Below are 55386 nucleotides of genomic sequence, written 5' to 3'. Positions count from 1 at the left end.
TTGCCTGTCAACGCGCCTGCGTGGAAAAGCGCGCGCACTATGCGCAAAGGCCACCGTCCCTCCGTCGCCCATTCGGGCCGCACCCGCCTGTGGGGCCGCCATGCGGTCACCGCTGCCCTCGCCAACCCCGAACGCACCATCCGCAAGCTGTGGGGAAGCCACGAGGCTATCGCCGCGCTCGGGCTGCCACAGACCAGCTTCGCGGTTCAATATGCCGAAGTCGCGGATCTCGGTCGCATGGTGCCGCCCGACGCGCCGCACCAGGGGCTGGTGCTGGAATGCGACCCGCTGCCCGACAAATGGCTCGACGAGCTGTTCGAGATGGCGGTGGACCCGCAGGACCGGCGCCCGATCGTGGTGCTCGATCAGGTGACCGATCCGCACAATGTCGGGGCGGTGCTGCGCTCGGCGGTGGCGTTCGATGCGCTCGGCATCGTCACGCAGGATCGCCACGCGCCGCCCGAATCGGGCGCGCTGGCCCGCGCCGCCTCCGGCGCGCTGGAGGTGATGCCGTGGATTCGCGTGGTGAACCTTTCCCGCGCGCTCGACGAGATGGCGGAGGCCGGCTACTGGCGCGTCGGCCTCACCGGCCACACCAAGGTGCTGCTGGGCGAGGCACTGGTGCCGGGCAAGCTGGCGCTGGTGCTGGGCGCCGAAGGCGAAGGCATGCGCCAGAATACCGAGGCGCATTGCGACGTGCTGGCCAAGCTGCCGATCAGCCCGAGGATCGAGAGTCTCAACATTTCGAACGCCGCCGCGATCGCGCTCTACGCGGCCGCGACGCGGGCGTAACGCTCCCCTCCCTGGGAGGGCCGGAGTGGTGTTGGGCCGCGATACGGAAGGTTCGGGACGCGCGACTCTAGGCACATGCGCCAAGACCAACCCAAATCCCTCCCTGAAAGGGAGGGATTTAATGCTTCAATCCTCCGCCGCGATCGTCACCTTCAGGCCGTCCAGCGCATCGCTGAACGGGATCTGGCAGGAGAGGCGCGAGTTGGCGTCGCGATGATCCGAGCTGTCGAGCAGGTCGTTCTCGTCGTCGCTCATCGGCGGCAGCTTGTCGGCGAAGGCGGGATCGACATGGATGTGACAGGTCGCGCAGGAGCAGCAACCGCCGCACAGCGCCAGCAGCTCGTCGAAGCCGGCATCGCGGATGACCTCCATCACGCTGAGGCCGGCATCGCCCTCGACGGTGGATTCCTGGCCCTCACGGGTGACGACGATCAGCTTCGGCATTGATTCCCCTCCGGATGACGCGGGCGCTTGGCGCGGCTATGGGCAATGACGGACGACAAGACAAGAGGATAGGCCTTGGGCATACCGATAGAAGAGCTTCGCGCTTCGATGGCTGCGCTGGCCGGGATCGAGCCCGCCTTCGCGCGCGGGATCGAGCGGGTCGGCCTGCCCGACGCCCGCATTTCGGAACGCGGCTATGCGACCCTGCTGCGCACCATCGTCGGCCAGCAGGTGAGCGTGCATGCCGCGCGCGCCGTGTGGGCCCGGCTCGAGGCGGCGCTGAGCGACATGAACGATCCGGCGCAGATCCTCACCGCGACCGACGAGGAATTACGCGCCTGCGGGCTCTCGCGCCAGAAGGCAGGCTATGCGCGCAGCCTTGCCGGGCTGGTGGACTCGGGCGAGCTCGATCTCGCCAACCTCGACGCCGACGACGAGCAGGCGATCGCCGACCTCGTCCGCATCAAGGGGATCGGCCGCTGGTCGGCGGAAATCTATCTGTTGTTCGCGGAAGGGCGGCCGGACATCTGGCCTGCGGGCGATCTTGCCGTGCAGGTGGAGATCGGGCGCCTGCTGGGGCTGGAGGAGCGCCCGAGCGAAAAGCTCACCCGCGACCTTGCTGAAGCCTGGCGCCCGCACCGCGGCGCGGCGGCGATCTTCGCCTGGCACCACTATGGCGTGAACGGGAAATCGGCCGCGCCGGTGTGAACGGCGCTAGCCGCCCTCGCCCCACCGCCACCGCCAGCCGCCCTCGGTCTTGAAGGCGCAGAGGACGGCAAAGACCAGCACCGCCACGATCGGCACGACGAAGCGCGCTGGCCCGGTGAACCCCGCCGACGCTACCACCACCAAGAGGATTAACGTCGCCATCGCCACCCAGCCCTGCCATGCTATCGGCAGGGACGAGCCGTAGCCGTAGCGCTTCGCGGCGAACCAGGGTTTGGACGGAGAGCCAGCCATGATCGTGATCCTCGCTGATTGCGAGCGAATATAGCCTTTCGCTGTCGGGCGGGCAATCGAGACAGGGAGGTGACGCGGGCGGCCGCTTCGCGCTAGAGGCGGCGCAACAATGGCCGCGCTCGACACCCATCTCGCCACCGCGCTGGAGCGGATCGACGCGCGCCACGAGCGGCGGGGGCTGAAGCCGGCGGCGCTGGCGGCCGACGGCCGGTTGGAGCGGGACGGCGCGACGCTCGTCGATTTCTCCAGCAACGACTATCTCGGCCTCGCCCGGCACCCGCTGCTCATCGAGCGCGCGGCGGAATGGGCGGCACGGTACGGCGCGGGCGCCGGCGCCTCGCGGCTGGTCACCGGCACGCACGAGGCGCATCTTGCGGTCGAGGCCAGGATCGCCGCCTTCAAGGGCGCGGAGGCCGCCCTGCTCTTCCCTTCGGGCTGGCATTGCAACGCGGCGGTGCTGGCCGCCCTGCTCAAGGCTGCGCCCGGCACCTTGCTGTTCACCGACCGCCTGATCCATGCCAGCCTCCACGCCGGCGCGGCGGGGCACCGGCAGATCCGCTTCCGCCACAACGATCTCGATCATCTGGAGGAATTGCTGGCGGCGAATGACGGCGGCCCGAAGCTGATCGTCACCGAGAGCGTGTTCAGCATGGACGGCGATCGCGCCGACATCGCCCGGCTGGTAGAGATCGCCCGCGCCCACGATGCCTTCCTCTATATCGACGAGGCGCATGCGACGGGCGTCCTGGGGCCGCAGGGGCGCGGGCTTTCCGCCGAGCATCCGGGCGCCGATCTCGTCATGGGCACGTTCAGCAAGGCGATGGGCTGTTTCGGCGCCTATGTCGCGGGTTCGCGCCTGCTGATCGATTATCTGGTCAACGCCTGCGGGGGCTTCATCTTCTCGACCGCCCCGCCGCCCGCCATGCTCGGCGCGATCGACGCGGCGCTGGAACTGGTGCCCGGCATGGAGGCCGAGCGCGCGCGTCTCGCACAGCACGGCGAGCACCTGCGCGCGCGGCTGAACGCGGCCGGCATCGGCACGGCGGAGAGCTCCACGCAGATCGTCCCCGCCATCGTCGGCGAGGCGGAGGCCGCGCTGGCGCTCGCCGCCGCGCTGCAGGGGGACGGCCTGCTCGCCGCCGCGATCCGCCCGCCGACCGTGCCGCCCGGCACCAGCCGCCTGCGCCTCGCGCTGCGCGCCACCCATGCCGCGAGCGACATCGACGCTCTGGCCGACGCGATCGTCGCAAGGATGGTGTGATGAAGCTGCTCTTCCTCCACGGCTGGGGCCTCGACGCGAGCTTGTGGGACGGCGTACGCGCCGCGCTGCCGGAGTTCGAGACAGTCGTTTGGGATCGCGGCTATTTCGCCCACCCCATCGCCGATCCGGTCGAAGGACCGGTGCTGGCGATCGGCCATTCGCTCGGCGCGATGCTGCTGGCGGGCCGGTTCGACCGGCTCGTCGCGGTCAACGGTTTCGATCGCTTTGCCGGCAACGATGCGGTGCCGCCCCGCGTCGTGGAGCGGATGCGCACGCGTTTCGCCGAGAATCCCGTTGCGGTGCTGGCCGATTTCCGCGCGCGGATCGGTGCGCCACCGGCGGCGAACGATCTCGAACCGGAGGCCTTGGCCGCCGACCTCGCAATTCTTGCCGAGGGGTATGCACGCGACGCACGACCACCCCACACGCTCGTCCTGCATGGCGGCGCGGACCCCCTCCTCCCCGCCTCGATGCGCGAAATCGTCTTCGCCGGCGCGCCGCGCGAGACATTGGCGGAGGGCGGGCACCTCCTCCCCCTCACCCGCCCGGATTGGGTGGCCGATCATATCCGGGCGTTCGCGGCATGAGCGTCGCGGACGCCTTCGGCCGTGCCGCGCATTATGATGCGCATGCCGCCGTGCAGCGCATCGTCGCCGAGAAGCTGGCCGATCGCATCCTCGCCCTCCCGCTGCCGCCGGACCCCCGCGTGCTGGAAATCGGCTGCGGCACCGGCTTCCTCGGCCTCGAGCTGGTGGACAATCTGGAGCCCTCGCACTGGCGGATGACCGACATCGCGCCCGCCATGGTGGATCGCGCGCGGCAGCGCCTGGATGACCGCGCGAACGTCTCCTTCGCGGTGATGGACGGCGAGCACCCCGATGTCGCCGGGCGCTTCGACCTGATCTGCTCCAGCCTGACCTTCCAGTGGTTCGGCGATCTGCCCGCCGCCGTCGCACGGCTCAGGCGGCGGCTGTCGCCGCGCGGCAGTCTAGTCTTCACGACGCTGGCGGAGGGCAGCTTCTTCGAATGGCGCCGCGCGCATGGCGACCTCGCCCCCGGCACGCGCGATTATCCCTCGACAGAGGCGCTGGCGGCGATGGGGCTGGAAGTAGAGATCGAGACGATCCCGATGGCGCACAAGAGCGCGCGGGAGTTCCTGCGATCGGTGAAGGGCATCGGCGCCGGCACGCCGCGCGACGGGCACCGGCCGCTCACCCCGTCCGAACTGCGCGGCGTGATGGGCCGCTTCGAGGCCAAGGGCTGCGTCGCCAGCTACGTGGTCGCGACCTGCGTCGCGGGGCCGCTATGAGAGTCGTCGTCACCGGCACCGATACCGGCATCGGCAAGACGGTGTTCGCCGCCGCATTGGCCCGAGCGATGGGCGCGAGCTACTGGAAGCCGATCCAGTCCGGCCTGCTCGACGGCGCCGACGGCGAGACGGTCGCGACGCTCGGCGTCGAGCGGGTGCTGCCCGAGGCCTATCGGCTGACCGAGCCGCTTTCCCCCCACCGCGCCGCCGAGCTGGACGATGTCGTGATCGATCCGGCGAAGCTCGTGCCGCCCGCCGATGATCCGCTCGTCATCGAGGGCGCGGGCGGCGTGCTGGTACCGGTGACGCGCGACCTGCTCTACGCCGACGTCTTCGCGCGTTGGGGCCTGCCGGTGGTGCTGGTGGCGCGGACCGGGCTCGGCACGATCAACCATTCGCTGCTCTCGGTGGAGGCGCTGCGGGCGCGCGCGGTGACGATCCACGGCATCGCCCTCGTCGGCGACGCCAACGAGGACAATGAGGCGACGATCTGCGCGATGGCGCAAGTGAAGCGGCTGGGGCGGCTGCCGAAGCTCGATCCGCTGGATGCGGAGAGCCTTGCCGCGGCGTTCACCGAGCATTTCGATCTCAGGGACTTTCAATGACCCCAAAACCCGTTCGGGCTGAGCCTGTCGAAGCCCTGCCCTTCTTCTTCATCCACGCAAAAGAAAAGGACAACCCTTCGACAAGCTCAGGGCGAGCGGGGGTTTGCGGGATATGACCTCTCCCGTCTGGCATCCCTTCACCCAGCACGGCCTCGCCGAACCCATTCCGCTGGTCGAGCGCTCCGAGGGCGCGGCGCTCTATACCGCCGACGAGCGGCGCATCGTAGATGCCATCTCCTCCTGGTGGGTGACGACGCACGGCCACCGCTACCCGCCGATCGTCGAGGCGATCCGCGCGCAAGCCGGAAAGCTCGACCAGATCATCTTCGCGGGCTGGACCCACGAGCCCGCCGAGGCGCTGGCGCGGGGCCTGACGGAGATCATGCCGCCCGCGCTGAAGCACGTCTTCTATTCGGATTCCGGCTCCACCTCAGTGGAGGTCGCGCTCAAGATGGCGCTGGGCTACTGGCTCAACCGTGGCGAGCCGCGCCACCGCATCCTGACGCTGGAGCATGGCTATCACGGCGACACGATCGGCGGCATGTCGGTCGGCGCGCGCGGCATCTACAACCAGGCCTACACACCCCTGCTGTTCGATGTCGGCACCCTGCCTTTTCCGGCGGGCGACGGGCGGAACACGCTCGATGCGCTGGAGGCGGCCTGCCGGGAGAAGCCCGCCGCGCTGATCGTCGAGCCGCTGGTGCTGGGCGCGGGCGGGATGCTCCTTTACGAGGCCTCGGTGCTGGCTGAGATGCGGGCTATGTGCGCGGCGCATGATGTCCTGTTCATCGCCGACGAGGTGATGAGCGGCTGGGGTCGCACCGGCACGCTGCTGGCCTGCGAGCAGGCGGGCGTGGTGCCGGATATTCTCTGCCTCTCCAAGGGGCTGACTGGCGGGGTCATCCCGCTCGCGGTGACGATGGCGACGGCGCCGATATTCGAGGCGCACCTTTCCGACGACAAGGGCCGGATGTTCTTCCATTCGTCCAGCTACACCGCGAATCCGATCGCCTGCGCCGCCGCGCTCGCCAATCTGGGCGTATGGCGAGAGGAGCCGGTGCGCGAGCGCATCGCCACCCTCGCCGTGCGGCAGGCAGAGCGCATCTTCGCGTTGGAGGACGTCCGCAATGCGCGGGCGCTCGGCACCATCGCGGCCTGCGAGATCGGTGGCGGAGAGGGCTATCTGGCCGAAATCGGCCCGGCGCTCGCCGCGCATTTCCGGGATCGCGACCTGCTCGTCCGGCCGATGGGCAACACGGTCTATGTGATGCCGCCCTATTGCATCGGCGAGGACGATCTCGATCGCATCTACGCCGCGATCCAGGAGGCGGCGCACCTCTTCGCCTGAGAAAGCGCGAAAGAGCGCTTTCTCAGTGCGGCTCCAGCCCGCTCCCCCGCCCAACCTCCCGATCCAGTGTGATGCTGTCGGGAGGTTGGGCGGGGGAGCGGGCTGGAACGGCTTTCGCAAACAAAACTGAAGCTCGGCACCGGCCCGCCCCTGGGGAGGGGATGGGGCAGGCCGGTGCCGCATCCGTCAGCGCGCGAGGGGGATGCGCGCCCGGATGATTGCGTGTCAGTCGGCGGCGACGACGTGTTCGCTCGGCGCGGGCTTGCGGCACAGCCAGATCGCCGGGATCATCACCACGCACAGCCAGCCCGAGATCCAGAACAGCTCGAGCGAGGACAGCAGATAGGCCTGGTTGATGATCTGCCGATAGATCGATCCCGCCGCCTGCAACTGGTCCATGCCAAGATGCTGCAGCTGATCGACCGCCTGCCGGTAGATCGGCGAGAACAGGGTGCCGCCCTCGGTCAGCCGCGTCTGGTGCAGCGCCTCGCGGCGATCCCAGTAGGTGGTGATGATAGACGCGGCGAAGCTGCCGCCGGTGATCCGCGCGAAGTTCGATATGCCGCTCGCCGACGGCACCTCGGCCGGCGACAGCCCGTCGAAGCTGATCGTGATCAGCTGGACGAAGAACATGCTCATCGCGAAGCCCTGCAGGAACAGGGGCGCGGACAGCACCCAGAAGCTGGCGTCGGGCGTATAGTGCGATCGCATGAAGAAGGAGCAGGCGAACGCGACGAAAGCGATCGAGGCGAGGATGCGCGGATCGATCTTCAGCCGGCTGACGAACGGCGTCGCCATCACCGCCACCGCCCCGCTGGGTGCGGCGACGATGCCGGCCCAGGTGGCGTTGTAGCCCATATATTGCTGAAGCCAGAGCGGCAGCAGCAGGTTGTTGGCGAAGAACACCGCATAGCCCAGGCACAGGGCCAGCACGCCAAAACCGAAGTTACGACGACGGAACAGCGTGAGATCGACGGCCGGCGTGCGATCGGTGAGCTCCCAGATCATCCACGCGATGAAGCCGATGACCGCGCAGATCGCCAGCACCACAATCAGCGGGTTGTGGAACCAGTCGCGATCCTTGCCGAGATCGAGCATCGTCTGCAGGCTGAACACCCAGAAGGCGAGCAGGAACAGCCCCACCGTGTCGATCGGCAGCTTGCGCGTCGGCGTCTCGCGGCTGGCGAGGCTACGCCAGGTGACGAGGCCGGCGATGATGCCGACGGGGACGTTGATCAGGAAGATCCAGCCCCAATGGTAATTGTCCGAGATATAGCCGCCCATCACCGGCCCCAGCACCGGCGCGACCAGCGTGGTCATCGACCACATGGCGAGCGCGGTGGAGCGCTTGTCGTGCGGGAAGATCGCGATCAGCAATGCCTGGCTGCCCGGGATCATCGGCCCCGAGACGGCGCCCTGCAGGATACGGAAGGCGATCAGCGACGGCAGGCTCCAGGCGATACCACACAGGAGGGAGGCGACGGTGAACGCCAGCACCGAGACGGTGAAGGTGCGTACCACACCGAGGCGGCCCATCAGCCAGCCGGTCAGCGGGACCGTCACGCCGTTGGCGCAGGCGAAACTGGTGATGACCCAGGTGCCGCTGTCGGTCGACACGCCGAGATTGCCCGAGATGGTGGGCAGCGCGACGTTGGCGATGGTGCCGTCCAGCACCTGCATGAAGGTGCCGAGCGCCAGCGCCGTCGCCGTGATCCAGAGCCCAGCCCCGGTCAGCGGCGGCGGCGCTGCCGGCGCGGCGGCAGCGCCGCTCACCGGGCCTTCCCGATATTCTCGGCGATGATCCGGCGGATCGTCTGATCGACCTGCGGGCCGCCGGTCAGGCTCTCCTGCGTGCCGCCGGCCGGAGGCGTCGCCCCTGCCACGAACGGGCCGGAGCGCACCGACGTGTCCACCGTCACGTCGACCGAAAGGCCGACGCGCAGCGGGTTCTTCTCCAGCTCCCTGGGATCGAGCGCGACGCGCACCGGCACGCGCTGGACGATCTTGATCCAGTTGCCCGAGGCGTTCTGCGGCGGCAGCAGCGAGAAGGCGTTGCCCGATCCCGCACCGAGGCCCAGCACCTTGCCGTGGAAGACGATCTTGCCGCCGTAGACGTCGGCCTTGATCGTCGCCGGCTGGCCCACGCGCAGGTTCTGCAGCTGGGTCTCACGGAAATTGGCGTCGATCCACAGGCTGTCGAGCGGCACGACGGCCATCAGCGGCGTGCCCGGCGCGACCTTCTGGCCGAGCTGGACTGTGCGCTGCGCGACGACGCCCGTCACCGGCGCGACGATGCGCATGTGGCTGGAGTTGATCGCCGCCTGGCGCACGTCGGCGATCGCGGCGAGCACCTGCGGGTTGTTGTAGACGTCGGTGCCGGCGACGGCGCTGGCCGCCTGCGCCTCCTGCGCATGGGCGAGCTGCAGCGCGGCGCGCGCGGTGGTCACCGCATCCTGGGCATGACTGACCTCCTCGCCCGAAACCGCGCCGTCCTTCGCCGCGGCCTTGCGGCGCGTATAATCGTTGGTGGCGCGCGAAAGATCGGCTTCGGCCTGCGCGATCTGCGCACGCGCCTGGATGACCTGCGCATCGCTCGAGCGGATCGAGCGGACCGCGCGGCCCAGCGCCGCCTCCGCGGCGGAAAGCTGGACGTCGGTGGTCGCCGGATCGAGATCGATCAGCGGCTGGCCGCGCGTCACCCGCTGGGTGTTGTCGGCATGAAGCGCCAGCACCGTGCCGCCGTCACGCGCGGTCACCGAGACGATGTTGCCGCCGACATAGGCATCGTCGGTATTCTCGCTCGGCGGCGCCAGCAGCTTCATGACGATATAGCCGATCAGCGCCACGACGACGACGATGCCGAGGATCAGGAAGCCGCGCCGGCGCGTCCTGCTCTTGCCGGGCTGCGGAGGAGGCGGCGCGTCGGGACGGGCCAGCGCATCGGTCTGAGCCGCGGCCGGAGGGGTGGGATCGTCTGCGGCCATGCTGTCCTCCCTGTCGAGGGGCGTGCTGTTGTCGGTCATGAATGGGGTTCCGAAGCGGACGCCGCAGCCAGCGGCCTGGAAGGATCGAAGCCGCCGCCGAGCGCGGCGACGAGCTGGACGCGGCGGGTCAGCGCATCCGCCTGCATGTCGACGAGCTGCTGTTCGGCCTGGAGCAGGCGGAAGCCGCTGTCGATCGCATCGAGCTGCGAGCCCAGGCCGGTGCGCACGCGCACCTCGTCCAGCCGCACGGTGTCGCGTAGGCCCTGGACGACACGCAGCTGCTCGGCGAGGTCCTGATCGGACGAGCGGACGTTGGTGATCGCATCCGAGGCTTCGCGCACTGCGCCGACGACGGCGTTGTCATAGTCGGCTACCGCGCCGTCGAGATCGGCGGTCGCGCCCTTATATTGCGCGCGCAGCTTGCCGCCCTGGAAGATCGGCACGCTGACCGCCGGGCCGACGGTGTAGCTGAAGGCGCCGCCGGTGAAGAAATTGCCGAGCCCCACCGCGGTCAGCCCGGCGAGCGCCGAGATGCTGAGATCGGGCAGGAAGGCATCCTTGGCCACCTGACGGCCCTGCACCGCCGCCTCGATCCGCGCCTGGCCCGCCAGCAGGTCTGGCCTGCGACCGAGCAGGTCGGCGGGCAGCATGTCGGGCACGGCCGGCGCCTGATCGAGGCGGAGCGTCGGCGCGATGATCTGCGGGTAGAAATCCGCGCCCCGCCCGACCAGCGCTGCGAGCGCATGCACCAGCACGTCGCGCTGCTGCTCGGCCTGGGTGCGGGCCTGCTCGGCCTGTGCAAGCAAGGTCTCGGCCTGCTTGGTGTCGAACTGGCTGCCGAGCTGGTTCTTCACCCGGGACTGCGCGAAGCCGAGCGCCTTCTGGCGTGTCTGGACGAAGCCGTCCGCCACGCGGATCAGCTGATCGGCCTGGGCGAGGCCGATATAGGTCTGGGTGATCGAAACGGAGAGGGTCAGCCGCGCCGCCGCGGCATCCAGCGCCGCCGCCCGGGCGGCGGCCTGCGCCTGCCGCACCATCGCATGCTGGCGACCGAAGATGTCGAGATCCCAGCTGAGGCTGCCGCCAGCGATGCCGATGTTCGCATCGCTGCCGCCGACCGGGGGCGGGAACAGCTTGTCGCCGATCCGCGCGCGGTCGAGCTGGCCGGAGGCGCTGATGTGCGGCAGCAGCCCGGCATGCTCGGTCTCGATCTGCGCCTGCGCCAGCCGAACCCGGGCGAGTGCGCCGGCCAGCGAGGGATTGCCCGCAAGCCCCGTCTCGATCAGCCGGTCGAGCTGGGGATCGTCATACGCGCTCCACCAGGCCGCATCGATCGCCGGGGTCTCGCTGCCGAGGCCGAGCGACTGTTCTTGCACCTGCGCGACCTGCGGCTGAACCTTGGGCACCGAGGCGCATCCGGCGAGCAGCATCGCCGCGATCGCCGGGAATGCGATGGCACGCTTCATTCCGCAATCTCCCTGATAGCGGCGGCGCCGACCACGCGCTCGGCCGCCTCGAGGAGGCGCACCAGGTGTTCCACGGTGCTGTCCACCTCGTCCTGATCGAATTCGGCGAGAACCTCGTTCCATGCTTCAATGACATGCTGCTGGAGGGTGAAAACCTCCTCGATTCCTTTGGCCGTGATCGCGAGGTGCACCACGCGCCGGTCCGCCTTGCCGCGATCGCGCTCGACGAGGCCGCGCGTCTCCAGCACGTCAATCAGGCGCGTGGTGGCGCCCGTGGTGATCGAAAGCTCGCGCGCCAGTTCGCCCGCCGTGGTGGCGACACCGTCGCGGATCACCTTGAGCGCGATCCACTGCATGAAACTGATATCGAGCGACTCGAAACGTGATTCGACGAACGCCGCCATCAGCCGGTCGATGCGGCGGAGCAGTCGCCCCGGTGCCCTGTTGGTCGCGCAATCCTCGATCTTGAGAACGGCCATCAGCTTCCTTCAAAAGTATCTGCACGTGCAGATAGTTTCATGGCAGATGCAGTCAAGTTGTTTTTCGCAACGCAATATCGGCGAGCGGGATGTGACAGGCCCGTTCCGATCGACTATACATCCGGGCACCCGGAAAGCGCCATCTGCGCAACGCGATCGGGGTCGATCGCGCCGGATCAGGGGGAAGCCGTCATGCTCTACCTTCTCGCTTTCGTGATCGGGATCGTCGCCGGCCTGCGCGCCATGCTGGCACCCGCCGCCATCGCCTGGGCCGCAAGACTCGGCGGGTTGCATCTGGAAGGAAGCTGGCTCGCCTTCATGGGCTATCGCTGGACGGCGCCGATCTGGAGCCTCGTCGCGCTCGGCGAGATCGTTAACGACAAGCTGCCCACCACGCCGAGCCGCACCGTACCGCCGCAATTCGGCGCGCGTGTCGCGATGGGCGCGCTCAGCGGCGCGGCGATCGGGATCAGCGCGGGCTTGTGGTGGCTGGGGTTGCTGCTCGGCGCGACAGGCGCGGTAGCCGGAACGCTCGGCGGCGCGGCGGCGCGCGGCGCGCTCGCCCGCGCCTTCGGACGGGATCTGCCGGCGGCTCTGACCGAGGACGCCATCGCGATCGTCATCGCCGCTTTGGTGGTGCACTGCCTGTGAGCGCCCGCCGTTTCGATGCGATCGTCGTCGGCGCGGGACAGGCCGGCCCCTCGCTCGCCGGGCGGCTCCACGATGCCGGCATGTCGGTCGCGATCGTCGAGCGGCATCTCGTCGGCGGCACCTGCGTCAACACCGGCTGCAAACCGACCAAGACCCTGGTCGCCTCCGCCTACGCCGCCCACCTCGCCCGCCGCGCCGCCGACTACGGCGTGACCATTGGGGGCACCATCGGCATCGACATGCCCGCCGTCACGCGGCGCGTGCAGAAGGTCGCGATCGACAGCCGCCAGGGCAACGAGAAATGGCTGGCGGACATGAAGAACGTCTCGCTGATCCGCGAGCATGCCCGCTTCGTGAGCCCCGGCACGCTCAGCGTGGGCGACGAGGAGATTACCGCGCCGCGTATCTTCCTCAACGTCGGCGGCCGGGCGAGCATTCCCGATTTCCCGGGCGTCGACCAGATCGACTACCTGACCAACAGCTCGATCCTCCATTTGCAGGAGGTGCCCGAGCATCTGGTTGTGATCGGCGGCTCCTATATCGGGCTCGAGTTCGCGCAATGCTACGTGCGGCTCGGCGCAAAGGTGACGGTGATCGAGAAGGGCCCGCGCATCGTCGCGCGCGAAGACGAGGACGTCTCGGCCGCCATCCTCGATATCCTGAGCAGGGAAGGGATCGACTTCCGCCTCAACGCCGAATGCATCCGCTTCGCGAAGCATCCGGACGGCATCGCGGCGGGAGTGAATTGCGCGAACGGCGATCCGGAAGTGATCGGCAGCCATGTGCTGATCGCGGTCGGCCGCCGCCCCAATACCGACGATCTCGGCCTCGACGTCGCCGGCATCGACACCGACGAGCGCGGCTATATCCGGGTCGACGACACACTCGCCACCAACGTCCCCGGCATCTGGGCGATGGGCGACTGCAACGGGCGCGGCGCCTTCACCCACACCGCCTACAACGATTTCGAGATCGTCGCCGAGAACCTGCTCGACGGCGCCGACCGCAAGGCGACCGATCGCGTGCCCTGCTACGGCCTGTTCGTCGATCCCCCGCTCGGCCGCTGCGGGATGGGAGAGGCGGAGGCGAGGGCGAAGGGCCACCGCATCAAGATCGGCAAGCGCGCCATGACCCGCGTCGGCCGCGCGGTGGAGAAAGGCGAGGCGCTGGGCTTCATGAAGATCGTCGTCGATGCCGACACCGACAGGATCCTGGGCGGCGCGATCCTCGGGCCGGGCGGCGACGAGGCGATCCACTCGATCCTCGACATGATGGCGCTCGGCCAGACGGCGGATGCCTTGCGCCGCACGGTGCATATCCACCCGACGGTGGCGGAGCTGATCCCCACGATCGCGGGGGAGTTGAGGGAGCGTACCTGACGCTCATACTCCGTTCGCTCAGTGCGAACGGGTCCTTATACGAGACGGAACACCCCCGCCCCTCGCGCGCTTCCTCCACCATTCCCTACCCCGAGAGGTTCTCCCATGTCCGACGACGCCCCCGTCTGGTTCATTTCCGGCTGCTCGACGGGCTTCGGCCGCGAGCTCGCCCGCCTAGTGCTCGAACAGGGCGGCCGCGCCGTCGTCACCGCGCGAGGCCGAGACCGTGTGGCGGACCTCGCCGCCATCGCGCCCGACCGCGCGCTGGCGCTCGATCTCGACGTGACCGACCAGAGCCAGATCAATGCCGCCGTCGAGGCCGCCAAGACCCATTTCGGCCGCATCGACGTGCTGGTGAACAATGCCGGCTACGGCTACCAGACCAGCATCGAGGAAGGCGAGGAGCCGCACATCCGCGCCCAGTTCGACGCCAACGTCTTCGGGCTGTTTGCGCTGACCCGCGCGGTGCTGCCGATCCTGCGCGAGCAAGGCAGCGGCCACATCATCAACCTCACCTCGGTCGCCGGGCTGATCGGCTTCCCGGCGTCGGGCTATTATTCCGCCACCAAGCACGCGATCGAGGGTTGGTCAGACTCACTCAAGGCCGAAGTCAATCCGCTCGGCATCCAGGTCACGTGCGTCGAGCCGGGTCCGTTCCGCACCGACTGGGCGGGCCGCTCGCTCGAACAGACCCAGAGCCATATCGAGGCCTATGCCGATACCGCCGCAAAGCGCATGGCCGACACCAGCGGCTATAGCGGCACGCAGGCGGGCGATCCGGTCCGCGCCGGGCAAATCATGATCGACATCGCGCTCAAGCCCGATGCGCCGCGCCATCTCGTCCTCGGAAAGTTCGGCCATGACACGGTGACGGCGAAGATGAAGGAACGCCTCGCCGAGATCGAAAGCCTGCGCGACATCGCACTGGCGGCGGACTTTCCGGACGAGTGAAGCCCTCGTGCTCCGGCGCAGGCCGGAGCGTTGCGGGGCGGGCGCCACGCTGCCTTCCCAGCGCTTCGGCCTGTGCCGGAGTGCATATGCTTGATTAGACCTTTCGTGACTCCCGCGCGCGCAGCCGATTCAACTCGGCGCACATGGTAAACGCTTCGTCGCCGGCAATGGTTAACGCCATTTCATCCACAGATTCGTGAGAGTCCGATATCCGCCATTTTTAGGGCTGCGACTCTGCGTCAAGGGGCTTGAGTCGCGTTTCCACCAAATTTCGACTCTTGCGGCCTGAGTCCCGGTTCGGCACTATCCCTAGTGTTGAGGCCAGGGGGCCGACACAAGATCGAGACAACTCACCGGGTTCAAGACCTTGAATCCCGGAGCGGACGGCCCATTTCCACGATGGGACGAACGGGGAACAGACTCGTCTTTACGCCCCCGCCTGCTAGGCTTGGAGCTTCGGCTCCGAGTCGAACGGAATGAGAACGGGGACGGACGAGCAATGGACCTTTCGGGTAGCGAGACGAGCATGACCGACGCCACCATCCTGGACGCCCCCGCCACCGAGGCGACGGCCGAGACCGGCACGCAGGGCGCGCAGCGCAAGCCCTATCCGCTCGAGGTCGATCACAGCCGCGACGCGCTCCTCACCGATTTCGGCAAGGACACGCTGAACGACCGCTATCTGCTGCCCGGCGAATCGTATCAGGATCTGTTCGTGCGCGTCGCGTCCGCTTATGCCGACGATGCCGAGCATGCCCAGCGGCTCTACGATTACATCTCCAAGCTGTGGTTCATGCCGGCGACCCCGGTGCTGTCCAACGGCGGCACCGGGCGCGGCCTGCCGATCTCCTGCTTCCTCAATTCGGTGCCGGACAGCCTGGAGGGCATCGTCGACACCTGGAACGAGAATGTCTGGCTCGCCTCGCGCGGCGGCGGCATCGGCACCTATTGGGGCAATGTCCGCGGCATCGGCGAGCCGGTCGGCCTCAACGGCAAGACCAGCGGCATCATTCCCTTCGTGCGCGTGATGGATTCGCTGACGCTCGCGATCTCGCAAGGCTCGCTGCGCCGTGGTTCGGCCGCCTGCTATCTCGACATCTCGCACCCCGAGATCGAGGAGTTCCTCGAGATCCGCAAGACGAGCGGAGACTTCAACCGCAAGGCGCTCAACCTCCACCACGGCGTGCTGATCACCGACGAATTCATGGAGGCTGTGCGCGACGGCCGCGAGTTCGAGCTGAAGTCGCCCAAGGACGGTTCCAAGCGCGGCGAGGTCAACGCCCGCGCGCTGTTCCAGAAGCTGGTCGAGGTGCGCCTCGCCACCGGCGAGCCCTACATCGTGTTCGCCGACACGGTGAACCGCACCATGCCCAAGTTCCAGCGCGACGTGGGCCTCAAGGTGTCGACCTCCAACCTCTGCTCGGAAATCACGCTGCCGACCGGCAAGGATCAGTTTGGCGAGTTCCGCACGGCGGTCTGCTGCCTGTCCTCGCTCAATCTCGAGACGTGGGACGAGTGGAACGGCGACGCGCGCTTCATCGAGGACGTGATGCGCTTCCTCGACAACGTGCTGCAGGATTTCATCGACCGCGCCGAGCCGAGCATGGCGCGCGCCGTCTACAGCGCCAGCCGCGAGCGCTCCGTCGGCCTCGGCGTGATGGGCTATCACAGCTTCCTGCAGGCGCGCGGCCTCGGCTTCGAGAGCGCGATGGCGAAGAGCTGGAACATGAAGATGTTCCGCCACATCCGCGCCAAGGCGGACGAGGCCTCGATGCTGCTCGCCCACGAGCGCGGGCCGTGCCCCGATGCCGCCGATCAGGGCGTGATGGAGCGGTTCAGCTGCAAGATGGCGATCGCGCCGACCGCGTCGATCAGCATCATCTGTGGCGGCACCTCGGCCTGCATCGAGCCGATCCCGGCCAACATCTACACGCACAAGACGCTGTCCGGCAGCTTCTCGATCAAGAACCCCTATCTGCAGAAGCTGCTCCAGGCGAAGAGCAAGGACAGCGACGCGATCTGGAACACGATCCTCGAGAAGGGCGGATCGGTCCAGCATCTCGATTTCCTGACGCAGGACGAGAAGGATGCCTACAAGACCAGCTTCGAGATCGACCAGCGCTGGCTGATCGAGCTTGCCGCCGATCGCGCGCCCTATATCGATCAGGCGCAGTCGCTGAACCTGTTCATCCCCGCCGATGTCGAGAAGTGGGATCTGCTGATGCTCCACTTCCGCGCGTGGGAGATGGGCATCAAGTCGCTCTATTATCTCCGCTCCAAGTCGGTGCAGCGCGCCGGCTTCGCGGGCGGCGTCGAGGCCGACAACACGATCGACTTGAAGCAGGTCGATGCGTCGGAAACCGATTACGACGAATGCCTCGCCTGCCAGTGAGGTGGTGAGCGACTCCACATCCCGTTCGCCCTGAGGAAGGACTGAGCTTGGCGATGGCCCGTCTCGAAGGGCGATGCGCGGTGCATGTGCTTCGAGACGCCGCTTCGACTTCGCTCAGCGGCTCCTCAGCACGAACGGGATGGTGGGGCTGGTTTTGCGTTGTGGCAGGGCCGCCGGGGGACGGCCGGGTAAGGGAGTGAACAGGGGCGTGACCGTTTTCACCAAGCTTCTCGCCGGCGCGGCCCTCGCCTCGCTGGCGTTCGGCCAGACGATGGCCGCGACGCTCGACGCCCACGCCGCCGAAGCGAAGCTCGATGCCTCGGTGTCGAGCGCGGACCAGCTCGCCTGGCTCAAGGATTTCTCCTCCGCACCCAACCATGTCGGCTCACCCCACGACAAGCAGAATGCCGAGACCACGCTGGCGCTGTTCAAGAGCTGGGGCTGGGACGCGCATATCGAGACCTTCCAGGTCCTCTACCCGACGCCGATCTCCACCACGCTGGAGCTGATCACGCCCGAGAAGGTGACGCTCGGCGGGCAGGAGCCGCCCGTCGCCGGCGATCCCACCTCCTCCAACACGGCGGGCGCGCTGCCCCCCTATGTCGCCTATCAGGGCGATGGCGACGTCACCGCACCCGTCGTCTACGTCAATTACGGCATGCCCGACGATTACGAGGCGCTGGCGCGGCGCGGCATCGACGTGAAGGGCAAGATCGTGCTGGCCCGCTACGGCGCGGGCTGGCGCGGCCTCAAGCCCAAGCTCGCGCAGGAGCATGGCGCGGTCGGCTGCCTGATCTACTCCGATCCGGCGAACGACGGCTACGCGCATTGGGACAGCTATCCGGCGGGCGGCGGGCGGCCCGATCACGCTGTCCAGCGTGGCTCCGTGCAGGACATGACGATGTATCCGGGCGATCCGCTGACGCCCGGCATCGGAGCGACGGCGGACGCCAAGCGCCTCACCCGCGAGACCGCGCCGACCATCCTCAAGATCCCGGCGCTGCCGATCTCCTGGGCGGATGCCTCGAAGATCCTCGCCGGGCTGCAGGGGCCGGTCGTCACGGACAAGGATCGCGGCGCGCTGGGCATGGCCTATCATTGGGGCGGCACCGATGCGGTGCAGGTCCACCTCGCGGTCAAGTCAGACTGGTCGCTCAAGACGCTCTACGACGTCATCGCGACGATGAAGGGCGCCAAGCGGCCCGACGAATGGGTGATCCGCGCCAACCATCGCGACGGCTGGGTGTTCGGCGCCTCCGATCCGCTGACCGGCCACGGCGCAATGCTGTCCGAGGCGAAGGCGCTCGGCCAGCTCGCCAAGGCCGGCTGGCGGCCCGATCGCACCATCGTCTACGCCAGCTGGGACGGCGAGGAGCCGGGTCTGCTCGGCTCGACCGAATGGGCCGAGACCCATGCCGACGAGCTGCAGAAGAAGGCGGTGATCTACATCAACACCGACAACAGCGTGCGCGGCGTGCTGGAGGCGGAGGCGAGCCACGACCTCCAGCATTTCGTCAACAGCGCCGCGCGCGACGTGACCGATCCGGAGACCCACGCCTCGGTGCTGGAGCGCGAGCGCGCCGATATCCTCGCCTCGGCCTATGACGGCTCGGCGGACGACGCGGCGGCGGTAAAGGCGGCAAAGGGCGGCGGCGATCTGCTGGTCGGCGCGCTGGGATCGGGTTCGGATTACTCCGCCTTCCTCCAGCATCTCGGCATTCCGGCGATCAATCTCGGCTTCTTCGGCGAAGATGCGTCGTCGGGCTCCTATCATTCGGTCTATGACAGCTTCACCCATGTGACCAAGTTCGACGATCCGGGCCTCGTCTATGGCGCGGCGCTGTCCAAGCTGGTCGGCCGGCTGGTGCTGCGCGCGGCGGACGCGGATGTCGGCCGGGCGCGCTATTCCGATCTGGCGACCACGGTGGCGCGCTATGTCGGCGAGGTGAAGAAGCTCGCCGACGACCAGCGCGAGAAGGACAAGACGCGAGAGGAATTGACGGCGGAGGGGGACTTCAAGCTGGGTTCCAACGTGCTCGATCCTACGCTAGCCCCGACCGCGAAGCCGGCCACCCCGCTGATCGACTTCGCCGCGCTGGACAAGGCGTCGGACCGCCTCGCCCGCTCGGCCGGCGCCGCCGATGGCGTGCTGGCGAAGGCCGACACGCTGCCGCCGGCGGTGCGCGCGAAGCTGGATGCCGATCTGCGCGGGATCGACCAGGCGATGCTGTCTCCGGACGGGCTTCCCGGCCGCCCGTGGTACCGCAACCTGATCTACGCACCGGGCACGCTCACCGGCTACGGCGCCAAGACGCTGCCCGGCGTGCGCGAGGCGATCGAGCAGCGGCGGTTCGCCGACGCGGTGGCCTATGTCGCCAAGACGGCGGCGGCGCTGAACGCCTATTCCGACCGCCTCGACGCGGCCGTGCGGGACGCGAAGCCGTGATGGTCTCGGCTGCCTCCCAAAAGGACGCGAAAGCGCCTATATATGCCAGGATGGCGGCCACCCGTTGCCCCCCTCAAACGGTTTCGCAATGCGCTCAGCATTGGGGGGTGGAGGCATGACGAACACGTCCGATCATGCCCCGTTATTCGTATCGCTTTATGATCACGGCGATCGGCGCGGTCGTGCTGCTGACCGCCCGCCCGATCTGGACACTCCAGATGCGTACTTTGGAACGTCAGCTCGATTGGTATCGCCGTCACCCGACGCTCGGCGTCAATTTCTTCCGTTTCTTCGGTGGGATGTTTCTTCTCATCGGCATCGCCACCTTCTTCAAGCATTAAGCACCGGAGCCTGCCATGCCTCTCCTCCAAGCCTCCCGCCAGTACAAGCCCTTCGAATATCCCTGGGCCTACGACTTCTGGAAGCGTCAGCAGCAGCTCCACTGGCTGCCCGAAGAGGTGCCGCTGGGCGAGGATTGCCGGGACTGGGCGCAGAAGCTCTCCGATCACGAGCGCAACCTGCTCACCCAGATCTTCCGCTTCTTCACGCAGGCGGACGTCGAGGTGCAGGATTGCTACCACGAGAAATACGGGCGCGTGTTCAAGCCCACCGAGATCAAGATGATGCTCACCGCCTTCTCCAACATGGAGACGGTGCACATCGCCGCCTACTCGCACCTGCTCGACACGATCGGCATGCCGGAAAGCGAATATTCGGCCTTCCTCCAGTATAAGGAGATGAAGGACAAGCACGACTATCTCGGCCAGTTCGGCGTCGACAACGATCAGGACATCGCGCGCACCCTCGCCATGTTCGGCGGCTTCACCGAGGGGCTGCAGCTGTTCGCCAGCTTCGCGATGCTGATGAACTTCCCGCGCTTCAACAAGATGAAGGGCATGGGCCAGATCGTCACCTGGTCGGTGCGCGACGAGAGCCTGCATTGCGAGGGCATCATCAAGCTGTTCCACGCCTTCGTGAAGGAGCGGGACTGCATGACCCCCGCCGTGCGCGACGACATCATGGACATGTGCCAGAAGACCGTCCGCATGGAGGACGCCTTCATCGATCTGGTGTTCGAGATGGGCCCGGTGAACGGCATGACGCCCAAGGACATCAAGAAGTATATCCGCTTCGTCGCCGACTGGCGGCTGGGCCAGCTCGGCCTGAAGCCGATCTACATGATCGACGAGCACCCGCTGCCGTGGCTGGCGCCGCTGCTCAACGGCGTGGAGCACGCCAACTTCTTCGAGACCCGCGCGACCGAATATTCGAAGGCGGCGACGCGCGGCAACTGGAACGAGGTGTGGGACAGCTTCGACCGCCGCAAGGCCGCCAAGATCGCCCCGGTGGCGAACGAGGATGCGGGGGAAGAGGGGGATATGTTCTCGCGCGCCGGGGTGGCGGCGGAGTAAGCCCGGGCGTCATCTTCTGGTGGTAGGCGCAGATCGCCCGACCGGCAAACGCGCCGCTGCCCTCCCCCTCCGTCGCCTTCGGCGCCCCCCCTAGAGGGGACGATCATGAGACGGCTGTTATCCCCAATCCCCAAAATTCGATGATTCAGCGATGAGTTGGTGGGCACTCTATCAGGAACTCAAGGGCTGGCAGTCCGGCATCGGCTCCATATTGGGCTTTGGCGGTTTGATCGCGGGCGCACTTTTTAATGCACGTCTCAATCGGAAGAGGGATAATCGCCTTCGAGATATAGAAGCGATCACAATCGCGTTGTCGCTTTATGGCGAGATCAAATTGCTGCGAGAGAACGTGGCAGCGATTGCAAGTGGCCTCGGCGCGTGGTTCATCATTCGCGGGGCGTATGGCAACGATCTGCCCGATCACTACCGAGAAATTTATCCAGTCAGGGAGCCTACTCTCTACAACGCGCTCGCTTCAAAGTTGGGCATGCTAAACCCTGACCTCCTGCTGCCCATCACCAAATTCTATTCGGACTATGAGGCGGCGGTCGGCCATTTTCCGAAGCTCTTTAACAATGAGGGCCGCACAATCAGCTACGGACCGGAATGGGTTATCGAGCCTGCTGTTCGCGCAGTTGAGGATATCGAAGCTGGGCTTCGTCGGATTGAGCGACTGGGGGCGATCCAGACGCCCGCCAGTATCCCATCCACCGGCCGAGCTAAGGAAGCTCTTCGACTGGTGGAAGACCTGCGGCCTGACCCCGAATGATCTTCCCCCTGGCGGGGGAGGATCATGATCGGTTCCGTTGCCGTTCGCCAACCCACCCTTCCGCTCTACCCGCCCGCTGGCTATGATCCGCGCCGAGGTTCAGGCACGAGGGTGATGATGAAGCTGGTTTCGGGTCTGGCGCTGGCATCGGCGTCGCTGCTCTCACTCCCCGCTCACGCCGCGCCCGATCCCGCGCCGACGGTCGCCACCGATGCGCAGGGGACCATGCTCACCGGCGCGCATCATCTCGACGGGGCGGCGTTCAGCCTCGTCGTCACCGACTGGTGGCTCACCGGCACGCTCGCCCCCGGCCAGCCTCGCGAGGTACGGCTGATGGTGGAGGTACACCTTCCGAAATATCCGCTCCTCGATCGCGCGACCGATGCCTCCGGGCGCAAGCTCGACGTCGTCATCCTCAATCGCGGCCCGTCCGCCCGCTGGCCGAAGAAGGCGAGCGAGCGCGTCGCCGTCGTGCTGCCGCTCGATTATGCACAGCAGGCGCGCGCGGCGGGCCTGAGCATCACCGTCTCCGGCAAGGACCGCAGCTTCCCGGTCGCCGTGCCGGCCGACGCACTGGCACGCTTCCTCGACAGCTATGCGCAAGCGGGGAGCGCTGCCGGTACAACCTCCGCTTCCCCGTCGGTACGGGCGCCAACACCGGTTCCGACGCCCATCGCCCCTGTGACAACTGCACCACCTCCTCCCGCCGCGCCCTCTCCTGCGCCGAAGCCCGCGCCGCGCGCGCCTGCAAGCGCTCCTGCGGCGCCCGCACCGAAGCCGGCAGCGCCGCCCGCGGCTGCTCCGCAGGCCGCTCCCGCGCCGGACGACAACGATCCCGCGATCACGCCGGTACCCGATAGGCGGGTCCGCCTGCCCGACGGCAGCTTCGCGCCGACCCCGCCCCCTGCCGCTCCCGCGACGGCCCCCACTCCCACGCCGCAGGCGGCGCCCGACGTGCCGCCCGCGCCGACACCACCGCTCGTCCCGCTGCCCGGAACGGCCGCGTTCAAGGCGCAGCCGGCCACGCCCGATCAGAGCGACGGCGCCGGCAGCTCGGGCGGGCACGGCATCTGGGTTGCTTCGATCGGCCTGCAGTTCGTGCCGACATCCTCGGGCGCGATGGTGCTGACGACGAAGCCGGGCTCGATCGCCGCCGCCAAGGGCATCGAGGGCGGTGATTTCGTGGAAGCGGTGGACGGCTCACCGATCAAGGCGCTCGACGGCCCGCACATGGCCGCGAAGATCGGCGCGCCGGGCGTGAAGGTGCTGCACATGATCGCCGCCGGCGACATCCGGATACGCTGATTTGGCCTAACGGCGCCAGCCCGCTCCCCCCGCCCAACCTCCCGACAGCATGATACTGGATCGGGAGGTTGGGCGAAGGAGCGGGCTGGTGCGATACCGAAATACGCGAAGCGACACGGCACAGGGCCGGTCTGCCGGATGCCCCGGGGGAGCGTCGGGAAGACCAGGCCGGATCCGATGCGATCCGACTCAAAAGGGCGCACCGTATAAGCGGCACGCCCTCCTGCGTGACCGACGGCGCTCCCGGGGGGAAAGATGAAAGCGCCGTCGGCTTGGCCAGTCTTGTCCTGCATTCATCTTGCGCCAGCGTTTCGGGCATGAAATATTCGCTCGCTCTATCTGAAACATCAAACGTTCCGTGGCGTTTCAAGGCTGGATGGCTGCCGGTGCGTCAAGGAGGATAAGGCGGTCGACCAGGCACTTTCCTCCGCGTCCACCTTTGTGTATTATATAAACAATACAGCTACGGAGACGATGCAGCCATGGTTCGCCCGGACAAAGCCGCTCTCGCCCTGTTCGCCGGTGCCGCGCTGGCGCTCTCCGGCTGCAACATCAAGGCCCATGGCGACAATGGCGAGGACGCCAGCATCACGATCGGCGGTGGCAACGCCACCGACGACGGCAAGACTGCCAACGGCCAGCAGAGCGTCGCGATCGACGTGCCGGGCTTCTCGGCCAAGGTGAACGTGCCCGATCTCGATATCGGCGACGACACCAAGATCGAGGATATGCCGCTCTTTCCCGGCACCAAGGTCAACGGCGTCAACATCTCGGCGCATGACGGTGACGGTGACGGGGACAGCCGGGGCGACGTCACCATGGCCTTCACCGCGCCCGCCGACACCGGCAAGGTGATCGCCTGGTACAAGGATCAGGCCGGCAAACACGGCTGGGACGTGGTGCCCGCCACCGGCGAGAACCAGTTCGAGGCGACCAAGCAGGAAGACGGCAAGGGCCCGACCCACTTCGCGCTGCAGGTCGCATCGGCTACAGGGGGCAGCAGCGGCCGGTTCATCGTGACCGGTCGTTAAGGGACCGCACCGGCCCGCTCCCCGGCCCAACCTCCCGACAGGATGATACTGGATCGGGAGGTTGGGCCGGGGAGCGGGCCGGTGCCGCCATCCGCGTGAGCGGATCAAAAAGGGAGGGGTATATGGACCATCATCCGATGCCGGACGGGCTGCCGATCGAGATCGTGCTGCTCGCCGCCACATTGATCCTGGCGATCGTCAACCTGTTCTGGGCGGCGAACGCGCGGACGAAGCAATATGGCGTCGAGTGGAACATGGGCGCGCGCGACGAGGCGCTGCCGCCGATCCTGCCGCTGCCGGGCCGCCTGCTGCGCGCGCAGGCGAACCTGATGGAGACGCTGCCGCTCTTCGCCGCCGCGGTGCTGGCGGCGACCGCTGTCGGGCGATTGGGCGCGTTGACCTTGTGGGGAGCGCATTTCTATTTCTTCGGACGGCTGATCTATCTGCCGCTCTATGCGGCGGGCATCCCGAAGATACGGACGCTCGTGTGGATGGTCTCGCTGGTCGGCCTGTTGCTGGTCATCGCCGGCATCTTCTGGGGCTAGATTCCGAAACCGTTCGGGCTGAGCCTGTCGAGCCCTGTCCTTCTTCCTGCAGCATCGGAAAAGGAAGTACAGCCCTTCGACAAGCTCAGGGCGAACGGGAGAGGCGTAGGCGCCCGCCCCATTTCGGGGCAGCGCCCGCCACATCGCCGAGGCTCCCGCCCGCATGATCGGCTAGACACGGCCGATCATGACGGGACGTTCGACCATGCGCCTTCCTCTCGCCGCGCTCTCCGCGCTGTTGCTGCTGTCCGCCTGCGGCAAGCCCAAGCCGGCCGCGAACAACCTCGACGCGATGGACGACCAGCTGGTCAACGGCGCGGTGGTGGCGGACACGGCCGCGAACAAGGCGCTCGCCGCCGATATCAAGGTCGATCCCGCCAAGGCCGGCAAAGCACAGCCCGGCGACCGCGCCGCCACCGTCAGCCTGGCCGACGCCGCCCAGCGCCAGCGCGACGGCAAGCCCGCCATGCCCGCCGTCACCGAGGATGGCGGCGCGAGCGCGGCCGGGGGCGGTTGCCTCGGCGGCCTGGATTATGCGAACGGCTGGGCGGCGAAGCTGCCCGCCGACCTGCCGATGCACCCGTCGGCGAAACTGCAGGAGGCCGCCGGCCACGATGGCGGTTGTCAGGCGCGCGTGGTGAGCTTCGCCGTGCCGGGTGATCGCGGCCAGGTGATCGGCTGGTACGAGGCGAAGGCGAAGGCGGCGGGTTATTCCGCCGGCCGCGACGACAAGGACGGCGACTGGAACCTCGCCGGCGACAAGGGCGACCAAGCCTACTACATCATGGTCGGTCCGACCCAGGGTGGCGAGACGCCCGTCGACTATATCTGGACCAACGGCGGCTGAGCGCCACTAGCCGCATCGGCGCGCCTGCTCTAAGGCGCATCCCATGCCGCTTCTCTTCGTCATGATCGGCGGCGCGTTGGGCGCCGGCATCCGCTATCAGATCGGCCGGGTCAGCCTCGTGCTGCTCGGCCCGGGCTTCCCGTGGGGAACCTGGTTCATCAACCTGTCGGGCGGCCTGTTCATGGGCCTGCTCGTCGGAACGCTCGCGCGCCACACCCCGGCCAGCGGCGAGAGCTGGCGCCTGCTGCTCGGCGTCGGCGTGCTGGGCGGCTACACCACCTTCTCCACCTTCAGCCTGGAAGCCGCCAACATGATCCAGCGCAGCGACTGGGGAACGGCCGCCCTCTACATGACCAGTTCGGCGATCGGCGCGGTGCTGCTGCTGTTCGCGGGCCTGTGGCTCGCCCGGATCGGGGCGCACGCGTGACCGACGACGTCCGCCAGTTCACCGTCGCGCCCGACGACGACGGCATCCGCCTCGATCGCTGGTTCAAGCGGCACATGCCGGACGCGAGCTTCAACATCGTCTCGCGCTGGGCGCGCACCGGGCAGTTGCGCGTCGACGGCAAGCGCGCCACGCCGGGCGACCGGATCGAGGCCGGGCAGATCATCCGCGTCCCCCCGCTCGAAGCCCCCGCCCCCGAAAAGGCCAAGCCCAAGCGGGAGCGCACGCCGCTCAGCGACGATGAGATCGACTTCGCGCAGAGCCTCGTCATCCACAAGGACAATGCCGCTCTGGTGCTCAACAAGCCGCCCGGCCTTGCCACGCAGGGCGGCACCAAGACCGATCGCCATGTCGACGGCCTGCTCGACGCTTTGGAATATGAGAGCGAGGGGCGGCCCAAGCTGGTCCACCGGCTCGACAAGGACACGTCGGGCGCGCTGCTGGTGGCGCGCAACGCGCGCGCCGCCGCCTTCTTCTCGAAGAGCTTCTCCAGCCGCACCGCGCGCAAGGTCTATTGGGCGATCATCGCCGGCGTCCCCTCGATCGAGGAGGGGCTGATCGACCTGCCGCTCGCCAAGCAGCCCGGCACTGGCGGCGAGAAGATGTATGTCGACGAGAAGGAGGGCCAGCCCTCGCGCAGCCGCTACCGCGTGATCGAGCGCGCCGGCAACCGCGCCGCCTTCGTCGAGCTGCAGCCGCTGACCGGCCGCACCCACCAGTTGCGCGTCCACATGGCGGCGATCGGCCATCCGATCGTCGGCGACGGCAAATATGGCGGGCCGGAGGCGTTCCTGACCGGCGGAATCAGCCGCAAGATGCACCTCCATGCGCGCCGCATCCGTATCGACCACCCGGACGGCGAGCGCATCGACGTGCGCGCCGAGCTGCCGACCCACTTCGCCGAGAGCCTCGCGCATCTCGGCTTCGATCCGGTCGACGGCGACGCGCTGCCGATCGAGGACGTGAAGTTCAGCGAGACCCCCGAAGGCAAACGCCGCGCCGCCGCCCACGCCGCCAAGGATCGCCGCAAGGAGCGCAAGGGCGAACGGCGGGGCCGGGGGCGGAATTGAGCAAGAGCGGCCTTCTGTGGTCGGGACTAGCTGGTTTCGTAATCGTGGCTGGTCTTTGGATCGCTTACGTGCAGACCCACCCCTTTCGTCCCCAAGGCATTCTAGACGGTGATCCACAATCGGTCTCGCCAGATGGAAGCCTTGTGGCATCTATGGTTTATGACGACCATGTCTCCGGACTTGGCACGCCGCCCTTGTTCGGGGTGTCGATTGCTCGGGCGGGCGACGATCCCGTGAGCGGACAGATCGCGGCATTCGGCGGCGAGTTTACGATGCACTGGAACGGTAACAACCAGTTAGATATCTCTCCCGAGTGTAATGGCTGGATCGGCGAAAGCAAAAAATCGGTAGATATCGCCGGCCGCAATATCACGATCCGGCTTGGTCCCATTCTTCCATGTCCGACTGCCCGAACCTCATGAACCGCCTCGCCATCTTCGATTGCGACGGGACTTTGGTCGACAGCCAGGCCAACATCTGCGTCGCCATGGAGGAATGTTTCGGCGAGGCGGGCCTTCCCGCGCCCGATCGTGCCGCTGTCCGCCGGATCGTGGGCCTGAGCCTGCCGCAAGCGATGCAGGTGCTCGCGCCCGGCCACGATCATGATCTGCTCGCCGAGGCTTACAAGCGCGCATTCCACCGGATGCGGGCCGAGGGGCGCGTGGAGGAGCAGCTCTACGAGGGCATCCCCGAGGTGCTGGCCGCGCTGGAGGCAGAGGGTTGGCTGCTCGGCGTCGCCACCGGCAAGTCCGATCGGGGGCTGCGGCTGGTGCTGGAACATCACGGCCTCGCCCACCATTTCGTCACGCTGCAGACCGCCGACCGTCACCCCTCCAAGCCGCACCCCTCGATGATCGAACAGTGCATGGCCGATGCCGGCGCCCAGCCCGCCACCACGGTGATGATCGGCGACACCAGCTTCGACATCCTCATGGCCCACAATGCCGGCGTCCGCGCCATCGGGGTGGCGTGGGGCTATCACGAGGCGGACGAGCTGCTGCGCGAGGGTGCCGACGCGGTGGCTTCGCATCCGTCCGATCTGCCGGCGCTGTGCACATTGGAGACCGCATGAGCCTTCCCGATCCCGACAAGCAGGCACGCGACCGCCACGCCATCCTGCTCGGCCTGCGCGTCGCCGGTGCGATCCTGTGTGGTTTCGGCCTGTGGCTGGCATTGGGCGGCAATATCGCCGGCCATTACGGCTTCGGCGGGGTGCTGATCGTGATGGGGCTGATCGACCTGATCGTCGTGCCGAAGATCCTCGCCCACAAATGGCGAACGCCCCGGTGATCGCCGCCAGGCGTTTCTGGAAGGATGTGACGGTCGAGGATCGCGGCATCCGGCTCGACGGACGCGCGCTCAAGACTCCGGCGCGCGCCGATCTGATCGTGCCGACCGACAGCCTCGCCGCCGCCATCGCCGAGGAATGGCGGGTCGTGGACGGCACGATCGATCCGCGCGCGATGCCGCTGACCGGCCTCGCCAACGCCGCGATCGACCGGATCGCACCCGACACCGCAACCTTCGCCGCCAATCTCGCGCGCTATGCCGAGGGCGACCTGCTCTGCTACCGCGCCGATCACCCGACCGAGCTGACTGCCTTGCAGGGCGAGGCGTGGGATCCGCCGCTCGACTGGGCGCGGGATCGCTATGGCGTGGATTTCACGGTGACGGCGGGCATCACCCACGTCGACCAGCCCGCCGCGACGGTTAAGCGCCTCGCCGGCGCCGTGGCTTCGCGCGATGCCTTCCATCTCGCGGGGCTCTCGCCGCTCGTCACGCTGTCCGGCTCGCTGGTCCTCGCGCTGGCGCTGGCCGAAGGCGCGATGACCGAGGAGGATGCGTGGCAAGCCGCCGAGCTCGATGATCTCTGGCAGGCCGAGCAATGGGGCGAGGACACGCTCGCCACCACCGCGCGCGAGGACAAGCGCCGCGATTTCAGGGCGGCGGCACGGTTCCTGGCTTTGCTCGACTAGATCAGTGCACCGTCTCGCCGGTCACCCGCGGCGCGGCATACGGCACGAACCATTTCGCCAGCACGAAGCCGCCCGCGACGAAGCCGACGATCAGCGAGATCGCCAGATACACCCAATAGCCCCACGGCATGTAGAAGTTGAACACCGGCTGGCCGAGGACGGAATAGAGCACCACGCCCAGGCTCGCGAACACCACGATCTTCATCCGGCTGGCGAAATCGTCGACCCGCGCCGCGACCGTGTGTAGCGCGAGGCCCAGCAGCAGGATCGAGACGATCGACAGAACCAGGCCGCCGATCAGCGAGCTTGTCTGCATCGCCGGGAAACCCTGCGTGTTGAAGAAGATCAGCGCCACGGGGCCGCGTCCGTGCAAGACCGTCCCGGCCGCGGTATCCGGCCAGGGCACATGGTACGTACCCGTCCCGGTCGCGGTGAGGTTCTGCGCCAGGGCGGTCTGCACGGCGGCTTCCTGCGCGTCGGGCGCGACCGTGAAGACCAGACGGGAGAGCGGTGTCCCCCAGAAGATGAAACCCACGAAGAACTGGACGAGGCCGCCCAGCACGCTGCCGATCAGGATACGGATCATGGCGCCCTCCCTTTGCCTGTTGCCGGCATCAACGCCGGAAACGGCAAATGTGCCGCAAAGCCGTGCGCTTGACGAGGGACCCGTAACCCGACGGGCCGATCGAGCGAACAGGAAGGCATGGATACCAAGCCGATCGATCGCCGCTCCGCCCTGGGTCTCGCCGGCACCGCCGCCGCCGGCGCGCTGGCATGGCGGCTCTTCTCGCACGGCGGAGCAGCCGCGGTCGCCGCGACGCCCGCCCCCTTTAAGCTCAGCGACGCGGAGTGGAGGAAGCGCCTCAGTCCGCAGGCCTATAACGTGCTGCGCCAGGCGGCGACGGAGTTCCCCTTCACCAGCCCGCTCAACAACGAGCATCGCAAGGGCATCTTCGTCTGCGCCGGCTGCGCGCTGCCGCTCTTCGCCTCGCGCACCAAGTTCGACAGCGGCACCGGCTGGCCGAGCTTCTGGGATCACCTCCCTCACGCGATCGGCGAGCGTACCGATCCGTCGCTGGGCGAAGACCGCACCGAGGTGCATTGCGCGCGCTGCGCCGGCCATCTCGGTCACGTCTTCAACGACGGACCGCAGCCGACCGGCCTGCGCTATTGCATGAACGGCGTGGCGATGGGATTCCGGGTGGCATGAATCCCCGCCGGGGGTAGGATTTGCCCTAAGCAGCCATCCGCATCGCGGCGAGCATCTCCAGCCAGTTGCCGGAGCTCATCGTGCGGCGATATTCGGCCTGCATCTCGGCGGTCAGCACTTCGATCATCACCGCACCTTCGACCCACAATTCGATCACGCCGAACATGCCCCCGCGCTTGCGGTATTTGGCGGGCCAGCCCTCGCGCACCGCGATGCGCATCACATCGGCATGATCGAGCACCGTCGCCATCGCGATGTGCGTGGAGGTGAGGCCGATGCTGGGCAGCCGGATGCCGACCGCATCCGCATCGCCATCCACCTCGCGTAGCACGACGCCTTCCGGATAGACCTCGATCGCCGATCCGCGATCGTCATCGGCGAAGACGATCCAGCCGTCTTCGGAAACGGGCGGAAACGGCGCGGCGGTGCCGCCCCACAGCTCGGCCAGCACACCGGCGACATGGCGCGGCGCGGCCGCGGCGATGGACACGTGAAAGATCATCGTCGACTCCCTGCTCCCGCCCGGTCGGGCGGCCTTGGGAGAGACAGGATCACCCCGCGCGATATTCCCGAAGCGCGAAGGGACAGGCACCGCGACTGCTGCGATCAATCCGCCGCCCGTGCGACGAAAATGCCGTATTATGCGAGCAACGCACCGTCGGGCCGCATAGCCCATCCGCTCCGCCCAGGGCCGCGGGATCGACAGCACCGGCTCCAGATGCGCGCGATACCGCTCCCACCGGCCTCGCGCGCGGGTGCAGAGCCGCTCGGCCACCTGCGCGTAGCTGGGCGTCGCGATGTAGGAGCGCGCCTTCATTGATGGCGGCCGAAATCTCACCGCGACGGGCAAATTCCATCGCCACGACTGTTCCTGGCGGCGCCTTATTAGAGCAACACACCGCCGGGAACAGGCGTTTTAGGAGGAGCCAAAAGACGAGAAATTACCCAGGATTGAAACCCGGCCGAAACCGGACCCGCGCCCGATCAGTGCACGAAGCGCGCCACCACGTCCTTGTAGCTGCGGCTCACCTTCACCTGCGCGCCGCTCTCCAGCACCAGGAAGCATTCCCCGTTGGTGTGCGGCTTGACCTGCCGCACCAGATCGAGATTCACGATGGTCGAACGGTGCACGCGCTGGAAGCGGCGCGGATCGAGGCGCTTTTCCAGGAATTTCATCGTCTCGCGCAGGATCAGCGTGTTGTCGCCGGTATAGATGCACATGTAATCGCCCGCCGCGTCGATGCGCTCGATCGAATCGACGTCGACGCGGAAGATCTGGCCGCGATCCTTGATGTTGATCAGCTTCTCGTAGCGGCTGGCGGACGGGCCGTCGTCCACGACGCCCTCCTCCATCGCCTCGGCGGCTTCCGGCGCATGCTCGGCCAGCGCTTCCTTGAGGCGGCCAGCCTCCTCCACGCCCTTGCGCTCGGTCAGGCGCTGGCGGACGCGATCGAGCGTGTCGGCGAGGCGGTCCTCCTCCACCGGCTTCATCAGATAATCCATCGCCTGCGCCTCGAAGGCGCGGATCGCGTGATCGGAATAGGCCGTCACGAACACGAACAGGGGAGGCTCCACCTCCATCAGCCCCTGGATCACCGAGAATCCGTCGAAGCCCGGCATCTGGATGTCGAGGAAGACGAGGTCCGGCTTGTGGGTCTTGATCGAACGGATCGCCTCGCGCCCGTTCAGGCAGGTATCGATGATCTCCACATCATCGTGGCGCTGCAGCCTCAGTTGCAGGCCCTGGATCGCCAGCGGCTCGTCGTCCACCAGGATCGTTCGTATCGTCATGCCAACTCCTTGGGTTCCGTCTCGAATGGAACCTCTATCGTCACAGCAAAGCCACCATTCACACCGGGCTGGGCCTGGAAACTCTGGCGCGGGCCGTAAGCCTGCACCAACCTGTCACGGATGTTCGCGAGGCCCACACCCGTGGACGATGTGTCCCTCGGCTGCACCTCGTTCAAGCCCGGCCCGGTATCCGTCACGCCGATCTGCACGCGATCCCCGATCAATCGAGCGGTAACCGCGATATCGGCGCCTTGTTCCTGGGGCGTAACGGCATATTTGATCGCATTCTCGACCAAAGGCTGCAGCAGCAGCGACGGCAGGCGGACGCCGGCCACCGCCGGCTCGATATCGAAATGCGGCCGCAGGCGGTCCTCGAACCGCATCTTCTCGATCTCGAGATAGAGCTTCAGCGTCTCCACCTCCTGCTCCAGCGTCACCTGCGCGGTCGGCTCGTTGATCAGAGTATAGCGCAGAAAGCCCGAGAGGCGAGAGAGCATGAAATTGGCGCGCTCGGTCTGCTTGAGCAGAACCAGCGTCGAAATCGAGTTCAGCGTATTGAACAGGAAATGCGGGTTGAGCTGGTAGCGCAGCATCGCCAGCTGCGCGGCCGACGCCTGCCCCTCCAGCCGCTGGAGCTGATCCGTCTGCTGCTCCAGCTTCAGGAAGAAGTTGATCGCATAATAGAGCGCCGACCACGCCCCGAGCACCGCGAAATCGAGCAGGATGGCACCGAGGAACTGCGCGCCCTCGGGCCGGGTGCCGGGGCGATAGAAGGTCGCGTGCGCCCACACCTCGATGGTGGAGAAGGCGGCCGATGCCATTACCAGCAGCGCGATCGAGACGGTCCACGTCCAGAACGGCTTGGCTGTCATCAGCTTGCGGAAGAAGGCGCCCATCAGCAGCGTGAGCGAATAGCCGGTCGCCGTCGCCAGCGCGGTCGGCACGATGAACAGCAGGCCCATGTTGTTGGCCACGCCGCCCAGCGACCGGAGCAGGAAATAGCCGAGCCAGCCGGCCGACTGGAGCAACCAGAAGGCCCTGTTCTTGTCGTCGAAGAAGGGCCGCGGTGGACGGCTCGGTCTCGCCATGGGCACGTTCCTAGCGGGATTGGGCGCCGGGGTGAAGCCGGCAGAGCCCTCTCCCGCTTTTCGAGGGAGAGTGTTGGGTAAGGGCTGCGCGGCGGGTCCTCTCCCTCTCCCACAGGCGGGAGAGGGCCTCCACTCGCCGCACTTCGCATCTGCGACGGCGCCATGCTTAACGCTTTCTTTACCGCCTAAAGTCTCAGTCTTTTCACCGGGCTGTCCATAAAGTGCAGGCTGTGAAAGGATTGCATGCCGCAGATCATGTCGACCCTGATGGCGTTCACGGCGCTCCCCCTCGCCATCGCGGCGACGGGGGTGTTGGCGGTCGCCGCGATCCTGCTCTACGTCTATAACAGCCGCACGCTGATCGGCCTGAAGCGCGACGCGCGCACCGTGCTGAGCGGGTTGACCGACGGTGTCGTGCTGCTCTCCGAAAAGCCGGACCGGGCCTATTGCAACCCGGCCGCCGCGACGATGCTCGGCCTCGATCCCGAACCGGATATGCCGGCCGGCTATCACCGCGTCAGCCGATCCCGCCTGCTCGGCGAAGTCTGCGCCGCCGCCGCAGCGACCCGGCGCGGCGACACCCTGCCGGCGATGGAGCTGGTCGACGCAACCGGCCGGTTCCGATCGTGGCGCCAGTCGCTGATCCACGCGCAGGTCGCCGGCATGAGCGTGACCGGCGTGGTGCTGCAGGATCGCACCGAGGTCCACACCCTCTCGCACCTGCTGGAGGAGAGCCGTCGCCGCGATCCGCTCACCGGCCTCGCCACGCCCGAGCTGCTGCACGATCGCACCGGTCAGGCGCTGGAGACCGCCGCGCGCACGATGATGGCGGTGGCGATGGTCGTCGTCGAGGTCGACCAGTTCGAGGAAATCTTCGAAGAGCGCGGCTGGGCGCCCGCTTCCGAGCTGCTGATCGAGGCGGCGATGCACGTCTCCGCCTCCGTCCGCGCGATGGACCTGATCGCCCGCGTCGGCCAGAACCGCTTCGCCGTCGTCGTCACGCTGGGCGACGCCGCCAGCCTGCCGGGCGCGGCCGAGCGCTTCCTCAATTCGATGCGCTTCGCCTTCCAGAGCCCGTCGGGCCTGCCCGTCACCATCACCGGATCGATCGGCATCGCGCGCGCCGGTATGGACGGATCGACCTCGCTCCGTCTGCTGGAGCGCGCCACTCAGGCCTGCGCCCGCGCCCGCGCCGACGGCGGTGACCGCTGCCGCTTCTACGATCCGGCATCGGACCTCGATCCCACCCCCTCCGATCAGGGCCTCATCGCCGAGATCCGGGGCGGGCTGGAGCAGGGCCGCTTCAACATGCGCTACCAGCCGATCGTGGCGCTCTCCTCGCGGCAGGTGGTCGGCTACGAGGCGCTGATGCGCTGGCGCCATCCGGTGCGCGGCGAGGTGCCACCGACCGAATTCATCGCGGCGGCCGAGAAATCCGGCCTGATCCATGCGCTCGGCGATTTCGCGCTGATCCAGTCCTGCCTCGATGCCGCGACGTGGCCGCCGGCGCTGCAGGTGTCGGTCAACATGTCGGTGGTGGAGCTGCTGGAAAGCGACGCGCCGCGCAGGATCATGGCCGCGCTCGCCGGTGCCGAGATGGCGCCGCACCGGCTGCGCATCGAGATCACCGAGACCGCGCGCATCCCCGATCTCGGGCGGCTGCGCACCGCGATCGACGAGATCCGCACGCTGGGCGTCACGGTGGCGCTCGACGATTTCGGGACGGGCCATTCCAGCCTCACCCACCTCCAGTCGCTGAGCTTCGACTGCCTGAAGATCGATCACCGCTTCGTGCAGGATCTCGCGACGCCGCGCACCGCCTCGATGATCCGCATGCTCGTCGCCTATGCGCGCCAGATCGGCGTGATGGTGGTGGCCGAAGGCGTCGAGACCGAGGCGCAGGCCACCCAGCTCGCCCAGATGGGTTGCACCCACGCGCAGGGTTGGCTGTTCGGCCGCCCGATGCTGGCGACCGAGCTGCCCGGCTGGCAGCTCGCGAGCTGATACAAGCGACCGGTTGAAGCGATGAGATTGTCGGCTATCGTCGGGCTGCGGCCATGAGCGACGACGAACCTTTCCGGAAAAGAGCGCTGCGATCGGCACTGTGGTGCGCGTCCCTCGCCTGCTGGTTCGCGCCCCTCCTCGTCTATGCCGGATCGTTCCGCGACCAGCCGAACATCCTCTACGGCTTCCTCGCGCTGACCGTCGGCGGCTTGGTCAGCACGCTCGTCCACGAGATCGGCCATGCCGCGACGGCGCTGGCCTGTGGCTGGCGGATCGTCACCTTCGCGGTGCGCCCGTTCGGCTGGCAGGTTCCCAGCCGCAGCTTCGCCTTCGTGCCGCGCCGCTATCGCAAGGGGCTGAGCGGCTGGGTGGCGGCGGTTCCGCGCGCCAGCGACGATCGCGCCAAGATGCACTGGTCCCGGATCATCGCCGCCGGCCCGATGGCCAGCCTGATCCTCGCGGCGGCGTCCTTCGCCGCCATGCTGCTGTTGCCCGGCCCGTCGGATTCCGCCTTCATCGATCCCAAGGGCCTCGCTTTGGGATTCATGCTGCAATCGCTCTATACGTGCGTGTTCACGATCCTGCCCGCGGTGCGGCCCGGCGGGATGTCGGACGGCACGCAATGGCGGGCGCTGCGCAAGGCGGACGAGCGCTACAGCCGCGACAAGGCGATCGTCTGGATGAACACGCTGCTGGTCAACAAGGTGCGCATCCGCGCCTTGCCGGGCTGGATGGTCGATGAAGCGGAGCAGGCGGCGGAGGCACGGGAGGACATTTCCCCCTATGTCGCGACCGTCCGGGTCGCGCAGGTGCTCGATGCCGAAACCGTCGATGTCGCGCGGGCGCGGCATCTGATCGAGCGGTTCCGCGTGACGCATGCCACGCCCGCGCTCGACGAATGGCTCGCCTCCTGCGACGCCTACGTGGCGGCGGTGTGGGAGAATGACGCCGTACGCGCGAAGGCCAGGCTCGTCGAACGCGGCGGATCCGCCAGCTCGGCGCTCTTCAGGGCGGCGGAGGCGGCCGTCGCGGCGCGGACGGGCGACAAGGCGCTCATGCGATCGAAGCTGAAGGCGATGTGGGCGGCGCTGCGGCTGGAATCGCCGTTCCGGGACGACACCTACCGCACCATCGATCGCCGCATCCGCGCCCTGCTCGCCTAGCAGCGACCCCGCGCGCACCGCGCTTTTTCGCGCATCTTCCACGAAAGTCTAATCGCGGGCGCTAACCATTCCGCCGCGCCAGCGGCGCGTCATGCGCCCGCCAAGCGGAAGGCCCGAACCTCGCCCGACGTCCCAACGTCCTGATTCTGCTTACTTTCGGTTATGCGCCCCACCCCGCCGGACACAGGGTAACGACCGCAACCGCCGAACCTTTAGGCCCGCCCGGCAGCGTTAACCACGTAATAACCATCTCCCTTTAGACCTGAACGGGATCGGAGATTTCGATCGGTACTGGAGACACACGATGACCGTAATCAACACCAACTCGGCGGCCATGCGCGCCCAGAACGGGACGCGGCTCGCCAACATGGAGCTGCAGACCGCGATGGCGCGTCTGTCCTCCGGCAAGCGCATCAACAACGCCTCGGACGACGCCGCCGGCCTCGCCATCTCGAACTCGATGACGTCGCAGATCAACGGCATGAACCAGGCGATCAGCAACGCCAATGACGGCATCTCGATGGCCCAGACCGCCGACGGCGCGCTGGACGAGGTGACGAGCATGCTCCAGCGCATCCGCGAGCTGGCCGTGCAGTCCGCCTCGGGCACCTACAGCGATGACGACCGCACCAACATGCAGGCGGAAGTCGGCCTGCTGACCCAGCAGATCACCAGCTCGCTCACCGGCACCACCTTCAACGGCGTGAACCTGTTCGACGGTTCGGCCGGCGGCGGCACCGGCACCGTCTCGATCCAGGTCGGTTCGGATGCCGGCAACACGATCGGACTCGATTTCTCGCAGATCGCCGACACCACGGCCGCCACCTCGGTCGCCACGGTCGCCGATGCCAACGACGCGATGACCTCGGTCGACGCGCAGCTCAAGGTGGTCGATACCGCCCGCGCCAAGCTCGGCGCCGCGGAAAGCCGCATGAACTCGGTGGTGAACTCGCTCACCGCCAACGTCACCAACCTGACGGACGCCAAGTCGCGCATCTCGGATGCCGACTTCTCGGTCGAGACCACCAACCTCGCCAAGGCGCAGATCCTGAGCCAGGCGGCCACCGCCATGCTGGCCCAGGCCAACCAGACGCCGCAGGGCGTCATGAAACTGCTGGGCAACTAAGAGCTTAGCTCCCAGCAGATCGTAGCAGTACCGATCGGCCGGCGCGGACCCTTCGTGGCGTCCCGCCGGCTATCCGGCTTTTGAAGGCAACTCCAACCCTCCCCGCTCGTTGGCGCAGACGTGACGAACCGGGAGAGACGAATGAAGACCCTGCCCGTGCTGGCCGCCGCCGCGATGCTGAGCCTCGCCGCCTGCAGCCCGAAGACCAACGACGCCGCCGCCGATACCGCGAACTCCGCGATGAACGACGCCGCCGCCGACACCAACGCCACGATGAGCGCGACCGACAACGCCGCCGATGCCGCCCAGCCGGGCCTGAGCCAGGCCGGCAACGCGATCGACAACGCCGCCGACGCCACCGGCAACGCGATGACCGCCGCCGCCAACAGTGTCGACAACGCCACACACTGAGGCACAATTATCCTATTCGGTTAATTTCGCTGTCCTACAGCCGCGCCCGTGCGATAAATGGGCGGGATGGCCCACACTCCCCATGATCCGGCCGTCACCCTGAACGGCCAGCCCCGCAAGCGTGCGCCCCGCGCGTGCCGTCCCGTCGCCGTCACGCCCGCCATGCTGGAGGGCGCGCCGGATTTCGCGCCCGCCCCGCGCGGCGCCACCCGTTACGATGGCTGGACGCCCGAGCGGCAGCGCGCCTTCGTCAAGGCGCTGGCCGAGACCGGCTGCGTCACCCGCGCCTGCGCATGGGTCGGCATGAGCACGGTGGGCGCCTACCTGCTGCGCAAGGGCGCGGGCGCCGAGGCCTTCGCCGCCGCGTGGGACGATGCGCTGGCGATCGGCACCGAACGCCTCGCCGACATCGCCTACGAGCGCGCGGTCTACGGCGTGCCCGTGCCCGTCTTCCACAAGGGCGAGCAGGTCGGCGAGAAGCGCTGGTACAATGACCGCCTGCTGATGTGGGTGATGCGCCACGCCGATCGCGCGCGCTACGACGACGCCCCCAAGGGCAACCGCGTGCCCCCGCATGTCCGCAAGGCGCTGCGCGAGGAATGGGAGCGGGAAGCGCGCGAAAAGGACGCCGGGACGCGCGAAACGCTCTCCGACATGCTGGAGCAGATGCACCAGCGCCTGCGGGCCGCCGGCGACCTCAGGCATCTGTACCCGGACGACGTGCTGCGCGCGAACGGGACGTGGGGGCCGGCGGAGGAGTGAGCGTGCGATGACGGCCATGCTTGCCGGCAATCCGCACCGATGTTAGAACCATCGTATGAACGCCAGCCTCAAGGTCACGAAGATCGGCAACAGCGCGGGCGTGGTGCTGCCGAAGGAGCTGCTCGCCCATCTCGACGTCGCGATCGGGCAGACCGTGTCGGTGACGCGGACGCCGCACGGCATCGAGCTGCGCGGGCCGTCGGCGGATTTCGACGCGCAGATGGCCGCCGCGCGCGAAGTGATGGCGCGCCGCAAGCGCGCGCTGCGCGAACTCGCCAAGTAGGGCGGCGAGCGGCCATGGCCCGCGACTGGGTGTGGATCGACGCCGAGACCGCGCGCGCCATCCATGCCGAGCAGATCGCGGAGCATGGCGGCCCCGCCGGCGTGCGCGACGCCGCCGGCCTCGACGGCGCCATGGCCCGCGCCCGCAACCTTGCCGCTTATGGGGAACCGGACGCCGCCGCGCTGGCCGCCGCTTATGCCTATGGGATCGCCCGCGACCATCCCTTCGTCGACGGCAACAAGCGCACGGCGGCTGTGGTCTCCGAAACCTTCCTAATGTTGAACGGGTGCGCGCTGGGTGCCAGCGACGCGGAACTGGTGGTGGCGTTCCAGGCGCTCGCGGCGGGGGAGATGAGCGAGGCGGAGTTGGGGGATTGGTTTAGGGCGGTGGCAATTCTCGGTTAATCTGCCCAATCTCGGTAGCTGTCTGCCATGGATCAACCGAATGGCCGCCGATTTCTGTCGACACGTATTTGGGCGAGCAGGATCATAACGGGATCACAACGGCAAAAATGATAATCAATGCCGCGCAGGGCCTAGCCTCTGCAAAGATCGATGCTATCAATCGCCTATGCTTCGATCTCTCACACTTTCAAATTTTCGCGGATTTGTAGATCACCGGGTTGATTTCGAAAAGGAAACTATCCTTATAGGCCGGAACAATGCGGGTAAAACAACCGTCGTTGAAGCCTTGCGAGTTTTGTCCGTGTGCCAAGCTCGAGTTCAAAGTACGAGCTTCATCCCGCGCCCATCATGGCTAGAGGGACACTGCGAAGGCGCTGGATTCCGCCTCTCATTCGAGACAATCGATTTCGATTTTAACAATGTTCAACACGGTTATGACAAGACCACGCCCGCCTACATAAAAGCAAAGCTTAGCAACAATAACGAGATCCATATTTATATAGGCAAGGATAGTTCTGAAACATTTTGCCAAGTCAGAAAAGGCCAGCGGCACGTTGTGCATGATAGGTCTGAAATTAGCACAAAAACATTTGGTATCACCAAAGTTATGCCCCCAGTTGGGTCCCTTTTGCCACATGAAAAAATTATAGCCAAACAACGTGTCAATCGATATTTAGATGGATATCTAGCATACAGACACCTTAGAAATCAACTTTGGGAGAGACCTGCAGAATATCGAAAATTCAAGGATCTTTTAGCGGAAACTTGGCCGGGCCTGATCATTCAACACTTTGAAAATGATCATGGCGACGAGAGAAATGAATATTCTCTATTAATTAGAGAAGGTCGCTTTACATCGGAAATCTCATGGCATGGGCATGGATTACAAGCCTGGATTCAGACTATCTGGTTTTTGTCGAGGGTAGATAAGGCATCAACCATCGTTTTGGACGAACCAGATGTTTATCTGCATGCCGATCTTCAACGAAAGCTGATAAAGGTCATTGAAGGATTTGATTTTAATCAATCAATAATTGCCACTCACTCTCCAGAAATCATCTCTGATGTACCTTTCCAGAATGTAATAGTTGTCCAAAAGAGAGAAAAAATATCTCGACCCGCCTCAAAAGCATCAGAGATACAGCAATCCCTAAGGCAAATGGGGAGCATACATTCGATACAACTTTCAAAGCTTGCAGATAAAGGTCTCGTTCTATTTGTTGAGGGAGATGACAAATCTTATCTAACTGACGTCGCCTTCAAAATGGGTGCGCAGATGTTTGATCGATTTTCTGACATTGCGATTCAAGAGACTAAGGGTAAAGGCAACTGGCAGCAGGCACTAGGCGCCGCTGATGCGCTACGGAAAATATCCAATGGGGATATCCAAGCAGCTCTTTTGCTCGATGGTGACTATATGCTGGCGGAAGAGCGCGCCGCATTTTATGAAAAGGCCGCAGCTGCTTCCCTTGATTTGACAATATGGGAACGCAAGGAGATCGAAAATTATTTCATAAATCCGACTGTTATAGCGCGATTAATATCGCAAAATGCAAGCGACGATTTGGAAGTCGATCGTTTGGATATTGCTTCGTTAATAGAGGAAACTGAGAAGGAGCTTCAACAGGATCTTACTCTTTCATATTCCGATGTTATGCAGAAGTTTTACGGCAAAAGATATGAGCCGAAGACTTGCTTCAAAATGGCAAAAGACCACATTGATGCAAAAATTTCATCCGGGCAAAATCTGAGCGATATGATAGATGGAAAGGAAATAATTTCATCGCTTTCTCGAAAATCAAAGTCGCTATATGGCGTCAGCTTTAATGCCTTGTCTGTATGTAAAGAAACTCGACTTTCCGAATTTCCGAACGAATTAACAAATTTTATTGGGAAGATATGCGCAAAAAAATTTCGATGAAACCGAGAGACACTACTCCTCGCCCATTCTGAGAGCAGCGATGAAAGCCTCCTGCGGGATCTGCACGGAACCATATTCCCGCATCCGCTTCTTGCCCTCCTTCTGCTTGTCGAGCAGCTTCCTCTTGCGCGTCGCGTCGCCGCCATAGCATTTCGCAGTCACGTCCTTGCGCATCGCCGCGATCGTCTCGCGGGCGATCACCTTGCCGCCGATCGCCGCCTGGATCGGGATCTTGAACAGGTGGCGCGGGATCAGGTCCTTCAGCCGCTCGCACATGCCGCGCCCGCGCGCCTCCGCCGTGCCGCGGTGGACGATCATGCTGAGCGCATCTACGGCCTCGTTGTTCACCAGGATCGACATCTTCACGAGATCGCCCTCGCGCGTCTCGATCTGGTGATAGTCGAAGCTCGCATAGCCGCGCGAGATCGATTTCAGCCGGTCGTAGAAGTCGAACACCACCTCGTTCAGCGGCAGCTCGTAGCGCAGCTGCGCGCGGCCGCCGACATAGGTCAGGTCCTTCTGGATGCCGCGCCGATCCTGGCAGAGCTTCAGGATCGAGCCGAGATATTCGTCGGGCACGTAGATGGTCGCGTCGATCCACGGCTCCTCGATGCTCTCGATCCGGTTGGGATCGGGCATGTCGGCCGGGTTGTGCAGCTCGATTGTGGTGGCGGGCTCGGTCTTCGAATGCGTCAGGTGGATCCTGTAGACCACGCTCGGCGCGGTGGTGATCAGGTCGAGGTCATATTCGCGGCTGAGCCGCTCCTGGATGATCTCGAGGTGGAGCAGCCCCAGGAAGCCGCAGCGGAAGCCGAAGCCGAGCGCCGCCGACGTCTCCATCTCGAAGCTGAACGAGGCGTCGTTGAGGCGCAGCTTGGAGATTGACTCGCGCAGTTTCTCGAAATCGTTGGCGTCCACCGGGAACAGGCCGCAGAACACGACGGGCTGCACTTCCTTGAAGCCGGGCAACGCCTCGGCCGCCGGGCGCTTGGCGTCGGTGATGGTGTCGCCGACGCGGGTCTGCGCCACCTCCTTGATCTGCGCGGTGATGAAGCCGATCTCGCCGGGGCCGAGGTCCGCCAGCTGCTCGATCTTGGGGCGGAAGCAGCCGACGCGATCGACCAGGTGGACCGATCCCTCCTGCATGAACTTGATCTGCTGGCCCTTCTTGATCGAGCCGTCGATCACGCGGATCAGGATGACGACGCCGAGATAGGGGTCGTACCAGCTGTCGACCAGCATGGCCTTGAGGGGGGCGTTCACGTCGCCCTTGGGGGCCGGGATGCGCGCGACGATCGCGTCGAGGATCTCGTCGATGCCGATGCCGGATTTGGCCGACGCGAGCACGGCGTCGTCGGCGGGCAGGCCGATGATATCCTCGATCTCGGCCTTCACCTTGTCGGGCTCGGCGGCGGGCAGGTCGATCTTGTTGATGACGGGGACGATCTCGTGGTCGTGCTCGATCGACTGGTAGACGTTGGCGAGCGTCTGCGCCTCGACGCCCTGCGCGGCATCGACGACGAGCAGCGCGCCCTCGCAGGCGGCGAGGCTGCGGCTGACCTCGTAGGCGAAGTCGACATGGCCGGGCGTGTCCATCAGATTGAGGACGTGGCCCTTGTAATCGAGGCGCACGGTCTGCGCCTTGATGGTGATCCCGCGCTCCTTCTCGATGTCCATGTTATCAAGGACTTGGGCGGTCATCTCGCGCTCGGAGAGCCCGCCCGTGCGCTGGATGAGCCTGTCGGCCAGGGTCGACTTGCCATGGTCGATGTGCGCGATGATCGAGAAGTTGCGGATGCGGTCGAGCGGAGTCATGCCGCCCCCTAGCATTGCCGGAGCGCCTTGCCAAAGCCGCTCGATACGCCCAGCATCATGGGCAAAACATGTCGAGGAGAGAGCGGGATGCGCCACATCGCGGTGATCGGTTCCGGCCCGGCGGGCTTCTACACGGCGGAGGCCGCGCTCAAGACCTTCGGAAGCGAGGTGCGCGTCGACCTGATCGATCGCCTCCCCGTCCCCTACGGCCTGATCCGCTCCGGCGTGGCGCCCGACCACCAGTCGATCAAGGCGGTGACGCGGCGATACGAGAATACCGCCAGTGACGAGCAGGTGCGCTTCTTCGGCAACGTCACCGTCGGTCAGGACGTGACGGTGGAGGAACTGCGCGGCCTCTACGACGCCGTTGTCACCTGCACCGGCGCGCCCGCCGACAAGCGGCTCGGAGTGCCGGGGGACGATCTGCCCGGCGTGATCGGATCGGCGGCGTTCGTCGGCTGGTACAACGGCCACCCCGATTTCGCCGGCCTCTACCCGCCGCTCGACGGCGAGACCGTGGCGGTGATCGGCAACGGCAATGTCGCGCTGGACGTCGCGCGCATCCTCGCCAAGACTCCGGAGGAGTTCGCAGGATCGGACATTGTCGGCCACGCGCTGGAGGCGCTGCGGCTCTCGAAAGTTCGCCGCATCATCGTCTGCGGGCGGCGCGGCCCGCACCAGATCGCGATGACACCCAAGGAGCTGGGCGAACTCGGCCACCTCGCCCGCGCCGCGCCGCTGGTCGATCCCGCCGCTTTCCCGCCGATCGAGGGTGACGACATGCTCGATCCCGGCCAGCGAAAGTCCGTGACGCTGCTGCGCGGCTTCGCGGCGGCCGGCGGGAGCGACAAGCCCGTCATCATCGACTTCCGCTTCTTCTCGTCGCCCGTCGCGATCCTCGGCACCGACCGCGTCGAAGGCATCCGCCTCGAACATACTGCCCTCGATGCGGACGGCCACGCGCACGGCGACGGCCACACCGTCGATATTTCCTGCTCGATGGTGGTGAGTTGCATCGGCTATCGCAGCATCACGATCGAAGGCCTGCCCTATGACGAGAAGGCCGGACGTTTCGCCAACGAGGAGGGGCGGATCGGCGGCATCGGATCGGGCCTCTACTGCGCCGGCTGGGCGCGGCGCGGGCCGACCGGCACGATCGGGACCAATCGTCCGGACGGCTTCCAGATCGTCGAGGAGATGGCGAAGGACCTGCCGGATGCGCAGGGCAAGCAAGGCGGCGACGGACTCGCCCGCCTGCTGGGCGAGCGTGCGGTGAACGCTGTCAGCTTCGACGACTGGCGCCGAATCGAGGAGGCCGAAAACCTCCAGGCTCGCGACGGCTCCCCGCGCGAGAAATTCGTCGATCTGGCCGAGATGATCGCCGCCGCACAGCCCGCCTGAAAGGATTTCGCATCGCGCAAAAGAGTCGCTTGCGGACCCGGAAACACCCCCCTATAGGGGCGCCTCGCTTGGCTCCGCCGGTCGGCTCCCGAGCTTGTAAAACGACCGGTGCTCCGTCGGGGAGTAGCTCAGCCTGGTAGAGCACTGTCTTCGGGAGGCAGGGGCCGGAGGTTCGAATCCTCTCTCCCCGACCATCACCACGCCATTGGTCTAGAAACGTCGGAAAATCGGCCTTTCTGACCAAGGCGGGTAAATGGTTGCGGACAAGAATCGCACAATTGTGCTCTTGAATGTGCTGCCCGCTGTGCTCGCGGGAGCCAGACCATGTCCATCTACCGGCGCGGTGCCATCTACTGGTGGCGGCGAAATTCGCCCCTGCGGCGGCCGACTTTTCCTCCTATAACCATCCGCCTGTCTCTGCAGACCGCGTCGGTCGCCGAGGCGAAGGCTCGCGCAGCAGCGCTGGAGCTGAGTTGGGATATGGTGGAAGCGACTGTCGGCACGACCCTGCGTCCGGACCTCACGCTCGAGGATCTGCGCCGCATCTATCACCTCGCCTTCAATACCGAGCTTGGCCGTATCATCGTGCGCCAGGCCGCGACCCCAATGCTCGAGCAAGAGCATGCCGAGGCCAACCGCACCTATGCCCATCTCTTTACCAAGCTCGCTTGGTGCGCCGAACCGCCGCATCCCGATGCCGATACGGTACAGGCGCTGATGGATGAAGGATTTTCGGCCGAGGATGCTCAGAAGCTTCACGACGTCATCGGCCGCCATCGCGTTTTCCTGCCGATCACGCCTAATCAGATCAGTGCCTACCTCGTCGAAGCGGGCGTCTACGCCAATGACATGAACAGAAAGGCCGTCGGCCGCATCGTCGCGAGCGCCTATCGCAATGCATGCCTGGAAAGCTCCGAGCGTCTAGGCCGACCATTGCCGGCGGGAACGGTGCGACCGCTCCCCGGCAACCTGATGGGTCTGCTCGGAATCGATCCACCTCATCACGATGCGGTAGTCGGACCTGCTTCGGGATCCCCGACGCTGCCGCCAATCGTATCTGAGAGCATTGGAAGCGGCCAACCTCATGCGATGGCCGACGGCGAGAGCACAACGATGATGGCGGAAATGGCCATCGCTGCCCGGATCAAGGCCCGCATCTGGGATAAGGAGCGCGTCCGAGATGTCGATGCTGCGGTGAAGCTTTTCGTTGCCGCCAATGGTGACATCGCCTTCGCTTCCTGGGAGCAGCGTCATCTTGCCGCAACCGTCGCGCTCTTTTCCCGCCTGCCGGTACGATACGGCTTTGCGCGGAAGGATCCGGGAACCGGTGAAAAGGGGCAGGAGAGCGTGCAGGAGGCGTTGATGCGCGGCGACACGCTCCTCGAGCAGTGGGATGAGGATCCGATCGCTGCTGAGGAAGCGGGCCTGCCACGCGTCGGCTTGGGGCATATTACCCGCAAAAAGCACCTGACTTGGCTGGGAGCGCTCGTGACCTTTGCTACGGAGGTAGGACTGGCGTGTCCGGCTCCCTTGAACTTCGCCATCCTTCGCCGAGGCAAAGAGAGCAAGCGTGGCGATGGCGGCATGGTCAAGAAGAACGCTGCGCTCGTCGCCTGGGACGCAAGCGATCTTCGCCACCTTTTGACGGCGCCGATCTGGACGGGGTGCGCCGGACTTTGGCGGAGGTTCGAGCCTGGGGAAATAGTCTTCCACGATGCGTGGTACTGGGCGCCGCTTATCATTGTTCTGCACGGATGTCGGTCGGACGAGGGGTGCGGGCTGAAACTTGACGATGTCTTCGATCAAGCCCCTGTTCCCTATTTCCATTTCCGTCCGAATGCATTCCGGCGGCTCAAGACGGCGGCTTCCGTTCGGCGCGTGCCGATCAATGCGCGCCTGATCGAGCTAGGCTTTCTCGATTACGTGCGAGCGATGCGGCTGCTCGGGCATCGAGCACTTTTTCCCGAGCTCCACAGCGAGAAAATGGGATTTGATCATAACTTCTACGACAAGATATTCGAGCCGCTCCGCGCGTGCATGTTCCCGAGTGGGACCAGCCGCAAAAAGGACCGGAAGGACGTAGACGTGCGGTCGATCCGGTCGCGGTGCATCTCGCACCTACGTGACATCAAAGCACCAAAGGAACTTCGTCAGGCGATCGTGGGACACGAAGTGGGTGACGTCCACTCAGACACTTATGAAGAAGACCCTGATCCGGCCCTGCTCAAGCCATGGGTCGATCGGCTGAGCGAGCTTCTGCCGGAAATGCAGGTATTTCCTCTGAATTTGCGGCCGAGGGAATGGCAGAGGTTCGGCGCCCCGCGGGGGCGGCCACGTGAGGATGAGTCTGACTGACGGTCCCGTCGCCGCACCAATCGGCTTGGCGAGACAGGTCAGTGCCCGGCTGTCCGGGCGTCACGGTCGTGCCGCTCATCCTAGAGCATGGCCTCGGGCGGCGGTGCTCATCACCGCCGCCCTGTTATTCACGCTCCGAACGTAGACGTTCGCGCTGAGATCAGCCCAGCATCCTCGGATCGGAAAACGTGCATGTGTCCGTTAGCCCGGATATCCTGCACAGCTTTCGAGTTCGCGATCCTCGGCAGCCGGATCGATGCGCGACGAAATCCGGCCTGGCGATCGCCAGGCAGCGGCGATCGAACATGCAGCAAGGGGCCTTCAGGCTGGAACGCCAAATATCCCTCGAAGGATTCGTCGTGCGGTACGATCAATGCCCGTCCGTCGTTCGTCGGCGCCCAGAGTCCGCAATTGTAGCAAGCGACCGCCTCACCCTCCTTCCGGATAAAACCGAGGCCGGTCGGCACACCCGCCGCGTCGTCGATGTCGAACGTCAGATAGAGCTGTTCCTCGCCGGTTCGCAGGGTGAGCGCCATCATCATTTGCTGCTCGCCGGCCGTGAGCTGAAAGCCCGCGGCGATATGCGGCTCACCTCCACGGCGGCCGCGTTCGAGCCGTCCGGTTACCATCATCTTTAACGCCGCGGCGTAGCGCAGCATGTTGCGCAACGCCGCTGGATCAGACGCCGAAAGCAGCTGCAGCTCGCGGCGTGCCTGCTTCATTTCCTCGGTCTCGTTCATCATTATTTAACTCCTGGCTGGTTACGGCGAAGCCGCGGGGCCGGGCTCGGCCCAGCTTTTCCCTTCATTCGACTTCCCACTGCCTGTTCAGGGACAAGGAAACCCTGGCGACCGCGTCGCCTCATCTGCGCGGAGCGCGCGGTAGTGCGATGGCGGTCGCTGAGCGGCGGCCCCCTGACGGGCGCACCTATCCATGATCAATCGGTGTCGGAAAGAAGCGGTCCGACCATCGTTTCCCAGGCCCGGCGAAGAGCGTCTTGCTGGCGACGAGACCCCGCCCAGTTGACCATCCGGTCTCCAACCTGGCCCGCTTGTGTCGTCCGGTAGCGTCTCGCCGGGACGATCATGTGCGCATGCGGTTGGACGATCCACTTTCCTTCGTCACCGAGCAGGGCATGGACAGCCCAGGCCACAGGCGCGCCCCGCCGAACGAATTGCTTTTCGACGAAAGTCTCCACGAGGAGCTTCCACGCCCAATCGCTGAGCGACGACGGCAAAGTCGATACGATGTGCCATCCGCGCACGCTCATGTTGTCGTTCATGGTGTCGACCGCGGAATCAACGGCATCCCAAACGGCATAGGGAGACGTCGTCCACACAGGAGCGCTGGCCGGCAGGGAGAGGCCATATGTCCGGAGCTCGGCACGCCGTTCGGCAAATGAAGGCGGCATACGGCCGAAGCGGCGGTCAGTTACCAACCCATCTCGCCATATATAGGCAGTATTCGCGACCAACGTCTTGAACGCCGGCGAGCGCCCCGCACCCTGCCATGCGACCGAAATCGGACGGACGTTGAACAGCCGTAGGCGCTTCATCTTACGAGGCTGAGGGAGGTGAGGCCTGACGAGTCGTGCGCGGCGCTGATGAACCTGTTCGGTAGCCGGCGGAAAGGTAAATGGCGGCGCGGGGACGTGCTTCCTGATCATGGGATATCCTGTGTTAGTCTCGGCGCGCATGGCGGCGCCTTCGGTGATCAACGGAGACCGAGACCGGCGTCGGTCAGCACCACGGCTTCGACGGCTTCGGCGACGTCGGCGAGGCACTGATCGCGCGGCTCGCGTGTCGCTGCCGCTCGCATCTCGGCAAGCACCGGTGTGAGCCGGTCGAGCGCCAAGCCATCCCTGCTTTCGGCGAGCGCGTACCGCGCGAGCATGCTGCCGGCTGCGATGAGCGCGTCTTCGCGCCGGGTCTCGCCCACGGGCAGATCCCAGAACGCCGGCATCGAGCCGATCGGCTTTTCGCCGGGCATCGACATCAACTTATGCTGGCCATGCGGCTCGTCGTGTAACGTAGCGAGCAGGCGATACCGGATCAGGCGCACGTCGCCCTCCGGGTCGGATCCCAGCGTTATCGCCGGCGCGCCGGCCCATGGTAGGTAGCGGAGCAGATCACGCTCCTCGTCAAGCGTTTCGGCCCGGCAATAACCGGTAGTGATGTCGCTCTCGCCATTGGGCCAGACGTTCCGGCTGACCCAAGCGATTTCGGTGATCGCGGCGCCGACAAAGGGCGGAAGTCGGCCGATCAAGGCACCGGGAGAAATGATGGAGCGCGTGCGGAGACGCAGCGCGATTGTTTGTGCATCGTACATGGATTCTCCTGATTTTGGGGATCAACAGGTGCGACCGAGCACACGACCAGCATCTGCCAGAAGGCGACGGAGCGGATGCGACGACATCCATTTTCCATCCTCCATCGACCTTCGCTTCACCCAGCTCGAAGACTCAATCGACCAGAACGGCCGCCATCAGGTTGACGGAGAACTGGGCTCGACCCATGTTGGGCCGCAATGCTCATGAAGGCTGCATGCGCCAAAGATCGGCTCAATCAATCAAGGACGGTCTACTGATCGTTTTTTTCGTCCTACCGATAGCGAAGCGCTGTTCATAAAAGGCAGGTCGTCTCCGGAATATCCGGAGGCGGCACGACCATTAAATCGTCGTGCCTTATCGAGCTGAACAAGGTGAACATTCACTTTGTTCAGCATGTTCAGGACATGCGCGATGACGACGAAGGATCGGTGGCTTAAGCAAGACAAATTTGACGAGGCATTCGACCGTGTGAGAGCGCGAGTTGGTCTCGAAAACATGAACGGCAACATGGTGATTGTCGAACTTGGGACGACGTCCCGCAAGACCGCCTATGACATGTTCAATCGCCGTATGGCCGCCGAGATGGATACCAAATCTCCGACTTCGTTCGTGCTGCCGGAATCCGAACGCCAGCAAGGCGCAGATATGCTGGCTGAATTCGTCACCGGCATCGTCGACAGCGCGCTGGCGACGAAGCAAATCCAGCTCAACACGCTGGAGAACATGATCAGCCGGAACGATCAAGAAAATGGCGACCTGATGACCGTCCTGGCCGAAACCGAGGCGGAGCGAGATACTGCGCTCGCCGACGTTGAGGACCTTCGCGCGACGATCAACGCACAGGCTGGCCGCATCACCCACCTCGAGGCGCAGATTGCGGTCCTTGAGGGGAGCGTCGTGGAGCGAATGGTCGGCAGGCTCACGGAACAAGCGGCTCTTCAGACGACTGTTAATGTGCCGCAAAGCGACGGGCCGTTGTTCGATCAGGAGCGCGCAAATTCGGCCGATAGGTCCGAAGCATGACGCTCACTGACTTGATAGAACGCTTTGCAAGCGAACTCTCGATGGCCGACGACGTGACGCTCGGGATGATCGAAGCGTTGCGAGTGGCTCGTCGCACGGGCGGAGATTTCTGTCCTCCCGATTTCGACAAGGAGACGGCGACGCCGGAAGCGAACGCAAGAGAGCAGATTCGTCGCGGCGAGGGAGATCGAGCGAGCGAAGACGCGCGCATTCGTCTTCTCAACCCACTTCTGAAAACGACTAGCGTCGAGGCACGACTCTTGAGCCTGCGGCGTGGCTATCAGGCGCGCCGTGAGGCGGTCGCCGATGCAGCCAAGCAGCTTGTCGACGCAGCGTTGAAGGCGGACATCGACGAGTTTCTGATCGGGATCTTCGAGGCGCGTGAGCAGGAAATCAGCCAATACCGGGAGCATCGGATGGAGCGCCAGGTTGCGGACGGCAAATACGACCCGATCCTGGATCTCGCGGACCGAATGGCCCGCCATCATGGCGTCCACCATGAGCATCTGAAGCTGCTCACCGACGACGACGAATCCGCGATCGCCGGCATCGTCCTCGATCGCGTGGTGGAGTGCTCGAGGAGAGCGCGTGGATGACAAAGGCTGCGCCGCCCCGCCGCAGGCGCCGCCGCCGCTGTCAGCAGCGGCGACCCTCGGCCGAAGGTCGACCCATCTGCCCAACGGGCAGCGCCCGCAGAATTTGGGGTGGCGCCCCAATTCTGCGGTATTGCGCCTGAACACAGAAAACGAATTATATTCGTTTTATATGATCATAGGCTGCAGAGCCATAGATTTTACTAGAGCCAGGATGCGATAGACGCATGCGTTCGCATGTTTTCCTTCTTTTCCTGCAAAAAAGGGGCGATTTCCTCGAAATTATTCAATCTTCATCCTACAAGCCAGAAATAGTCCAACATCGATGCATGCGAGGAGATTATGGGTCGGAAATCGAAGGATGAGGTCACAATCGGCAAGATGGCGGGCATCACCGATGACGAGGCGTTGAGCCGGTTCAAGCCTGGTCGCGGTGCGGAACTGATCCCCGCTGCCGAGATCGAGGCAAAGCTCGCCGAGTTGAACGCGCGTGTCACCAAAGCGCAAGAAGATGGGGCGAAGGGTGCTCTCTCGAGCAGCCAGATTCTTAACGCAGGTGACGAAAAAATCTTGCAAGGTCAGCTCAGGGAGAACAAGCGCATAGTCGAGGCACTCGTTGGCCATCTGGTTCAGCACGTCGTCATGAGTACCATGATCGAGGGCGCTTTGGCGGCGGCGCAAAAGGACATCAAACAGCGTGCAGCTCACGTAGGTGCGGAGCACCTCAAGCTGATCCAGCGTATGATCAAGATGGGATTGAAGGCTGAGGATTGTCGCGTGAGCGATGGCGATCTGAAGGTCTTTGTCGAACTGCTCAAGACGCGCGGCACCAGCATAGTCCGTAACCTGTTGCCGTTTCCAGATCAGCGCCAGCGCCATACAGACGAAACATTGGCGGCATCCGAGGAAGAAGCCGCAGCAATTCGAGCGGAGTCCGGCGCGCGGACCAAGCACGAGCCGCCACCCTACGTCGAACCTCCGTATGAACGGGAGGCGCCGACGGATTACGCGGAACCATGGAATCGGGAGCTGGGGCCGACCCCTCGAGATTTCTGGTCGATCGACTTCAAGATTCCCACAGGATATTTTTGGGAGGCTAGCGAAAATGAAGATCCGGCAATGGAAGTGGTCCGTGACATGCCGCTTCCGGCCCACGACGAGTGGGACGGCCTGCGCGAGATCGATGCCAGTTTTGGGTTAGTGACGAAGCCAGGCATGATGTCGCGAGGGTCTGGCGAAGTCCGACTGCGGACCTTTTTCGGCGCGCTTCGCTTCATAAAGGAGGAAAACGTGCCAGACGTCTGGATCCGTGCCTGGATATTCCTCCTGTGGGCCCGGCACGCTCCTACAGAGGAGATCGAGCGGAAGTTCGGCAAGGACTATTTCGGCGGCCTTAGCATACCGGATCCGTCGAATGGCTCATTTGCGATCCGCACGCTTTTTGCGGGCGGTGGATAAAGTGTCTGCGCCGGGCTTGATCGCCGTGGAGAAGAAATGCAGGTTGCTTAAAGCCTCGCAGCGGGCCAGGCGGTCAATGAAAGTCGTTGAGAGTGCGTAGCGATCAACGTGATCTGCGATCAGCCTGCTTCGGTCGGCGCCTAGGCCAATGGCGCAGTGAATTTTACGAGTTCCGGAAACGTGTAAAAGAAATGGGGTTTTCTTTGCATGTCGCCGATGACGTGTAAAATATCTGACAATCTCTTTCATAAGGCCGCCATAGCGGCGGTGTTCCAGCAAGTAGAGATGCTAACCGAGCGATAGCGCGTGCAAGATTTTTTGAACTTCCCCAATGATCTAATTTTAGCCGTTTGCGGACTGTCGGGTTTCGGGATCGCGACGCGACGAAGCTGACGTTCGCTGCCGGCTCAAGGTGATCCAGAGTTTGTGAGCACGTTTGCCAAGATGTCGGGCCGGATTTGGGGCTGCACTTTTGCGCGACCGTGCCTCACTTAGGTCTCGGTTGACGGCTATCGCAGGGCAAGCTTGGGAGATTGCATGCGTCGAATTTTATACACTATCGGCTATGAGGGCGCGGATATCGGTGCGTTTCTGAGCACGCTCGACGCTTGCGGAATAGAGCAGTTGCTCGACATTCGCGACGTACCGGTCTCGCGCAAGCCGGGCTTTTCCAAGTCGGTGCTCGAGACGAAACTGCGCGATCGCGGCATCGACTATGCGCATCTGAAGGCGCTGGGTGACCCAAAACCGGGGCGCGAAGCGATGCGGCGCGGCGACTATCCAGCATTTCTCGAGATTTACACCAAGCATTTGGCGAGCGACGCAGCGCAGGAGGCGCTTGGCGCGGCGGTTGCCATCGCCGGCGCGCGCGTTTCTGTCCTGCTTTGCTTCGAGCGTAGTCCGAAAGAATGTCATCGGACGATCGTTGCGGCAGAGATGTCGGAGCTCGGCGACTTTGAAATTCGCAATATTGGCGTCAACGCAGCGCCAACACCAGCGCGTTTGTTAGGATTTCATACAGGATTAGCAGCGCTCAACCTATAGTGCTAAGCTCGCCTTGGCATCGAACAGACCGCATGGGAGGCGGTGGCCATGGTATCGCGGCGCGAGCGCATCTTAATCTTGTGCAAGACCTATCCGTCACCGAGCGGCAAGCATTCGGAGACTTCGTGTGTCGCCGGAATGAGCGAGACCGGCGCACTCATTCGGCTGTTCCCGGTTCCATTCCGGCTGATCCGTGACGACCAGCAATTCAAGAAGTGGCAATGGATCTCGGCGCAGATCTATCCGGCCAACGGCGATCGCCGCCCGGAGAGCCACAAGATCTATGTTGATACGATCTCGCTCGACGGCGCGCCGATGCCGACCAAGGGGCATTGGGCGGCGCGTCGGCAAGCGCTGTCAGCACTCACCGTCTATGATGATTTCGACGCGCTCGACGCTGCTCGCGTGGCCGATGGCGTGACGCTCGGTCTGCTTCGCCCGAAGCGCGTCACTGGGCTCCAGATTACTCCCTTAGACAATCCGCAATGGACGCCCGACGAGCTCGAAAAGCTCGTCCAGCACGAAAAGCAGGCCGGCCTGTTCGAGCAAGACGGCGAGCGCGAGATCAAGACGCTGCGCAAGCTGCCTCACGCCTTCCATTACACCTATGAATGCGAGGTGGGCGGCGAGACGCGACGCTATCGTCACAAGATCGCCGATTGGGAGGCGGGCGCGCTCTACTGGAATTGTCAGCGCAGTCATGGCGCCGGCTGGGAAACTCCCTTCCGAGCGCGGATCGGTAAGGTATTGCCAGCAGCCGACCTGCATTTCCTGATGGGCACGATCCATCGCTTCCCTGATCAGTGGATGATCGTCAGCTTGATTTATCCGCCGAAAATGGTCGCGTCTGTTATCGCGCAGACAGAACTCGTCTTCTGACGGACCCACACACGCTAGCCAGCATAGATATCTGTGCCGACTGTCGCGGCGAAGGCACGCTCAGCTTCGAAGTTCTGCCGTGAGGACATCAGAAAGCGCGTCGCCATGAAGGTCTGACCGCTATTGTCGCTCTCGACCATCGATTGAGTGAACGTGACCGGCGACACTGAATCGGCGAAGCGCCGTAATGCGCGAAAGTGGCCATGCGGCGGATGGCAGTAGAGGATAGCCGTCGGCGAAAGGGGGTAGACGAGGTAGGTGCCCCGCTCGAGAATGGCAGCGCGCCGCCACTGGCGATTGTCCGCGGTCCGGAAGGCGACGGGATTGTCGGAGGTGACGAAGGGCGTACCGCTGTCGTTGAGACCGATGATCCAGATCGATCGGCTGAAGCGGCGTGCAAGCGTCTCGACCAGCTTTTCATCCCAGATCAATTCGGTGTGAAGCTCCCGTTCCTCCTGCTGGCTCGGACGCGTCCCACGGTCAAGCTCGACCAAAGCAGACAGGATATCGCGCGTGTCGCGTGTTCGCAGCACCTGGACCGCGAGAAAGAGTGCGACCGCGCGACGATTGGCGCGTGGGATAGGCAGGCGATCGAGCGGCGCCATGTCGGGTAGCCAGTCGAGCCATTGCCCTGTGACTGCAGCCATAGCGGCCTCGAGCGAGGAGAGCTGGTGCTCCATCATCGCTGGATCATAGCCGAGTCCTTCATATTGGGTGAGCCGGTAGAAATGAGTTTCGGCGGCCATGCCGGCCGGCGGGGCGCTGAAGATGCGGTCGTTCTGCTTGTCCCAGACCCAGAGGCACCCCTTGGAATCGGCAAAGCGCCGCAAATGAAATTGCGGGACGTAGTGATGAAGCTTGGGTGCATTCATGGAACCACCGCCTAGTGGGGCGCTTCGCCTGGCGGGCGCTATCGGCCGATCAGCACCCCTGAGGTATTTTCAGAGCGAAATATCTCCATGAAATATCTCGGCTCCGTCATCGGCCATTGTCTGAACAAGTAGGTTGCGGTCCAAGAATAGGTTCCGGCGCTCGCAGCTGGTCTCGGAGATCAGAAGACAACTGTGGCAAGCGGCCCCATGCGTGGCGCGATCGCCACTGCGATCATCCGGCTCATGGTCGGCGCAAACCGGATCGCTGGAGCAGATCGTCAACCCGGCCAGCGCGCTCTTGAGAAGTGCCGCAAACCGCGGAGCCGTGGCCACAAGGCCTCCTAAAGTTCCCTGCGCACCAGGTGTCGCGGTGTAGATCAGGATCCCGCACCGGTCGTAGGCGCCGGGGTTCTGGCGGCTCGGAAGAGCGTAAATCCGTTCCTTTAAGGAGCTGGCAGGGTAGCCGCAATCCAATGCGATCTCGCTCATAAGGGCGTGAGAAAGGCTATGAAGCAGGACGTAGGGCGTTCCCGGATAAGACGGTGGCGTGCTGGTGAAACGCTTCCGCCAGTGATCGTAACCGGCCA

The 55386-nt window shown here is 65.3% G+C and carries 58 protein-coding genes and 1 tRNA gene (1 of these 59 only partly in view); 42 read left to right on the top strand and 17 right to left on the bottom strand.

All coding sequences use genetic code 11. The features are described 5' to 3' along the window. Positions 1–39: 39 nt before the first annotated feature. Positions 40–792, top strand: a complete 753-nt coding sequence (locus HZF05_RS03345; protein WP_160365184.1) for a TrmH family RNA methyltransferase — start codon at positions 40–42, stop codon at positions 790–792. Between the two features lie 126 nt (positions 793–918). Here the strand turns inward: HZF05_RS03345 and HZF05_RS03340 are convergent, their stop codons facing one another. Continuing rightward, a complete protein-coding gene (locus HZF05_RS03340; RefSeq protein ID WP_160365183.1) occupies positions 919–1236 on the bottom strand; it encodes a 2Fe-2S iron-sulfur cluster-binding protein in 318 nt (105 codons plus the stop codon). A gap of 108 nt (positions 1237–1344) precedes the next feature. Between HZF05_RS03340 and HZF05_RS03335 the strand changes: the two genes are divergently transcribed. Next, positions 1345–1944 (top strand): DNA-3-methyladenine glycosylase family protein, encoded by a 600-nt coding sequence (locus tag HZF05_RS03335; protein ID WP_425505605.1) that lies wholly within the window; start codon positions 1345–1347, stop codon positions 1942–1944. Between the two features lie 6 nt (positions 1945–1950). Here HZF05_RS03335 and HZF05_RS03330 read toward each other — a convergent pair whose 3' ends face one another. Then, a complete protein-coding gene (locus HZF05_RS03330; RefSeq protein WP_160365181.1) occupies positions 1951–2196 on the bottom strand; it encodes a hypothetical protein in 246 nt (81 codons plus the stop codon). A 109-nt stretch (positions 2197–2305) separates the two neighbouring features. Between HZF05_RS03330 and HZF05_RS03325 the strand changes: the two genes are divergently transcribed. From HZF05_RS03325 to HZF05_RS03305, 5 genes are all read left to right on the top strand, one after another. Further along, positions 2306–3457 (top strand): aminotransferase class I/II-fold pyridoxal phosphate-dependent enzyme, encoded by a 1152-nt coding sequence (locus HZF05_RS03325; RefSeq protein ID WP_160365180.1) that lies wholly within the window; start codon positions 2306–2308, stop codon positions 3455–3457. Further along, positions 3457–4044, top strand: coding sequence for an alpha/beta fold hydrolase (locus tag HZF05_RS03320; RefSeq protein ID WP_160365179.1), 588 nt, complete (start codon positions 3457–3459; stop codon positions 4042–4044). The genes HZF05_RS03325 and HZF05_RS03320 overlap by 1 nt, the downstream gene beginning before the upstream one ends. Next, on the top strand, positions 4041–4766 hold the full coding sequence (locus tag HZF05_RS03315) for a methyltransferase domain-containing protein (protein ID WP_160365178.1): 726 nt from the start codon (positions 4041–4043) through the stop codon (positions 4764–4766). Before HZF05_RS03320 ends, HZF05_RS03315 begins: the two co-directional genes overlap by 4 nt. Then, positions 4763–5371: a dethiobiotin synthase gene (bioD, locus tag HZF05_RS03310; RefSeq protein WP_160365177.1), complete on the top strand. Its 609-nt coding sequence runs from the start codon at positions 4763–4765 to the stop codon at positions 5369–5371. Before HZF05_RS03315 ends, bioD begins: the two co-directional genes overlap by 4 nt. Before the next feature lie 112 nt (positions 5372–5483). Beyond that, positions 5484–6719, top strand: coding sequence for an adenosylmethionine--8-amino-7-oxononanoate transaminase (locus HZF05_RS03305; protein ID WP_160365176.1), 1236 nt, complete (start codon positions 5484–5486; stop codon positions 6717–6719). A gap of 225 nt (positions 6720–6944) precedes the next feature. Here the strand turns inward: HZF05_RS03305 and HZF05_RS03300 are convergent, their stop codons facing one another. From HZF05_RS03300 to HZF05_RS03285, 4 genes are read right to left on the bottom strand one after another with little or no spacing between them, the layout of a single operon-like run. Then, a complete protein-coding gene (locus tag HZF05_RS03300; RefSeq protein WP_160365175.1) occupies positions 6945–8492 on the bottom strand; it encodes a DHA2 family efflux MFS transporter permease subunit in 1548 nt (515 codons plus the stop codon). Further along, positions 8489–9703, bottom strand: a complete 1215-nt coding sequence (locus HZF05_RS03295; RefSeq protein ID WP_181638785.1) for an HlyD family secretion protein — start codon at positions 9701–9703, stop codon at positions 8489–8491. The genes HZF05_RS03300 and HZF05_RS03295 overlap by 4 nt, the downstream gene beginning before the upstream one ends. Positions 9704–9738: 35 nt before the next feature. Further along, on the bottom strand, positions 9739–11169 hold the full coding sequence (locus HZF05_RS03290) for an efflux transporter outer membrane subunit (protein ID WP_160365173.1): 1431 nt from the start codon (positions 11167–11169) through the stop codon (positions 9739–9741). Beyond that, positions 11166–11648 (bottom strand): MarR family winged helix-turn-helix transcriptional regulator, encoded by a 483-nt coding sequence (locus tag HZF05_RS03285; protein ID WP_160365172.1) that lies wholly within the window; start codon positions 11646–11648, stop codon positions 11166–11168. Before HZF05_RS03285 ends, HZF05_RS03290 begins: the two co-directional genes overlap by 4 nt. A gap of 192 nt (positions 11649–11840) precedes the next feature. On the opposite strand from HZF05_RS03285, the gene HZF05_RS03280 reads away from it, so the two are divergent. The 18 genes from HZF05_RS03280 to HZF05_RS03195 all read left to right on the top strand — a co-directional run bounded on the left by HZF05_RS03280 (position 11841) and on the right by HZF05_RS03195 (position 28867). Beyond that, a complete protein-coding gene (locus tag HZF05_RS03280) occupies positions 11841–12299 on the top strand; it encodes a DUF4126 domain-containing protein (RefSeq protein ID WP_160365171.1) in 459 nt (152 codons plus the stop codon). Next, a complete protein-coding gene (locus HZF05_RS03275; protein WP_160365170.1) occupies positions 12296–13678 on the top strand; it encodes an FAD-containing oxidoreductase in 1383 nt (460 codons plus the stop codon). Before HZF05_RS03280 ends, HZF05_RS03275 begins: the two co-directional genes overlap by 4 nt. A gap of 105 nt (positions 13679–13783) precedes the next feature. Next, complete coding sequence (locus HZF05_RS03270; RefSeq protein WP_160365169.1) at positions 13784–14629, top strand: oxidoreductase; 846 nt, start codon at positions 13784–13786, stop codon at positions 14627–14629. Positions 14630–15128: 499 nt separating this feature from the next. Beyond that, positions 15129–17021, top strand: a complete 1893-nt coding sequence (locus tag HZF05_RS03265; protein ID WP_160365168.1) for a ribonucleoside-diphosphate reductase subunit alpha — start codon at positions 15129–15131, stop codon at positions 17019–17021. A gap of 208 nt (positions 17022–17229) precedes the next feature. Next, the gene (locus tag HZF05_RS03260) at positions 17230–19467 is read left to right on the top strand and encodes a transferrin receptor-like dimerization domain-containing protein (RefSeq protein WP_160365167.1); all 2238 of its coding nucleotides are present in this window, start codon (positions 17230–17232) and stop codon (positions 19465–19467) included. A 158-nt stretch (positions 19468–19625) separates the two neighbouring features. Then, entirely contained in the window at positions 19626–19808 is a 183-nt protein-coding gene (locus HZF05_RS03255) for a hypothetical protein (RefSeq protein ID WP_160365166.1), read from the top strand. Positions 19809–19823: 15 nt separating this feature from the next. Next, positions 19824–20879 (top strand): ribonucleotide-diphosphate reductase subunit beta, encoded by a 1056-nt coding sequence (locus HZF05_RS03250; protein WP_160365165.1) that lies wholly within the window; start codon positions 19824–19826, stop codon positions 20877–20879. 151 nt (positions 20880–21030) lie between these two features. Next, positions 21031–21648 (top strand): hypothetical protein, encoded by a 618-nt coding sequence (locus HZF05_RS03245; RefSeq protein ID WP_160365164.1) that lies wholly within the window; start codon positions 21031–21033, stop codon positions 21646–21648. Positions 21649–21765: 117 nt separating this feature from the next. Beyond that, positions 21766–22953 carry a PDZ domain-containing protein gene (locus tag HZF05_RS03240; protein ID WP_160365163.1) on the top strand — a complete coding sequence of 396 codons (1188 nt, stop codon included), beginning with the start codon at positions 21766–21768 and terminating at the stop codon, positions 22951–22953. Between the two features lie 482 nt (positions 22954–23435). Then, on the top strand, positions 23436–23984 hold the full coding sequence (locus tag HZF05_RS03235; RefSeq protein ID WP_160365162.1) for a hypothetical protein: 549 nt from the start codon (positions 23436–23438) through the stop codon (positions 23982–23984). A 122-nt stretch (positions 23985–24106) separates the two neighbouring features. After that, positions 24107–24529: an MAPEG family protein gene (locus HZF05_RS03230; RefSeq protein ID WP_246331468.1), complete on the top strand. Its 423-nt coding sequence runs from the start codon at positions 24107–24109 to the stop codon at positions 24527–24529. Positions 24530–24734: 205 nt separating this feature from the next. Beyond that, on the top strand, positions 24735–25376 hold the full coding sequence (locus HZF05_RS03225; protein WP_160365161.1) for a hypothetical protein: 642 nt from the start codon (positions 24735–24737) through the stop codon (positions 25374–25376). Positions 25377–25419: 43 nt separating this feature from the next. Then, on the top strand, positions 25420–25803 hold the full coding sequence (gene crcB / locus HZF05_RS03220) for a fluoride efflux transporter CrcB (protein WP_160365160.1): 384 nt from the start codon (positions 25420–25422) through the stop codon (positions 25801–25803). Beyond that, positions 25800–26891, top strand: a complete 1092-nt coding sequence (locus HZF05_RS03215) for an RluA family pseudouridine synthase (RefSeq protein ID WP_160365159.1) — start codon at positions 25800–25802, stop codon at positions 26889–26891. The genes crcB and HZF05_RS03215 overlap by 4 nt, the downstream gene beginning before the upstream one ends. 152 nt (positions 26892–27043) lie before the next feature. After that, positions 27044–27313, top strand: a complete 270-nt coding sequence (locus HZF05_RS03210; RefSeq protein WP_160365158.1) for a hypothetical protein — start codon at positions 27044–27046, stop codon at positions 27311–27313. Next, positions 27310–27963: an HAD-IA family hydrolase gene (locus HZF05_RS03205; protein WP_160365157.1), complete on the top strand. Its 654-nt coding sequence runs from the start codon at positions 27310–27312 to the stop codon at positions 27961–27963. Before HZF05_RS03210 ends, HZF05_RS03205 begins: the two co-directional genes overlap by 4 nt. After that, complete coding sequence (locus HZF05_RS03200; RefSeq protein WP_160365156.1) at positions 27960–28181, top strand: hypothetical protein; 222 nt, start codon at positions 27960–27962, stop codon at positions 28179–28181. The genes HZF05_RS03205 and HZF05_RS03200 overlap by 4 nt, the downstream gene beginning before the upstream one ends. Next, positions 28163–28867, top strand: coding sequence for an ATP12 family chaperone protein (locus HZF05_RS03195; protein ID WP_160365155.1), 705 nt, complete (start codon positions 28163–28165; stop codon positions 28865–28867). Before HZF05_RS03200 ends, HZF05_RS03195 begins: the two co-directional genes overlap by 19 nt. A 1-nt stretch (position 28868) precedes the next feature. Here the strand turns inward: HZF05_RS03195 and HZF05_RS03190 are convergent, their stop codons facing one another. Beyond that, positions 28869–29453, bottom strand: coding sequence for a hypothetical protein (locus HZF05_RS03190; RefSeq protein WP_160365154.1), 585 nt, complete (start codon positions 29451–29453; stop codon positions 28869–28871). A gap of 117 nt (positions 29454–29570) precedes the next feature. Here HZF05_RS03190 and msrB point away from each other — a divergent pair, with 117 nt between their 5' ends. Next, positions 29571–30077: a peptide-methionine (R)-S-oxide reductase MsrB gene (gene msrB, locus HZF05_RS03185; protein WP_160365153.1), complete on the top strand. Its 507-nt coding sequence runs from the start codon at positions 29571–29573 to the stop codon at positions 30075–30077. 25 nt (positions 30078–30102) lie between these two features. On the opposite strand, the gene HZF05_RS03180 is transcribed toward msrB, so the two are convergent. The 3 genes from HZF05_RS03180 to HZF05_RS03170 form a co-directional block, all read right to left on the bottom strand. Further along, positions 30103–30579: a hypothetical protein gene (locus tag HZF05_RS03180; RefSeq protein ID WP_160365152.1), complete on the bottom strand. Its 477-nt coding sequence runs from the start codon at positions 30577–30579 to the stop codon at positions 30103–30105. A gap of 482 nt (positions 30580–31061) precedes the next feature. Next, positions 31062–31868: a LytR/AlgR family response regulator transcription factor gene (locus HZF05_RS03175; RefSeq protein WP_160365151.1), complete on the bottom strand. Its 807-nt coding sequence runs from the start codon at positions 31866–31868 to the stop codon at positions 31062–31064. Then, a complete protein-coding gene (locus HZF05_RS03170) occupies positions 31865–32956 on the bottom strand; it encodes a sensor histidine kinase (RefSeq protein ID WP_160365150.1) in 1092 nt (363 codons plus the stop codon). The genes HZF05_RS03175 and HZF05_RS03170 overlap by 4 nt, the downstream gene beginning before the upstream one ends. 243 nt (positions 32957–33199) lie before the next feature. Between HZF05_RS03170 and HZF05_RS03165 the strand changes: the two genes are divergently transcribed. The 8 genes from HZF05_RS03165 to HZF05_RS03130 all read left to right on the top strand — a co-directional run bounded on the left by HZF05_RS03165 (position 33200) and on the right by HZF05_RS03130 (position 41030). Then, positions 33200–34960, top strand: a complete 1761-nt coding sequence (locus tag HZF05_RS03165; protein WP_160365149.1) for a putative bifunctional diguanylate cyclase/phosphodiesterase — start codon at positions 33200–33202, stop codon at positions 34958–34960. Between the two features lie 53 nt (positions 34961–35013). Beyond that, positions 35014–36123 carry a M50 family metallopeptidase gene (locus tag HZF05_RS03160; protein ID WP_160365148.1) on the top strand — a complete coding sequence of 370 codons (1110 nt, stop codon included), beginning with the start codon at positions 35014–35016 and terminating at the stop codon, positions 36121–36123. A 304-nt stretch (positions 36124–36427) separates the two neighbouring features. After that, positions 36428–37249, top strand: coding sequence for a flagellin N-terminal helical domain-containing protein (locus tag HZF05_RS03155; protein ID WP_160365147.1), 822 nt, complete (start codon positions 36428–36430; stop codon positions 37247–37249). Between the two features lie 141 nt (positions 37250–37390). Then, on the top strand, positions 37391–37660 hold the full coding sequence (locus HZF05_RS03150; RefSeq protein WP_160365146.1) for an entericidin EcnAB: 270 nt from the start codon (positions 37391–37393) through the stop codon (positions 37658–37660). Between the two features lie 66 nt (positions 37661–37726). Further along, positions 37727–38422, top strand: coding sequence for a hypothetical protein (locus tag HZF05_RS03145; RefSeq protein ID WP_160365145.1), 696 nt, complete (start codon positions 37727–37729; stop codon positions 38420–38422). 55 nt (positions 38423–38477) lie between these two features. Further along, positions 38478–38705 carry an AbrB/MazE/SpoVT family DNA-binding domain-containing protein gene (locus tag HZF05_RS03140; protein WP_160365144.1) on the top strand — a complete coding sequence of 76 codons (228 nt, stop codon included), beginning with the start codon at positions 38478–38480 and terminating at the stop codon, positions 38703–38705. A 14-nt stretch (positions 38706–38719) separates the two neighbouring features. Continuing rightward, entirely contained in the window at positions 38720–39109 is a 390-nt protein-coding gene (locus tag HZF05_RS03135) for a type II toxin-antitoxin system death-on-curing family toxin (RefSeq protein ID WP_160365143.1), read from the top strand. Between the two features lie 166 nt (positions 39110–39275). Beyond that, complete coding sequence (locus tag HZF05_RS03130) at positions 39276–41030, top strand: ATP-dependent nuclease (protein WP_160365142.1); 1755 nt, start codon at positions 39276–39278, stop codon at positions 41028–41030. 12 nt (positions 41031–41042) lie between these two features. Here the strand turns inward: HZF05_RS03130 and lepA are convergent, their stop codons facing one another. Continuing rightward, positions 41043–42845: a translation elongation factor 4 gene (gene lepA / locus HZF05_RS03125; protein ID WP_160365141.1), complete on the bottom strand. Its 1803-nt coding sequence runs from the start codon at positions 42843–42845 to the stop codon at positions 41043–41045. A gap of 87 nt (positions 42846–42932) precedes the next feature. Between lepA and HZF05_RS03120 the strand changes: the two genes are divergently transcribed. The 3 genes from HZF05_RS03120 to HZF05_RS03110 all read left to right on the top strand — a co-directional run bounded on the left by HZF05_RS03120 (position 42933) and on the right by HZF05_RS03110 (position 46601). Beyond that, positions 42933–44246: an FAD-dependent oxidoreductase gene (locus HZF05_RS03120; RefSeq protein ID WP_160365140.1), complete on the top strand. Its 1314-nt coding sequence runs from the start codon at positions 42933–42935 to the stop codon at positions 44244–44246. 117 nt (positions 44247–44363) lie between these two features. Further along, positions 44364–44440 (top strand) — tRNA-Pro (locus HZF05_RS03115). Positions 44441–44570: 130 nt separating this feature from the next. After that, on the top strand, positions 44571–46601 hold the full coding sequence (locus HZF05_RS03110) for a site-specific integrase (protein WP_160365139.1): 2031 nt from the start codon (positions 44571–44573) through the stop codon (positions 46599–46601). 128 nt (positions 46602–46729) lie between these two features. On the opposite strand, the gene HZF05_RS03105 is transcribed toward HZF05_RS03110, so the two are convergent. From HZF05_RS03105 to HZF05_RS03095, 3 genes are all read right to left on the bottom strand, one after another. Further along, positions 46730–47344, bottom strand: coding sequence for a hypothetical protein (locus HZF05_RS03105; protein WP_160365138.1), 615 nt, complete (start codon positions 47342–47344; stop codon positions 46730–46732). A 194-nt stretch (positions 47345–47538) separates the two neighbouring features. Further along, the gene (locus HZF05_RS03100; protein WP_160365137.1) at positions 47539–48267 is read right to left on the bottom strand and encodes a MobA/MobL family protein; all 729 of its coding nucleotides are present in this window, start codon (positions 48265–48267) and stop codon (positions 47539–47541) included. A 47-nt stretch (positions 48268–48314) separates the two neighbouring features. Beyond that, a complete protein-coding gene (locus tag HZF05_RS03095) occupies positions 48315–48929 on the bottom strand; it encodes a hypothetical protein (protein WP_160365136.1) in 615 nt (204 codons plus the stop codon). A 412-nt stretch (positions 48930–49341) separates the two neighbouring features. On the opposite strand from HZF05_RS03095, the gene HZF05_RS03090 reads away from it, so the two are divergent. The 3 genes from HZF05_RS03090 to HZF05_RS03080 all read left to right on the top strand — a co-directional run bounded on the left by HZF05_RS03090 (position 49342) and on the right by HZF05_RS03080 (position 52004). Next, positions 49342–49953: a hypothetical protein gene (locus tag HZF05_RS03090; RefSeq protein ID WP_160365135.1), complete on the top strand. Its 612-nt coding sequence runs from the start codon at positions 49342–49344 to the stop codon at positions 49951–49953. Next, positions 49950–50549: a hypothetical protein gene (locus tag HZF05_RS03085; protein ID WP_160365134.1), complete on the top strand. Its 600-nt coding sequence runs from the start codon at positions 49950–49952 to the stop codon at positions 50547–50549. Before HZF05_RS03090 ends, HZF05_RS03085 begins: the two co-directional genes overlap by 4 nt. A 339-nt stretch (positions 50550–50888) precedes the next feature. After that, a complete protein-coding gene (locus HZF05_RS03080) occupies positions 50889–52004 on the top strand; it encodes a hypothetical protein (protein ID WP_160365133.1) in 1116 nt (371 codons plus the stop codon). On the opposite strand, the gene HZF05_RS03075 is transcribed toward HZF05_RS03080, so the two are convergent. Then, positions 51966–52253, bottom strand: coding sequence for a hypothetical protein (locus tag HZF05_RS03075; RefSeq protein ID WP_181638778.1), 288 nt, complete (start codon positions 52251–52253; stop codon positions 51966–51968). The genes HZF05_RS03080 and HZF05_RS03075 overlap by 39 nt on opposite strands. Before the next feature lie 288 nt (positions 52254–52541). On the opposite strand from HZF05_RS03075, the gene HZF05_RS03070 reads away from it, so the two are divergent. Together HZF05_RS03070 and HZF05_RS03065 are read left to right on the top strand one after the other, a co-directional pair. Further along, the gene (locus HZF05_RS03070; RefSeq protein WP_160365132.1) at positions 52542–53048 is read left to right on the top strand and encodes a DUF488 domain-containing protein; all 507 of its coding nucleotides are present in this window, start codon (positions 52542–52544) and stop codon (positions 53046–53048) included. Positions 53049–53096: 48 nt separating this feature from the next. Beyond that, positions 53097–53927, top strand: a complete 831-nt coding sequence (locus HZF05_RS03065; protein ID WP_160365131.1) for a hypothetical protein — start codon at positions 53097–53099, stop codon at positions 53925–53927. Positions 53928–53941: 14 nt separating this feature from the next. On the opposite strand, the gene HZF05_RS03060 is transcribed toward HZF05_RS03065, so the two are convergent. Then, entirely contained in the window at positions 53942–54799 is an 858-nt protein-coding gene (locus tag HZF05_RS03060; protein WP_160365130.1) for a DUF4238 domain-containing protein, read from the bottom strand. 69 nt (positions 54800–54868) lie between these two features. Then, positions 54869–55386, bottom strand: the final stretch of a protein-coding gene (drmB, locus tag HZF05_RS03055) for a DUF1998 domain-containing protein (RefSeq protein ID WP_160365129.1). It continues 1369 nt past the right edge of the window; only the last 518 of its 1887 coding nucleotides appear in the window; its start codon lies off the right edge, out of view; its stop codon occupies positions 54869–54871.

This window comes from Sphingomonas chungangi (assembly GCF_013778325.1).
Classification (GTDB): domain Bacteria; phylum Pseudomonadota; class Alphaproteobacteria; order Sphingomonadales; family Sphingomonadaceae; genus Solisphingomonas; species Solisphingomonas chungangi.
Note: the sequence above shows the minus strand (reverse complement) of the source record. Positions and strands in the feature narration are given on the sequence as shown.

Excerpts from the sequence above, each read along its gene's own strand:
- HZF05_RS03345 (WP_160365184.1), top strand. The coding sequence starts at position 40 with ATGCGCAAAGGCCACCGTCCCTCCGTCGCCCATTCGGGCCGCACCCGC.
- HZF05_RS03340 (WP_160365183.1), bottom strand. The coding sequence starts at position 1,236 with ATGCCGAAGCTGATCGTCGTCACCCGTGAGGGCCAGGAATCCACCGTC.
- HZF05_RS03335 (WP_425505605.1), top strand. The coding sequence starts at position 1,345 with ATGGCTGCGCTGGCCGGGATCGAGCCCGCCTTCGCGCGCGGGATCGAG.
- HZF05_RS03330 (WP_160365181.1), bottom strand. The coding sequence starts at position 2,196 with ATGGCTGGCTCTCCGTCCAAACCCTGGTTCGCCGCGAAGCGCTACGGC.
- HZF05_RS03325 (WP_160365180.1), top strand. The coding sequence starts at position 2,306 with ATGGCCGCGCTCGACACCCATCTCGCCACCGCGCTGGAGCGGATCGAC.
- HZF05_RS03320 (WP_160365179.1), top strand. The coding sequence starts at position 3,457 with ATGAAGCTGCTCTTCCTCCACGGCTGGGGCCTCGACGCGAGCTTGTGG.
- HZF05_RS03315 (WP_160365178.1), top strand. The coding sequence starts at position 4,041 with ATGAGCGTCGCGGACGCCTTCGGCCGTGCCGCGCATTATGATGCGCAT.
- bioD (WP_160365177.1), top strand. The coding sequence starts at position 4,763 with ATGAGAGTCGTCGTCACCGGCACCGATACCGGCATCGGCAAGACGGTG.
- HZF05_RS03305 (WP_160365176.1), top strand. The coding sequence starts at position 5,484 with ATGACCTCTCCCGTCTGGCATCCCTTCACCCAGCACGGCCTCGCCGAA.
- HZF05_RS03295 (WP_181638785.1), bottom strand. The coding sequence starts at position 9,703 with ATGGCCGCAGACGATCCCACCCCTCCGGCCGCGGCTCAGACCGATGCG.
- HZF05_RS03290 (WP_160365173.1), bottom strand. The coding sequence starts at position 11,169 with ATGAAGCGTGCCATCGCATTCCCGGCGATCGCGGCGATGCTGCTCGCC.
- HZF05_RS03285 (WP_160365172.1), bottom strand. The coding sequence starts at position 11,648 with ATGGCCGTTCTCAAGATCGAGGATTGCGCGACCAACAGGGCACCGGGG.
- HZF05_RS03280 (WP_160365171.1), top strand. The coding sequence starts at position 11,841 with ATGCTCTACCTTCTCGCTTTCGTGATCGGGATCGTCGCCGGCCTGCGC.
- HZF05_RS03270 (WP_160365169.1), top strand. The coding sequence starts at position 13,784 with ATGTCCGACGACGCCCCCGTCTGGTTCATTTCCGGCTGCTCGACGGGC.
- HZF05_RS03265 (WP_160365168.1), top strand. The coding sequence starts at position 15,129 with ATGGACCTTTCGGGTAGCGAGACGAGCATGACCGACGCCACCATCCTG.
- HZF05_RS03255 (WP_160365166.1), top strand. The coding sequence starts at position 19,626 with ATGATCACGGCGATCGGCGCGGTCGTGCTGCTGACCGCCCGCCCGATC.
- HZF05_RS03250 (WP_160365165.1), top strand. The coding sequence starts at position 19,824 with ATGCCTCTCCTCCAAGCCTCCCGCCAGTACAAGCCCTTCGAATATCCC.
- HZF05_RS03245 (WP_160365164.1), top strand. The coding sequence starts at position 21,031 with ATGAGTTGGTGGGCACTCTATCAGGAACTCAAGGGCTGGCAGTCCGGC.
- HZF05_RS03240 (WP_160365163.1), top strand. The coding sequence starts at position 21,766 with ATGAAGCTGGTTTCGGGTCTGGCGCTGGCATCGGCGTCGCTGCTCTCA.
- HZF05_RS03235 (WP_160365162.1), top strand. The coding sequence starts at position 23,436 with ATGGTTCGCCCGGACAAAGCCGCTCTCGCCCTGTTCGCCGGTGCCGCG.
- HZF05_RS03230 (WP_246331468.1), top strand. The coding sequence starts at position 24,107 with ATGGACCATCATCCGATGCCGGACGGGCTGCCGATCGAGATCGTGCTG.
- HZF05_RS03225 (WP_160365161.1), top strand. The coding sequence starts at position 24,735 with ATGCGCCTTCCTCTCGCCGCGCTCTCCGCGCTGTTGCTGCTGTCCGCC.
- crcB (WP_160365160.1), top strand. The coding sequence starts at position 25,420 with ATGCCGCTTCTCTTCGTCATGATCGGCGGCGCGTTGGGCGCCGGCATC.
- HZF05_RS03210 (WP_160365158.1), top strand. The coding sequence starts at position 27,044 with ATGGTTTATGACGACCATGTCTCCGGACTTGGCACGCCGCCCTTGTTC.
- HZF05_RS03205 (WP_160365157.1), top strand. The coding sequence starts at position 27,310 with ATGAACCGCCTCGCCATCTTCGATTGCGACGGGACTTTGGTCGACAGC.
- HZF05_RS03200 (WP_160365156.1), top strand. The coding sequence starts at position 27,960 with ATGAGCCTTCCCGATCCCGACAAGCAGGCACGCGACCGCCACGCCATC.
- HZF05_RS03195 (WP_160365155.1), top strand. The coding sequence starts at position 28,163 with ATGGCGAACGCCCCGGTGATCGCCGCCAGGCGTTTCTGGAAGGATGTG.
- HZF05_RS03190 (WP_160365154.1), bottom strand. The coding sequence starts at position 29,453 with ATGATCCGTATCCTGATCGGCAGCGTGCTGGGCGGCCTCGTCCAGTTC.
- msrB (WP_160365153.1), top strand. The coding sequence starts at position 29,571 with ATGGATACCAAGCCGATCGATCGCCGCTCCGCCCTGGGTCTCGCCGGC.
- HZF05_RS03180 (WP_160365152.1), bottom strand. The coding sequence starts at position 30,579 with ATGATCTTTCACGTGTCCATCGCCGCGGCCGCGCCGCGCCATGTCGCC.
- HZF05_RS03175 (WP_160365151.1), bottom strand. The coding sequence starts at position 31,868 with ATGACGATACGAACGATCCTGGTGGACGACGAGCCGCTGGCGATCCAG.
- HZF05_RS03170 (WP_160365150.1), bottom strand. The coding sequence starts at position 32,956 with ATGGCGAGACCGAGCCGTCCACCGCGGCCCTTCTTCGACGACAAGAAC.
- HZF05_RS03165 (WP_160365149.1), top strand. The coding sequence starts at position 33,200 with ATGCCGCAGATCATGTCGACCCTGATGGCGTTCACGGCGCTCCCCCTC.
- HZF05_RS03160 (WP_160365148.1), top strand. The coding sequence starts at position 35,014 with ATGAGCGACGACGAACCTTTCCGGAAAAGAGCGCTGCGATCGGCACTG.
- HZF05_RS03155 (WP_160365147.1), top strand. The coding sequence starts at position 36,428 with ATGACCGTAATCAACACCAACTCGGCGGCCATGCGCGCCCAGAACGGG.
- HZF05_RS03150 (WP_160365146.1), top strand. The coding sequence starts at position 37,391 with ATGAAGACCCTGCCCGTGCTGGCCGCCGCCGCGATGCTGAGCCTCGCC.
- HZF05_RS03145 (WP_160365145.1), top strand. The coding sequence starts at position 37,727 with ATGGCCCACACTCCCCATGATCCGGCCGTCACCCTGAACGGCCAGCCC.
- HZF05_RS03140 (WP_160365144.1), top strand. The coding sequence starts at position 38,478 with ATGAACGCCAGCCTCAAGGTCACGAAGATCGGCAACAGCGCGGGCGTG.
- HZF05_RS03135 (WP_160365143.1), top strand. The coding sequence starts at position 38,720 with ATGGCCCGCGACTGGGTGTGGATCGACGCCGAGACCGCGCGCGCCATC.
- HZF05_RS03130 (WP_160365142.1), top strand. The coding sequence starts at position 39,276 with ATGCTTCGATCTCTCACACTTTCAAATTTTCGCGGATTTGTAGATCAC.
- lepA (WP_160365141.1), bottom strand. The coding sequence starts at position 42,845 with ATGACTCCGCTCGACCGCATCCGCAACTTCTCGATCATCGCGCACATC.
- HZF05_RS03120 (WP_160365140.1), top strand. The coding sequence starts at position 42,933 with ATGCGCCACATCGCGGTGATCGGTTCCGGCCCGGCGGGCTTCTACACG.
- HZF05_RS03110 (WP_160365139.1), top strand. The coding sequence starts at position 44,571 with ATGTCCATCTACCGGCGCGGTGCCATCTACTGGTGGCGGCGAAATTCG.
- HZF05_RS03105 (WP_160365138.1), bottom strand. The coding sequence starts at position 47,344 with ATGATGAACGAGACCGAGGAAATGAAGCAGGCACGCCGCGAGCTGCAG.
- HZF05_RS03100 (WP_160365137.1), bottom strand. The coding sequence starts at position 48,267 with ATGATCAGGAAGCACGTCCCCGCGCCGCCATTTACCTTTCCGCCGGCT.
- HZF05_RS03095 (WP_160365136.1), bottom strand. The coding sequence starts at position 48,929 with ATGTACGATGCACAAACAATCGCGCTGCGTCTCCGCACGCGCTCCATC.
- HZF05_RS03090 (WP_160365135.1), top strand. The coding sequence starts at position 49,342 with ATGACGACGAAGGATCGGTGGCTTAAGCAAGACAAATTTGACGAGGCA.
- HZF05_RS03085 (WP_160365134.1), top strand. The coding sequence starts at position 49,950 with ATGACGCTCACTGACTTGATAGAACGCTTTGCAAGCGAACTCTCGATG.
- HZF05_RS03080 (WP_160365133.1), top strand. The coding sequence starts at position 50,889 with ATGGGTCGGAAATCGAAGGATGAGGTCACAATCGGCAAGATGGCGGGC.
- HZF05_RS03075 (WP_181638778.1), bottom strand. The coding sequence starts at position 52,253 with ATGAAAGAGATTGTCAGATATTTTACACGTCATCGGCGACATGCAAAG.
- HZF05_RS03070 (WP_160365132.1), top strand. The coding sequence starts at position 52,542 with ATGCGTCGAATTTTATACACTATCGGCTATGAGGGCGCGGATATCGGT.
- HZF05_RS03065 (WP_160365131.1), top strand. The coding sequence starts at position 53,097 with ATGGTATCGCGGCGCGAGCGCATCTTAATCTTGTGCAAGACCTATCCG.
- HZF05_RS03060 (WP_160365130.1), bottom strand. The coding sequence starts at position 54,799 with ATGAATGCACCCAAGCTTCATCACTACGTCCCGCAATTTCATTTGCGG.